The organism is Niallia sp. FSL R7-0648 (genome assembly GCF_038007005.1).
GTDB lineage: Bacteria > Bacillota > Bacilli > Bacillales > Cytobacillaceae > Niallia > Niallia circulans.
Window position 1 is genome coordinate 2,767,771 of the sequence record NZ_JBBOWE010000001.1, and the last position, 57,671, is coordinate 2,825,441.

Annotated in this window: 55 protein-coding genes and 1 other annotated feature (2 of these 56 only partly in view); of the genes, 6 read left to right on the forward strand and 49 right to left on the reverse strand. The window is 35.0% G+C overall.

The features are described from left to right. The 4 genes from NSQ89_RS13650 to NSQ89_RS13665 form a co-directional block, all read right to left on the reverse strand. A protein-coding gene (locus NSQ89_RS13650; RefSeq protein WP_047941330.1) for a M3 family oligoendopeptidase crosses the window boundary here: on the reverse strand, positions 1-1,334 show its 5' portion. 448 nt of this gene lie to the left of the window's left edge; 1,334 of the gene's 1,782 nt are visible here — the first part of the coding sequence; its start codon is at positions 1,332-1,334; its stop codon lies beyond the left edge, outside the window. 235 nt (positions 1,335-1,569) lie between these two features. Continuing rightward, positions 1,570-1,770, reverse strand: a complete 201-nt coding sequence (locus tag NSQ89_RS13655) for a hypothetical protein (protein WP_047941331.1) — start codon at positions 1,768-1,770, stop codon at positions 1,570-1,572. 121 nt (positions 1,771-1,891) lie between these two features. Next, positions 1,892-2,656, reverse strand: a complete 765-nt coding sequence (locus NSQ89_RS13660; RefSeq protein WP_172867096.1) for an N-acetylmuramoyl-L-alanine amidase — start codon at positions 2,654-2,656, stop codon at positions 1,892-1,894. A 162-nt stretch (positions 2,657-2,818) separates the two neighbouring features. Then, positions 2,819-3,274, reverse strand: coding sequence for a hypothetical protein (locus tag NSQ89_RS13665; protein ID WP_141231674.1), 456 nt, complete (start codon positions 3,272-3,274; stop codon positions 2,819-2,821). A 311-nt stretch (positions 3,275-3,585) separates the two neighbouring features. On the opposite strand from NSQ89_RS13665, the gene NSQ89_RS13670 reads away from it, so the two are divergent. Further along, positions 3,586-3,906, forward strand: a complete 321-nt coding sequence (locus NSQ89_RS13670; RefSeq protein WP_047941334.1) for a hypothetical protein — start codon at positions 3,586-3,588, stop codon at positions 3,904-3,906. Between the two features lie 137 nt (positions 3,907-4,043). On the opposite strand, the gene sigK is transcribed toward NSQ89_RS13670, so the two are convergent. Then, a complete protein-coding gene (gene sigK / locus NSQ89_RS13675; RefSeq protein WP_095322346.1) occupies positions 4,044-4,763 on the reverse strand; it encodes an RNA polymerase sporulation sigma factor SigK in 720 nt (239 codons plus the stop codon). Positions 4,764-5,113: 350 nt separating this feature from the next. On the opposite strand from sigK, the gene NSQ89_RS13680 reads away from it, so the two are divergent. Further along, on the forward strand, positions 5,114-7,045 hold the full coding sequence (locus NSQ89_RS13680) for a fructose-1,6-bisphosphatase (protein ID WP_341132777.1): 1,932 nt from the start codon (positions 5,114-5,116) through the stop codon (positions 7,043-7,045). A gap of 217 nt (positions 7,046-7,262) precedes the next feature. Here NSQ89_RS13680 and NSQ89_RS13685 read toward each other — a convergent pair whose 3' ends face one another. The 4 genes from NSQ89_RS13685 to NSQ89_RS13700 all read right to left on the reverse strand — a co-directional run bounded on the left by NSQ89_RS13685 (position 7,263) and on the right by NSQ89_RS13700 (position 9,015). Next, positions 7,263-7,400, reverse strand: coding sequence for a YrzI family small protein (locus NSQ89_RS13685; RefSeq protein ID WP_082138421.1), 138 nt, complete (start codon positions 7,398-7,400; stop codon positions 7,263-7,265). A gap of 21 nt (positions 7,401-7,421) precedes the next feature. Then, entirely contained in the window at positions 7,422-7,574 is a 153-nt protein-coding gene (locus tag NSQ89_RS13690; RefSeq protein ID WP_341132778.1) for a YrzI family small protein, read from the reverse strand. 26 nt (positions 7,575-7,600) lie between these two features. Then, positions 7,601-7,741, reverse strand: coding sequence for a YrzI family small protein (locus NSQ89_RS13695; protein ID WP_095258117.1), 141 nt, complete (start codon positions 7,739-7,741; stop codon positions 7,601-7,603). 950 nt (positions 7,742-8,691) lie between these two features. Beyond that, complete coding sequence (locus NSQ89_RS13700; RefSeq protein WP_095320856.1) at positions 8,692-9,015, reverse strand: cupin domain-containing protein; 324 nt, start codon at positions 9,013-9,015, stop codon at positions 8,692-8,694. Positions 9,016-10,648: 1,633 nt separating this feature from the next. Here NSQ89_RS13700 and NSQ89_RS13705 point away from each other — a divergent pair. Beyond that, the gene (locus tag NSQ89_RS13705) at positions 10,649-10,855 is read left to right on the forward strand and encodes a hypothetical protein (RefSeq protein WP_047944047.1); all 207 of its coding nucleotides are present in this window, start codon (positions 10,649-10,651) and stop codon (positions 10,853-10,855) included. 700 nt (positions 10,856-11,555) lie between these two features. Here NSQ89_RS13705 and NSQ89_RS13710 read toward each other — a convergent pair. After that, positions 11,556-12,155 carry a GNAT family N-acetyltransferase gene (locus tag NSQ89_RS13710; RefSeq protein WP_341132779.1) on the reverse strand — a complete coding sequence of 200 codons (600 nt, stop codon included), beginning with the start codon at positions 12,153-12,155 and terminating at the stop codon, positions 11,556-11,558. Positions 12,156-12,422: 267 nt separating this feature from the next. Continuing rightward, a complete protein-coding gene (locus NSQ89_RS13715; RefSeq protein ID WP_095322344.1) occupies positions 12,423-12,677 on the reverse strand; it encodes a hypothetical protein in 255 nt (84 codons plus the stop codon). Positions 12,678-13,150: 473 nt separating this feature from the next. Between NSQ89_RS13715 and NSQ89_RS13720 the strand changes: the two genes are divergently transcribed. Further along, positions 13,151-13,939, forward strand: a complete 789-nt coding sequence (locus tag NSQ89_RS13720) for a MerR family transcriptional regulator (RefSeq protein ID WP_341132780.1) — start codon at positions 13,151-13,153, stop codon at positions 13,937-13,939. A 125-nt stretch (positions 13,940-14,064) separates the two neighbouring features. Here the strand turns inward: NSQ89_RS13720 and NSQ89_RS13725 are convergent, their stop codons facing one another. Genes NSQ89_RS13725 through NSQ89_RS13735 form a run of 3 tightly spaced genes read right to left on the reverse strand, consistent with a single transcriptional unit; the run spans position 14,065 to position 17,144 of the window. Next, positions 14,065-15,168 (reverse strand): Gfo/Idh/MocA family protein, encoded by a 1,104-nt coding sequence (locus tag NSQ89_RS13725; RefSeq protein WP_341132781.1) that lies wholly within the window; start codon positions 15,166-15,168, stop codon positions 14,065-14,067. Between the two features lie 51 nt (positions 15,169-15,219). Beyond that, positions 15,220-15,957, reverse strand: a complete 738-nt coding sequence (locus tag NSQ89_RS13730; protein ID WP_341132782.1) for a ThuA domain-containing protein — start codon at positions 15,955-15,957, stop codon at positions 15,220-15,222. A gap of 26 nt (positions 15,958-15,983) precedes the next feature. Continuing rightward, positions 15,984-17,144 (reverse strand): Gfo/Idh/MocA family protein, encoded by a 1,161-nt coding sequence (locus NSQ89_RS13735; protein WP_095322342.1) that lies wholly within the window; start codon positions 17,142-17,144, stop codon positions 15,984-15,986. A gap of 133 nt (positions 17,145-17,277) precedes the next feature. On the opposite strand from NSQ89_RS13735, the gene NSQ89_RS13740 reads away from it, so the two are divergent. Next, positions 17,278-18,081, forward strand: coding sequence for a helix-turn-helix domain-containing protein (locus NSQ89_RS13740; protein WP_341132783.1), 804 nt, complete (start codon positions 17,278-17,280; stop codon positions 18,079-18,081). Positions 18,082-18,636: 555 nt separating this feature from the next. Here NSQ89_RS13740 and NSQ89_RS13745 read toward each other — a convergent pair. From NSQ89_RS13745 to NSQ89_RS13770, 6 genes are all read right to left on the reverse strand, one after another. Further along, positions 18,637-19,176, reverse strand: a complete 540-nt coding sequence (locus tag NSQ89_RS13745; RefSeq protein WP_095322340.1) for a hypothetical protein — start codon at positions 19,174-19,176, stop codon at positions 18,637-18,639. 687 nt (positions 19,177-19,863) lie between these two features. After that, positions 19,864-20,103: a YrhC family protein gene (locus NSQ89_RS13750; protein WP_082138418.1), complete on the reverse strand. Its 240-nt coding sequence runs from the start codon at positions 20,101-20,103 to the stop codon at positions 19,864-19,866. A 180-nt stretch (positions 20,104-20,283) separates the two neighbouring features. Continuing rightward, entirely contained in the window at positions 20,284-21,417 is a 1,134-nt protein-coding gene (locus tag NSQ89_RS13755) for a bifunctional cystathionine gamma-lyase/homocysteine desulfhydrase (protein WP_047944038.1), read from the reverse strand. Next, on the reverse strand, positions 21,418-22,341 hold the full coding sequence (cysK, locus tag NSQ89_RS13760; protein ID WP_328283455.1) for a cysteine synthase A: 924 nt from the start codon (positions 22,339-22,341) through the stop codon (positions 21,418-21,420). It lies immediately after the preceding gene. A gap of 136 nt (positions 22,342-22,477) precedes the next feature. Further along, a complete protein-coding gene (gene mtnN, locus NSQ89_RS13765; RefSeq protein ID WP_047944036.1) occupies positions 22,478-23,170 on the reverse strand; it encodes a 5'-methylthioadenosine/S-adenosylhomocysteine nucleosidase in 693 nt (230 codons plus the stop codon). A 1-nt stretch (position 23,171) separates the two neighbouring features. Continuing rightward, positions 23,172-23,822, reverse strand: a complete 651-nt coding sequence (locus NSQ89_RS13770; RefSeq protein ID WP_095258113.1) for a class I SAM-dependent DNA methyltransferase — start codon at positions 23,820-23,822, stop codon at positions 23,172-23,174. Between the two features lie 232 nt (positions 23,823-24,054). Here NSQ89_RS13770 and NSQ89_RS13775 point away from each other — a divergent pair, with 232 nt between their 5' ends. Further along, positions 24,055-24,267, forward strand: a complete 213-nt coding sequence (locus tag NSQ89_RS13775) for a YrzA family protein (RefSeq protein ID WP_061800767.1) — start codon at positions 24,055-24,057, stop codon at positions 24,265-24,267. A 38-nt stretch (positions 24,268-24,305) separates the two neighbouring features. Here NSQ89_RS13775 and NSQ89_RS13780 read toward each other — a convergent pair whose 3' ends face one another. The 29 genes from NSQ89_RS13780 to NSQ89_RS13920 form a co-directional block, all read right to left on the reverse strand. Continuing rightward, positions 24,306-24,944, reverse strand: coding sequence for a DUF1510 family protein (locus NSQ89_RS13780; RefSeq protein WP_053215773.1), 639 nt, complete (start codon positions 24,942-24,944; stop codon positions 24,306-24,308). Between the two features lie 131 nt (positions 24,945-25,075). Next, positions 25,076-26,839 (reverse strand): peptidoglycan D,D-transpeptidase FtsI family protein, encoded by a 1,764-nt coding sequence (locus NSQ89_RS13785; RefSeq protein WP_341132784.1) that lies wholly within the window; start codon positions 26,837-26,839, stop codon positions 25,076-25,078. Between the two features lie 95 nt (positions 26,840-26,934). Next, entirely contained in the window at positions 26,935-27,411 is a 477-nt protein-coding gene (greA, locus tag NSQ89_RS13790; protein WP_047944032.1) for a transcription elongation factor GreA, read from the reverse strand. 391 nt (positions 27,412-27,802) lie between these two features. Continuing rightward, the gene (udk, locus tag NSQ89_RS13795; protein WP_047944031.1) at positions 27,803-28,438 is read right to left on the reverse strand and encodes a uridine kinase; all 636 of its coding nucleotides are present in this window, start codon (positions 28,436-28,438) and stop codon (positions 27,803-27,805) included. A 5-nt stretch (positions 28,439-28,443) separates the two neighbouring features. Continuing rightward, the gene (locus NSQ89_RS13800) at positions 28,444-29,712 is read right to left on the reverse strand and encodes a peptidase U32 family protein (protein ID WP_047944030.1); all 1,269 of its coding nucleotides are present in this window, start codon (positions 29,710-29,712) and stop codon (positions 28,444-28,446) included. 21 nt (positions 29,713-29,733) lie between these two features. Continuing rightward, a complete protein-coding gene (locus tag NSQ89_RS13805; RefSeq protein WP_341132785.1) occupies positions 29,734-30,663 on the reverse strand; it encodes a peptidase U32 family protein in 930 nt (309 codons plus the stop codon). Between the two features lie 2 nt (positions 30,664-30,665). After that, a complete protein-coding gene (locus NSQ89_RS13810; RefSeq protein WP_047944028.1) occupies positions 30,666-31,307 on the reverse strand; it encodes an O-methyltransferase in 642 nt (213 codons plus the stop codon). Positions 31,308-31,613: 306 nt separating this feature from the next. Next, complete coding sequence (mltG, locus tag NSQ89_RS13815) at positions 31,614-32,762, reverse strand: endolytic transglycosylase MltG (protein ID WP_095322640.1); 1,149 nt, start codon at positions 32,760-32,762, stop codon at positions 31,614-31,616. Positions 32,763-32,943: 181 nt separating this feature from the next. Continuing rightward, complete coding sequence (locus NSQ89_RS13820) at positions 32,944-33,231, reverse strand: DUF1292 domain-containing protein (RefSeq protein ID WP_047944340.1); 288 nt, start codon at positions 33,229-33,231, stop codon at positions 32,944-32,946. A 12-nt stretch (positions 33,232-33,243) separates the two neighbouring features. Next, positions 33,244-33,660: a Holliday junction resolvase RuvX gene (gene ruvX / locus NSQ89_RS13825; RefSeq protein ID WP_047944339.1), complete on the reverse strand. Its 417-nt coding sequence runs from the start codon at positions 33,658-33,660 to the stop codon at positions 33,244-33,246. Between the two features lie 4 nt (positions 33,661-33,664). Beyond that, positions 33,665-33,931 (reverse strand): IreB family regulatory phosphoprotein, encoded by a 267-nt coding sequence (locus tag NSQ89_RS13830; RefSeq protein ID WP_047944338.1) that lies wholly within the window; start codon positions 33,929-33,931, stop codon positions 33,665-33,667. A 74-nt stretch (positions 33,932-34,005) separates the two neighbouring features. Further along, positions 34,006-36,633 carry an alanine--tRNA ligase gene (gene alaS / locus NSQ89_RS13835; RefSeq protein ID WP_047944337.1) on the reverse strand — a complete coding sequence of 876 codons (2,628 nt, stop codon included), beginning with the start codon at positions 36,631-36,633 and terminating at the stop codon, positions 34,006-34,008. 85 nt (positions 36,634-36,718) lie between these two features. Next, positions 36,719-36,950: a binding site (T-box leader), on the reverse strand. 59 nt (positions 36,951-37,009) lie between these two features. After that, entirely contained in the window at positions 37,010-38,089 is a 1,080-nt protein-coding gene (locus NSQ89_RS13840) for an AI-2E family transporter (RefSeq protein WP_047944336.1), read from the reverse strand. 286 nt (positions 38,090-38,375) lie between these two features. Beyond that, positions 38,376-38,507, reverse strand: a complete 132-nt coding sequence (locus NSQ89_RS13845; RefSeq protein WP_082810098.1) for a YrzQ family protein — start codon at positions 38,505-38,507, stop codon at positions 38,376-38,378. 54 nt (positions 38,508-38,561) lie between these two features. Continuing rightward, positions 38,562-38,750 carry a hypothetical protein gene (locus tag NSQ89_RS13850; protein WP_047944344.1) on the reverse strand — a complete coding sequence of 63 codons (189 nt, stop codon included), beginning with the start codon at positions 38,748-38,750 and terminating at the stop codon, positions 38,562-38,564. 294 nt (positions 38,751-39,044) lie between these two features. Further along, positions 39,045-41,471 carry an SF1B family DNA helicase RecD2 gene (recD2, locus tag NSQ89_RS13855; protein WP_341132786.1) on the reverse strand — a complete coding sequence of 809 codons (2,427 nt, stop codon included), beginning with the start codon at positions 41,469-41,471 and terminating at the stop codon, positions 39,045-39,047. Between the two features lie 43 nt (positions 41,472-41,514). Continuing rightward, complete coding sequence (locus tag NSQ89_RS13860) at positions 41,515-42,165, reverse strand: tetratricopeptide repeat protein (RefSeq protein WP_047944334.1); 651 nt, start codon at positions 42,163-42,165, stop codon at positions 41,515-41,517. 157 nt (positions 42,166-42,322) lie between these two features. Beyond that, positions 42,323-43,438 (reverse strand): tRNA 2-thiouridine(34) synthase MnmA, encoded by a 1,116-nt coding sequence (mnmA, locus tag NSQ89_RS13865; protein WP_061800780.1) that lies wholly within the window; start codon positions 43,436-43,438, stop codon positions 42,323-42,325. 47 nt (positions 43,439-43,485) lie between these two features. Beyond that, the gene (locus tag NSQ89_RS13870; RefSeq protein WP_047944331.1) at positions 43,486-44,628 is read right to left on the reverse strand and encodes a cysteine desulfurase family protein; all 1,143 of its coding nucleotides are present in this window, start codon (positions 44,626-44,628) and stop codon (positions 43,486-43,488) included. Between the two features lie 143 nt (positions 44,629-44,771). Beyond that, positions 44,772-45,191, reverse strand: a complete 420-nt coding sequence (gene cymR, locus NSQ89_RS13875) for a cysteine metabolism transcriptional regulator CymR (RefSeq protein ID WP_047944330.1) — start codon at positions 45,189-45,191, stop codon at positions 44,772-44,774. Next, entirely contained in the window at positions 45,191-45,874 is a 684-nt protein-coding gene (locus NSQ89_RS13880; protein WP_047944329.1) for a YczE/YyaS/YitT family protein, read from the reverse strand. The genes cymR and NSQ89_RS13880 overlap by 1 nt, the downstream gene beginning before the upstream one ends. Before the next feature lie 268 nt (positions 45,875-46,142). Continuing rightward, positions 46,143-47,285, reverse strand: a complete 1,143-nt coding sequence (locus tag NSQ89_RS13885) for a M20 peptidase aminoacylase family protein (RefSeq protein ID WP_053215791.1) — start codon at positions 47,283-47,285, stop codon at positions 46,143-46,145. A 41-nt stretch (positions 47,286-47,326) separates the two neighbouring features. Beyond that, on the reverse strand, positions 47,327-48,127 hold the full coding sequence (locus NSQ89_RS13890; protein ID WP_061800786.1) for a GNAT family N-acetyltransferase: 801 nt from the start codon (positions 48,125-48,127) through the stop codon (positions 47,327-47,329). An 18-nt stretch (positions 48,128-48,145) separates the two neighbouring features. Continuing rightward, on the reverse strand, positions 48,146-49,267 hold the full coding sequence (menC, locus tag NSQ89_RS13895; RefSeq protein WP_047944342.1) for an o-succinylbenzoate synthase: 1,122 nt from the start codon (positions 49,265-49,267) through the stop codon (positions 48,146-48,148). Positions 49,268-49,697: 430 nt separating this feature from the next. After that, positions 49,698-51,932, reverse strand: coding sequence for a helix-turn-helix transcriptional regulator (locus NSQ89_RS13900; RefSeq protein ID WP_341132787.1), 2,235 nt, complete (start codon positions 51,930-51,932; stop codon positions 49,698-49,700). Positions 51,933-52,087: 155 nt separating this feature from the next. Continuing rightward, the gene (locus tag NSQ89_RS13905; protein WP_061800792.1) at positions 52,088-55,195 is read right to left on the reverse strand and encodes an alpha-mannosidase; all 3,108 of its coding nucleotides are present in this window, start codon (positions 55,193-55,195) and stop codon (positions 52,088-52,090) included. A gap of 6 nt (positions 55,196-55,201) precedes the next feature. Then, positions 55,202-56,032 carry a carbohydrate ABC transporter permease gene (locus NSQ89_RS13910; RefSeq protein WP_047944325.1) on the reverse strand — a complete coding sequence of 277 codons (831 nt, stop codon included), beginning with the start codon at positions 56,030-56,032 and terminating at the stop codon, positions 55,202-55,204. Between the two features lie 10 nt (positions 56,033-56,042). After that, complete coding sequence (locus NSQ89_RS13915; protein ID WP_201781404.1) at positions 56,043-56,945, reverse strand: carbohydrate ABC transporter permease; 903 nt, start codon at positions 56,943-56,945, stop codon at positions 56,043-56,045. Positions 56,946-57,050: 105 nt separating this feature from the next. Beyond that, on the reverse strand, positions 57,051-57,671 hold the 3' portion of the coding sequence (locus NSQ89_RS13920; protein WP_061800795.1) for an extracellular solute-binding protein. Its footprint extends 753 nt past the window's final position; the window shows 621 of its 1,374 coding nt (coding positions 754-1,374); its start codon lies off the right edge, out of view; the stop codon is at positions 57,051-57,053.

Consider the following 57,671-nt stretch of genomic DNA (forward strand, 5'->3'; position numbering starts at 1 on the left):
GATCGCTGAATTTTATCTTCTAATAAGACCAGCTTTTCATCCTCTGATGATGCAGCCTTTAATGCTGCATCTGATACTATCATTTCCGCAAATGTAGACGCTGTTTCTGCCACATTCATTGCATAATTTCTATTTAATGTGTGCATATCCCGCATAGCGTATGTATGAAAACCGTGGCCCAATTCATGGGCTAAAGTTGAAACATTTGACGGCGTACCAGAATACGTCATAAAAATGCGTGACTGAGCACTCTCAGGGAAATAGGTGTGAAAGCCCCCTGGCCTTTTCCCTTTTCTATCTTCTGCTTCAATCCATCTCTCTTCGAACGCTTTCTTTGCAAATCCTGACATTTCCGTACCAAATTGCTCGAAATGTTTAATAATAAATTCGGCACCTTCTTGGTAAGACATTTTTGTTTCTATTTTACCAAGAGGAGCATCCAGATCATACCAGCTTAATTTTTCTAATCCTAACAATTTAGCTTTTCTATTTAAAAATTGTACAAATGGCTGTTTTTTCTTCGAAATTGCATTCCACATCGCCTGCAATGTTTCTTCTTGCATCCGATTAATCGCTAACGGTTCTTTTAAGAAATTAGTCCAGCCTCTCATCCCATAAACATTTAATCGGAAACCAGCTAAATGGTTTAATGTTTTGGCAAGAATTTCCCCATTTGCATCCCATGCTTTTTCCCATTCTCTAAACACCTTTTTTCTAACTGCGCGTTCAGGATTGGAAAATTTATTGGCAGCTTGTCCAACGGAGAGATTTTCTTCATCAAAAGGAATCTGAATTTTCCCAACGACGGTATCATACATTTGGCCCCAGCCATAATAGCCATCAACACTTAATTTATTTATCAATGTTTCTTCTTCTTCAGATAATTTTTCTTTAGCAGCCGCTCTTCTTTCTGACAGCACAAAATAAAGTTCTTCTAGATTATTTCCTTTAAATAAGGAATCCCATTCCATATCACTATATAAGGATAATTTCCCATCAAGAACCGTTAACACATTTTGAAACACAGCACTTAATTCAGTTACTCTACCTCTTAATGTACTTGCTCCTTTATCCTCCATATTCTGCGCCTCTAAACAGCTGACAAAAGCACCTGCTTGTCTTACTTTTTTTACGACAACTTCAAACTGATTCACAATTTGCTGCAAAGAATCTTTGTCCGTCTCCTGTAATGGCTCATACTTATGTACATATGCTGATAATTTTTCGATTTCATCCATTGACATAGCTAAATGCTCTCTAAACTCTTGAGAATTACTTCCTCCAGGAAATAAACCCTCTAAATCCCATGTAGCTTGATATTCTTCTATCTTCACTTTTCTCCACTCCTTTCACTGCTACTACTATGTCATTATAGTTTGACTATCGAAATATTTCCATTCTTTCTGTAAAAATAGTAAAATATTTCTGATAACAAAAGAAAAAGCATCGTTATCTTAAAAAGATACATGATGCTAGAGTCGATATGAAGCAGCTTGCTTGTATTGTCCATTATTTCATCAGCAATCACTATATTTACTATTCCAACATCTAATTTTTTTTCTATTTCCCTTAGCGATAAAAACTACCAAATGCCCAAAAACCCCAAAATAGAATGATAACAATAAAAAGAATGATTAAAAATGCGTACCAGAAACCACCATATACACCGCCATAAGCAGGATAAGGGGCACCATAGCCAAATGGTGCAGGTCCCATTCCACCAAGCGGAACAGCTGCTGGTACTTGGTTTGGGTATCCATAACCAGCCATTTATTCTCCTCCTCCCTTTCTATAAAATATTCTTAATTTGTTGTGAATGTTTTAGGCAATTGTCCCGTTTCTAACTTTTTCCTATATATCCGCTAATTATTTAAAAATGTTATTTCTCTTTCTAAGGAGATATAAACGTATGAAATCCAGCTTTCTTCGCTTTTTCTGCTAAACGCTCCGCATTCGTTCTATTACTAAATGCACCGATTTGTACTTTAAACAGATTGTTTCGAAATAAAATAGCTGTATCAAATCCCTTTTCAGCTGCTTCCATTGCTTTTTTTTCTGCGTTTTCCTTTTCCTTAAATGCTCCAATTTGTACACGATAGATTGGTGATTGACTTTTCTTCTTCTGCAGAGAAAAGGCCGTTTCTAATCCTTGGACATGCCCTCTTGCAATCTTCGTAATAAAATTACTATCTTTTAGCTGATTCGCATCTGCTACTGTATCAATGAACCCATTTTCTGTTAACAAAGCAGGCATGATTGTTTCTCTTAATACGTGAAAATTTGCTTTTTTCTTTCCTCTATCATTAAATCCTGTCTCATCTATAACTACCTTATGAATATCATTCTGATAAGTGGTCGTAGGTGCGCCAACTCCCGGATAAATATAACTTTCGAAGCCATTACCCCCACCAGCATTTACATGAATAGAAAGATAAAAATCAGCATTCCAGTTATTGGCAGCTTTTACTCTTGCGGGTAAACTTACAGTTGAATCATTATTGCGACTCATCCGAATTTCCACATCTTCATATTCATTCAGAAGAAAACTTCTAACCTGTCGGGCAATACTTAAGGTAATATTTTTTTCTTGCAGCCCATTTCCAACTGCACCAGAATCTGAACCACCATGACCAGGATCGATAAAAATTTTAACCATGCTTTTCACCACCTTTCTAATAGTATAGATAGGTGGTGAAAATTCGCTTGTTTAAAAGCCTATATATCAATGTTAGATCTACCCCTATTATCTCCGGGAAACTGCTTGCATAATAGGCAGAGCTGAAAAGATAGATAATTTTTCTCTCTTGATTTACTTCTTTTATGAAAAGATAATACTCTCTCTTTCTGTATTCTCGATAAATTTCACCTCATGAATGGAATCATTTTCATCACAATAATATATGGACTTACTGATAATGGAATTCTCATCTTCTCCAAAACTAAAAAACACGATAAATTTAACCATTCCTTTTTGCAGACCTTCTATGTCGATGCTGTCATTTTCAGCAGTAAATTGATATGGTGTTTTTAAACCCAAGTCAAATCTCCAAACTTCATTGTTATATAATTCCCCACTTACTACTTCATGCTTCATCGTTAAATAGGAGTTGATATCAGCTTTTTTTTGCATACTTCTTACCGTATCTTTTAGCTCAGAAATGGAAATTTCGGCACCCTCTTGATATGTAACACCCTGCAAATCATCTATATTAGGAATGGGCCAGAAATTGTTAATAAAGGATATCAATAATGTAATGAATAGTATATGTCTCATAAACACAGGTCTTCAACCCCTTCGATAAACTTTAATCTTTTCTGCTTTGCAGCATCTTTATATTTCATGTATATTACAAATGTTATAAAACATTTACAAGAAGTGAAAATTTTTGTGAGACATTTTTTGCATTCTAAGTTTGTTAATGTTCCCTTCTCATTATAAAAAAAGGAAGGCCTGTACCTTTCTAACGATATGATTTACCCACTCCAAAAATGATTAAATTTTCCAATTATGCAGTCATTCCCCCTTTTCTTATTCGCATACTTCTAAAGGACATGCATACAATGTATGGAAGGAGGAGAGACAAAATGAAAAAAATCTCTTTAATATCCATTATCATTCTATTGGGTTTTATTGCTTACATAGAAACACCAACCGCAAAAATTAACAAAAATAATGTTCTCTTTTACGGAGCTATAAAGGAAGAGCAAGAAGTTAGCAGTAATGGAGATGAAATATTTGGAGCTCCGGATCTTGAATATAAATTAGAAGAAACAAAAGAAGAAGATGGGTTTATAGTGGAAGTTTACCGTGAATATGAAATTTATAAAAATCGGCAAGGCGAAGTTGTAAAAACGGTAGCAACCGACAATACAGAATCCCTTCATTACGCAAAATATAAAAGATAGAAAAAGCCGCTTAGTCAACCTTAAAAAACTAAGCGACTAAGCTGCTCTTCTATCCTTTAAATACGTTATCGATGTGTCTATATAAAACGATTTCCTCATAAGAATGCAAATCTATAGAACATCCTTATGTAAAGTTTTTATTCATTTTTCCGCTTTTTTTCCTTTTCTGCTCGATAAAATTCATGGAACATTTTCATTAATGCTCTTTTCTCTATTCTTGAAACATAGCTTCTTGAAATCCCTAATTCTTTTGCAATTTCTCGTTGCGTCTTTTCCTTCTTTAAATCTAGACCAAACCTGCCGATGATTACTTCTTTTTCTCTTTCATCTAAAACATCAATATATTCCTTTACTTTCTCAAGCTCCATATTCAACTGAATCGTATTTACAACATCTTCCGATTCTGATTTTAGAACATCAATAAGACTAATTTCATTCCCCTCTTTATCCTGACCAATTGGATCATGCAGGGAAACATCCTTTTTGGTTTTTTTCAAAGCTCTCAGGTGCATAAGGATTTCGTTTTCAATACATCGGGCAGCATAAGTAGCTAATTTTGTTCCTTTTCCTTCAGAAAAGCTTTCTATCCCTTTTATTAGTCCAATGGTTCCAATCGAAATTAGATCCTCAGAATCTTCACCTGTATTTTCGAATTTTTTTACAATATGAGCAACTAAGCGTAAATTATGCTCTATTAACATATTTCTTGCATGCGAATCTCCTTCAGCCATCAATCGTAAATATTTTTTTTCATCACTCGCTGATAATGGTTGGGGAAATGCATTATTCTTTACATAGGACACAAGAAAAACTAATTCTTTGAGTAAAGCTCCAATTGACAATAAGATTCCAGACATTTTTCCACCTCCACATTCAAGGACATTTGCCTATACTTCATTACTATGTGAAAAGAGAGTAGGTTTTGCACGTCCAAACGACAATAAACTTTGGAAAATATATTTTATTTTGGTTTATAGTCTGCATATAGTGGGTATCAGCAGGAAATACCTTTCTACGATAAAAAGGCAGGCTGTAAAGGTGCTATTTGCTGCTAGTAATTCACAGGCTGAACATAGAAAATCTCCTTGTTCGATACGAAGCTATGCATTATTTTCCATTTATTATTAAAATCTTATTAAATTCTCTTTATTACCTTGTATAATACATATATTAATAACTTTTTTTCTATTACTCGGGGGTGGACCAAATGGATACGAAATATTTAGATTTGCTTACAGAAAAATATGATTCGGAAGAAAAAGTAGTAACAGAAATCATTAATCTGGACGCAATATTAAATCTTCCTAAGGGAACGGAGCATTTTGTCAGCGATTTGCATGGTGAGTTTCACGCTTTTCAACATGTGTTAAGAAATGGTTCAGGAAATGTGAAAGAAAAAATTCGCGATTTATTTAAAGAAGAGCTTTCCAGTGCTGAAATCGATGAATTCGCCACTTTGGTTTATTATCCAGAAGAAAAATTGAAAAGAGTAGTGAATTCATTTGTTCATACAAAAGAACTGGATCAATGGTATGCGGATACAATTGAACGAATGATTCGCTTAGTTTCTTATGCATCCTCCAAGTATACCAATTCAAAAGTTCGAAAAGCATTACCACAACAGTTTGTTTATATTATTGAAGAATTATTATATGAAAAAAATGAATTAAATAATAAAACAGATTATTATTCAAGCATTATTAACAGAATTATTACACTGGGACAAGCTAATAAACTAATTATCGGACTTTCCTATACTATTCAAAGACTGGTTGTCGATCATTTGCATGTTGTTGGTGATATATACGACCGGGGGCCATACCCTGATAAAATCATCGATACATTAATGGATTATCATTCCGTGGATATTCAATGGGGGAATCATGATGTTCTATGGATTGGTGCATATGCAGGATCTAAAGTCTGTCTTGCTAATATTATTCGGATATGTGCTAGATATGATAATTTAGATATTATCGAGGATGCCTATGGGATAAATTTACGTCCGCTCTTAAACTTAGCAAATAAGTATTATAAAGATAATAAAGCTTTTCGTCCAAAAATGAATGCCAAAGAAAATACAGACGAAAATATTTTACAAATCACAAAAATTCATCAAGCTATTTCTATTATTCAATTTAAACTTGAAATGCCTATTATTAAAAGACGACCTGATTTTCAAATGCACCACCGCCTGCTTCTAGAAAAAATCGATTATGAAAATAATACCATTGATTTAAATGGCAGAATTTATTCACTAGAAAATACCTGTTTTAATACAATCAATCCGAAAGATCCATCTCTCCTCTTAGAAGAAGAGGAGCAAGTGATCAATAAATTGCTTTTTTCGATTCAACATTCTGAGAAACTAGCAAAACATATTCATTTTCTTATAAATAAGGGGAGTTTATATTTAAGATATAATAGCAATTTATTAATCCATGGTTGTATTCCATTAAATGAAGATGGAACAATGAAATCGATGTGTATTGACGGGAAAGATTATCGAGGAAAAGAATTATTTGATCTTTTTGAATATTATTTGCGTTATAGCTTTAATCATCCTGAAATAACCGATGACTTTGCAACAGATTTAGTTTGGTATTTATGGACTGGGGAAAATTCCTCGTTATTTGGCAAAAAAGATATGACTACATTTGAACGATATTTTATTAAAGAAAAAGAAACACATAAAGAAAAAAAGAATCCTTACTACTCCTTACGGGAAAACGAAGAGGTATGCCGCCATATTTTGGAGGAATTTGATTTAAATCCTGATCAGGGGCATATTATAAATGGTCATACACCTGTTGCGGAAATTAATGGAGAAAACCCAATTAAAGCGAATGGAAAAATGATTGTGATAGATGGAGGATTTTCCAAAGCCTATCAATCCAAAACAGGAATTGCCGGTTACACCTTATTATATAATTCCTATGGCATGCAATTGGTTGCCCATAAGCGCTTTACTTCAAAAGAAGATGTGTTAGAAAATGGTACCGATGTCTTATCGGTAAAAAGAGTAGTAGACAGAGAATTAAAACGAAAAAAGGTACTTGAAACAAATGTAGGGCAAAAATTGCTAGAGCAAATGAATGATTTAAATCGATTATTAGAGTATCGCTATTTAAAAAAATAAGAAAAGAACAAGTAGTGTGGCTTTCTATTTCCCACTGCTTGTTCTTTTCGGTATTCTTCTTTCTGGTGAACTTCTGTTTTGCGAACTTGTTACATTACATTTCTTTTCCTACGTTAGTCTGTATCTTTATCCGCCCATAAGATTGATTGTCGACTCTGTAAAATAATTAAAAACATTTTTATCCACCTCTCCTTAATTTTTATTTTTTCTATTTTTCTTAGAAACGTATTATTGAATATTGTTTTCTTCTATTTTCTTCCATGATTTCTTCAATCATTTGCTGATGAGTAATTTCTTCGGCTGTCATCTTTTTGGGATGAACGGTAATGGTAAAAAACAGCATATTTATTATCATAGTTATTACCTCCTCTTATTATTAGTAATGGAAATTCGAAAAATATCCAGAACGAATTTGCTTTGTTTTCGTTTCTTCGAATATTTGCTCGATTTCCTGTAAATGATTTTGTTCTTCTTCCGTCGGTCTTATCTTATTTATAGTTATGGTAATAAAGAAAATATTTAAGGTCATGTCTTCACCTCCTAAACGTGAATGTTTTACAACCTATAGCCCATTTCATGTAGTTTTCTGCGATTTTCTTCTATTCTCTTTTCCATTTCAATTTCTTGTAAAAATTCTGCATTTGTATATTGCTTTTTCTTAAACGTAACTGTTAAAAAAATTAGATTTAATGTCATCTTTTTTTACTCCTAACTTCATTTTTTCCATAAATGGAATTTTTTTCTTGTGAGTGCACAAAAAAACCGCAAATAGACTGATCTGCGGCTTAAAAAGGGCATAATAAAACCGCAGGACACGACTACCCTGCGGTTGGATATTTTTAGTTAAATGAAAACTAAGATAAATAATCCCATTCCGAAGCGGTTGAATTCGTGTACGTTAAATATTCAATTAGTACTACATTGTTTAATTCTGGTAAAATTCTGATCATTTTATTCAACCTCCTTCGATTTTTTTTGTTCTCACATTGGTAATTATATCCTCGAATGCCAATCTTGTAAACCTTTTTTTGAAAAAATGGATATTCCACTCGCTTTTTTAGGGTTTTTGTTATTTCTGCCTGCTGTTCAAATGGAAGAAATAATGTGTTTCATTGTGCAGTATGTTCACAATTCTTCGAGCCAAAAACTTGTGGAAGTATCTGATTGCAAGCGGAATTTTTGTAGAATGAGGACAAGGAAAACACGTTCTATTTTTGCTGTTAGCAATATTCAAATTTGTCTTTTTCAAGTTCTTTTTTGGGTCTTATCTCCTGTTCTTAGAAAGTGGAAAATTCATGGTATGGTATTTTTTATTATAAAGAAAATTATATTCAATCATAATCTCTCCAGCTTTTCCCTTTCCAAACCAAGCTGATAAAGAAAATTTATAAAAGTCAAAAAGCCTTTGGTTCTTAGAGAATATTAATTCAAAATAGCGCTTAAATATTATCATAATTGTATTTGTAATTATTTTTGTCATCATTATTTTTTAGCTATGGAAAAAACAGTAAAAGATAATTCAAAAATATACCTCAAAAATTTTTAGTTAGAATAAGCCGATTCTCCCTAAAAGAAATCGGCTTATGATATTGGAATCTGGATTAGGATACGTTTTTTTGATTCAAGCTGCATCAAGGTATTGGCACTTAATAAGTGGATCCATTTATATCATTATCTTTTTTCTCGAAACAGAGATTCACAGTTCTACCATTAGACCGGGTTCTATGTTGTGTATGTGCTGGTACATTAAAAATTTCACCAGGTAGTAATTTAATAGTCTTATTGTTTTCTAAGTCGATTATGAGTTCTCCCTCTAGAACCATAAATAATTCGTCAGTGTCATGTTCATGCCAATGAAATTCACCATCAATTACAGCAATTCTCAAAACATGATCATTGATTTCAGCTACTACAAAATTCTTATAATCTGTTATATCAGTAACTAAATTTAATAAATTAATCTTTTGCAATAAACTTTCCATGTGAATCATCTCTCTTCAAAATTAAATTTTTAGAACTTTAATAATCTCATCAGCTGAACAGCCTTTAAACAAAGTTTTATGGGTAATTTATATGTTAAAGGTGGAAGAATATTTTACTAGATATATTTCTTTTAAAACAACCTGCCTATGCAGATAAAAATAAAATGAAAAGTAAATAATCTTGTTATTCTTTTTGTTTACTTTTCCATATGCGAAAAAATAATATTCCCCAACCAATCATGAATAATAAATTAAAAATTTTGAGCCATAAGCTAGAGGTTGGTAATAACATTCCCCAAATAAAATAAACTAACATCATAATAAGTAATATAGCAACTAAAATTTGATTCTTTTTACTCATAATAGGCACATCACTTTATATATATTAAAAAAACTACCAAAACAAAAGTTTTAGAGATATATAGCAATTGTTTTATTATGCCTTTTTATAACGAGAAAATTTGTTATTGCAACTTGAATTGTAGTTTTAGAACTAATAGAAAATCGACAAATGATCAAAGATTTACAACGAAAAATAATTAATTGTATTCCAGTCATTGATTTTATTTTATCTTTTTATTCCAGCCAATTTTACCAATCTTGTTCATTAATGCTTTGATTTTTTTGAAGTAATTGTAAATTTTCCGAAAAGCGCAATGTTCTCCCGTTATTTTGTTATCTATTCAATCATAATAAAGAAAATGTATGCAAAAGAAAAGCCCTTCACAAATGAATTGGGCTTTTCGCTTATTCTAATCCAAATGTGATTTGTTTTGAAGTTTGTCGCCTATAAACATTAAAGTGACAGTGGAGCCTAACTTGTCACCATTATAAGAATAGACTACAGAGTAGAACTTTCTTCCTTTTTTACATAATTCTTACATTATTTTCCCTCGGTGCCACAATTTTTACTCCTTCTTTATAAGTCATTCTATCTTTAATTTAATCAAATTTTTCTTGGGTTAATACGCCTTCCTTATTAGAAGATTTTTTTCTTTTTTTGCATCTGAAGCATTTTCTGTAGAAGTAGATTTATCTACCGATTTAGAAGCAGCTTAGAATCAGCTTCGCCTCCAAAAACTAAGCTAAAACGATAATAAGAACGATTAAGACAAATCCCTAAACATCCAAACTTAAAAATTTTTTTCAAAACATTTCCCCTTCAAAGCTATTCAGCAAAATGTATGAAGAATAAGAAAAACGAATTTTCTTTTAAGCACAATCGTGAAATTGTGAAAAGGGTAATTGAAGAATTAGTTATTGTAGACTGTGAGACTATAAATATACATCTTTTAACGTTGTACCTTATTGTAATGAAGAATGAAACTTCTAAAACTTATGTTGAAAAAAAGGAGATAAAGCTACAAAATGCTAAAGCACTTAATACTACTCTTGCTAAGTTTAAAAGAGTTTAATCCTTCTAAGAAAAACAAGGATTTCGTTTATCCTAGAAATAAACAGCATATATAATGATTTGAATGGATATAAAATAATGATGACCTCACACAGTCTTTTCTTTGGAATGGAGCATTTTTTCTTTATTAATTCAAAAATTAAAGAAATATTTCATACATAGAGTTAATATGAGGATAGAAAAATATTAAATAGGAGAGAATTGGAAATGAGCAGATATAAAGATAGGATAATTTTTTATTTTATAATGATAGTTTTTTTTGTATTGTATGTGAAGTTAGTAGGTTATGTGTTCAATAGATGGATTCCATTAAGTCCGACAGCTGATTTATTTACAATTATAATTATTGGACTTATTGTTATACCGGTATCCGCAATCTCTGCTCATCATTTAATAAAATTAATCCAAAAGTAATGAAGGCTTTCCTTTTAACTGGCATTATTGTTGTAGATGCAGTGGATTTTGAGACAGAATTAGTAATATTGTATATGAAAAGGAGATAACCTTAATTGTAAGTAGTTCAGTTTTTGTGGTGATACATTCAAAATAGTATATCAATTTAAAGACCCAATCGCATAGTGATCTGGTCTTTTTTTTTGTAGTTTTTATTAATGTTCTTGTAAAAAATATATAAAATCGCAATGAAAACCGCATACTAAATAACATAGTGACAATAGCTATTGCCACTATGAAAATTGAGGTGTTAAAATGGGTGTTAATTACTATACTAATTGGATTACCTTTTAAATGGCGTGAAAAATATCGTGCAATTCATCAAACCTAAGAATAATATTGCTGATAAAGTGGATTGGCTAATATCTGAACAGGTCAGAGAAATAGTAAAGAATTATGCGGAATACTACGAATATAGTGAGAGTGAAGTAGTTGATATGTTTTTTAAAACCTTCTCAAAGATGAAGAGTTTCTTATATGGGTTGATGGCATTCGGAACAATAATAGAATGATAAGGTAAATTGGATTAGATGATGCAATGGGAGGACAAAAACTTGGCTAAATTGCAACGATTTAGAAACAACATATTATTATATCGAAATGCAAATTGTTCATTTGATAATTTATATATATAAGATAAGCAGTTTGAAATTTCAAGCGCTTATAATCTATTTGCATTTTCTATTTTAGGTTTATGAATAGAGGAGCGCTCTTCTTTTAAAATAGAGTACATTTTTATATCTTGATGTTTTCCTTTCACAAAAATACCTTTTCTAATTACTCCTTCAAAAGTCATTCCTACTTTTTCCATTACTCGTGCTGAACCGATGTTTTCTACATCACACCTCGCTTGGATACGAACCAAATCCATATTGTTAAAGCCAAATTTAATAACTTCATTTGCAGCTTCTGGTGCGATGCCCTTTCCCCAATAATCTTGAGAAATGACATATCCGATTTCAGCAATATTATGTTTTAGTTGCCACGAAACAAAATCAATAGTTCCGATAAACTTTCCGTTTTCTTTATACTCTATCCCCCAAGGAGCAATTTTCTTATTCTCGTACTGGCTTAGTATAAATTCAATATATTCCCTCGTATCAGACAATGTCTTATGCGTTTTCCAAGTAACATATTTGGATACATCTTCATTTGTACCATAGTAATACATATCCTCAACATCTTCTAAAGTTACTTTTCTTAGTATAAGACGTTCTGTTTCTAATTTAGGTAAGTTACCGAATATTTTTTCAATCTCCATAAAACCACCTCTATCATTTTTTGTTATTCACATTATATATGAAATTTTCGCAAGATAAAGAAAAAAGTATAATTCTTTTCTTAATCGAATGCTACTTTTTAATTGACAGTGTTAATTCAACTGTTATTTAATGTGCAATTTCTCATTTATTTATAGAGATATTTCTATTGCGTTTTTGATGTGGTTTAACATTTTCTCCACATTATCTGAACAACTTACCTTAATTGAGGAGGTCTATTTTAATACAAAAAAATAAGGCGTAGTGCCTTATTCTTCTTCTTCATAAGGTTTATGTTTGATTTCAATGGTACGTTGGTCATCGAAACCAACTACAGGATGTAGATTATAAGATGTGTGTTCAAAATCTACATGAGAATTAGAAACTGTAAAGATAGTAATTGTTTCATTATCTGAGTCAACAACTGAGTATTTAAATTCATTGGCTAAATCTTTGAATAAGGAATATTCTTCGTGGATTGTTACAACCCAATTATAACCTATTGTAAATTGTTTTGTTTTCATAATACCTCCAAATATGGTCATTTATACCTTTTATTGTAAGTGATTTGGTGAAGTTTGGCAATTAGAAGATTTACTATTTGGTATCTTTTTTATTATGTTTTTTATTATTTTAAAGTAAACTGAAATCATTGGTTGGTCATGGTGATTAGTCTTATTACCAGAAATTAATGCTGTGTCTCATGCATTAGAATTTAAGCCTAAGTTAAAAGAAATGATGTTAGGGGGACGACAAGGTATGTTAACTATTTTTAATGAAAAAAAACAAGAATAATGATAAATTCGAAAAAAGTTGCAATGTATTATAAAAAAACTAGTTGGATGTTGTAATTACTGGCAGCTAATGTATCAGATTTGGTAATAAACAGACAATCATTAATTTAAATTTTCCTAATAATAAAATTAAAATTAAAAAAGCCCTTGCTTTTGACGTAACGTCAAGTGTTAAAGTTCAATATGAAAGGGAGTGATAACAAATGTCAATGGAGAAAAATTACTCTATTGGAGAATTTGCAAAGCTAACTGGAGTCACTGTACGAACACTGCGTCACTATGATCAGATGGAGCTATTGAAACCTTCTGGATACACAGAACATGGACATCGGATCTATAACAACAATTCCATCGCCCAGCTTCAAAAAATATTAATACTAAAGTTTTTGGATTTGTCACTTGGAGAAATTTCAGAATATCTTAAGCAACCGGAGCAAAATTTAGCAATGACACTGGTCAATCAGGCACAGATGCTGGCAGAAAAGCGAAAACAGATTGAAACGGTTTTACAAGCCATTACCCGCGTTCAAAGTATCGTTTCCGGACCCGAACCCATCAATCACGATTCGTTGCTTGTACTCATTCATGCTTTGAAAAATGAGGAGGCTCGAAATCGTTGGATTAGTGAACATTCGTCCGATTCGGTGCATAATAAGCTACACTCGCATACGGTGCAACTTGAATTAGAAAAGGAAATGGCCACATGGACTGGTAAAATGAAACGATTTATTCAAGAAGGAAAGGCACCTAATGATACTAACGTTCTTGCACACATCGAAGAGATGATATCTGTTATGAAACCTAAAGTAGAACCACTATTAGATGATGTAGCGAGAAAACAGCTCGAAAAAAATGAAGGTTCTTTTGAGGAGCCAAATCCTTACTTATTTCCTAGTGCTTTTAACAAAGAAGAAGAGATGTTTATAGGAAAGGCTATGGATGAATTGATTCGCAGTAAGGTATATCTTAATCGGCAAGATAATAGTAATTGATTACGTTCATCAAATTTTCTCCAGCAAGGAGATAAAGGCAATTTATTGTTTAGTCTTTAATTTTAACCCTGTACTTCGATAAAAGCTCGAAGTACAGGGGAAGATATTTTATTTTGCTCGTGTTTTTAATCGAATTCCTCTTCATTTCCCTCTAAGGGCAAGGATTTTGGGCGGTCGCATGTACTTTTCATCAGATAATGCTGACCATTATCTGATGAATCATGGAATCCATACATTGCTTCTAAAACGTGATAGGCTAAATCACAATTTGCGCGATATTTTCCACCTTCGATAATTGCTCTGGCCATGTCAGCAACGCCTAGACCTCTATTATTTTGGGTATATCCATAAGTAAGAGGAACTTCTTTAAATTCTTTTTCGTCACGTTTTCTTATTTTCACAGGACCGCTGAAAGTGTTAGGGTCAGGAACAAGTAATGTACCTTCACTTCCATAGACTTCAATAGGAGGTAATGATGTACCGCCGAAAGCATCGAAACTTGTCGTAATGCTTCCAATTACACCTGAAGCGAAATCAATCACTCCTGAAATATGCGTAGGTATTGATACTTTTAATTTTGTGCCTGCTTTTGGTGTGCTAAGTATCGTTCTTTCTGGATAACTAATGCGTGTGGAACCAGAAATTCGTTTAATCGGTCCTAATAGAGCCACTAATGCTGTTAAGTAATACGGTCCCATATCAAACATAGGACCGCCGCCAGTATCATAATAAAAGGCAGGGTCTGGATGCCAATGCTCATGACCACGGCCAATCATAAAGGCAGATGCACCAATTGGTACTCCTATTTCTCCTTGCTCAATCAGATTAACAGCAGTTTGAATACCAGCACCTAAGAAGGTATCTGGCGCGCTACCAACGAGAAGATTATGCTTTTTAGCAGCTTCTAAAATTAGTTGTCCTTCCTCGCGTGTCACAGCAAGTGGCTTTTCTGTATAGACATGTTTACCGGCCTCTAATGCCTGGATGCTTACGGAGGCATGCGCTTTAGGAATTGTTAAGTTTATCACTAGTTCTATCTCTGGATCCGAGAGTAGTTCTGCAACGGAATAGGCCAATGGTATACCGAATTTTTCGGCTTGAGAACGGGCACGCTCTGTATCTAAATCTGCACAAGCCACAAGCTCGAGATAAGGAAGCTTCGGGCAGTTTTCCATATAAATGGAACTGATATTTCCACAACCAATGATGCCAATTTTAAGTTTTCTCATAAGAAATCCTCCGCTTCATTATGTTTCTTATAATATTTGCTGTATCCTTCCTTATTGACTGTCCCCCATACCTGTATAGTTACGTACGTTTTCATAACTAGAAGCCGTGTCTACATTTTCAATACGTTTTTTTCCTTCAGAGGCCCATAGAAATCCGCGGCGCATAATGAGTGAAACTTCTGGCATAGCAACGATATAAGCTTGATGCCCTAATGAATTATAAAACACATTTCCCAAGCCCCAGCGTTTGGTCCAAACTACAGGCATATCTACTGCTTTATTGGCAGAGTGTGGTCCATGAATAACCGGGAAGCGGGTGGTAGCGAGCACTTCAACGGCAGGATCGTAATGAAGATAATATTGCTCACTAGTAACTTTAAAATCCGAGAGCCCCTCTAATAGTGGACTAGAAGTATGTTTTATATTGACCATGTACTCTACGCCATCATTTCCAGGATGGGCAACCCAATTACCGCCAGTCATAAATTGCCAGTCAACATTATTACGAAAGGAATCACACATTCCACCATGGCATCCAGCTAGACCAACACCAGAAGCTACTGCTTCAGAAATATTTAAGATATACTTTTTTTCAATTTCTCCCATTGTCCAGTGGGGAACAATTAGATCTAACCCTTTTAATTTTTCTTTGTCTGCGTAGGAGTCTAATGAATTAGATACTTCTACTTGGAAGTTCTCTTCTTCGAGGATTCTTTTAAAAATTTCTGCTATCTGTTCAGGCTGATGACCATCCCAGCCACCCCAAACGATTAATGCATTTTTTTTCATAGTATAAGCAACTCCCTTAACTTTTTTTAAACGTCAGAAATTCGTATCCATTGACGATTTTGAATGGATAAATCAACGGCTTCTAAGACTTCCTGGCACTTTACACCATCACGGAAGTTCGGAACAGGCTGTCGATCTTGCCGGAAGGATTCCATAAGTTCAACCATCTCGTGAATAAATGTATGCTCATAGCCAATCGTATGCCCTGGCGGCCACCAATTTTCAGCAAAGGCGTGCGAAGGGTCAGTTGCTAATACACGGCGAAATCCTTGCACATCCTCCTTATCATCTGTGAAATACACTTGTAGCTCATTCATCCGTTCAAAATCGAAGATAACGCTTCCTTTACTTCCGTTGATTTCAAAAGAATTTGTACAGCGATGCCCTGTAGCAAAACGGGTAGCTTCAAAGCTTCCTAAAGCACCGTTCGCAAAACGAGCCAAAAATAGTGTCGCGTCATCTACAGTCACTTCAGCTTTTTTATCACTATCACTACCTTTTGCTGATAAGCCCATCATCTGTGAAGGAATTGGCCGTTCTTTTATAAAGGTCTCATTCATACCGATAACTTCTGTAATATCTCCGATTAAATAGTGAGACAGATCTATGAGATGCGCTCCAAGATCCCCATGAGAACCGGAACCAGCAATTTCCTTTTGAAGTCTCCATGCTAGAGGGAAATTGGGATCTACAAGCCAATCCTGTAAAAACCAAGCACGGAAATGATAGATCTCTCCAAGACGTCCTTCTTCTATAAGTTTCTTAGCGAGCATAACAGCAGGGGCAAAGCGATAGTTAAATCCAACCATATGTTTGATACCAGCAGATTCCACTAAATCAAGCATTTCACGTGAGTCTTCCAATGTAAGCGCTAACGGTTTTTCGCAAAAAACATGCTTGCCGGCCTTAGCAGCGGCAATGGTAATTTCTTTATGTACATTACTAGGTGCGTTTATATCGATTAAATCAATGTCATCTCGTTCTAGGAGGATCTTCCAGTCGGTTGTATATTCCTCCCAGCCAAATTGTTTGGCTGCAACTGTCACACCATTTTGATCCCGCCCACAAATAACCTTCATTTCAGGATGAACAGTATTTGGGAAAAAGAGTGGAAGATCCCGATAAGCATGACTGTGTGCTTTACCCATAAATTTATAGCCGACCATTCCAATTCGAAGTTTTTCCATAGCGTGTCTCCTTTTCATATAATAAAATAACGATGTTAACAATAAATCTATCATCAATAGGTTTGACACAACAAGTAAAAACTTATATAATCCTAGACAAAATTTAGTATTCACTAAAGGATGGTTTTTTCGTATGTTAATATATGAAGCACACCATTTTAATTTAATAGCAAACTATCAAACGGTTGATTTAAACTTTCCAAGTCATCTGCACCGTTGCTTTGAAGTATTATTCCTCCTTGAGGGAGAAATGGAAGTTATTATTAGTCAAAAAAATTATCATGTGAGGGCTGGACAATTTTTATTAATATTGCCTTATGAAATTCATTCATTTGTTACAAAATCTCATTCTCGTGCTAATATTTGTGTCTTTTCGCCTGAATATGTCCCCACTTTTTATAAGATGATAGAAAATAGTTCCCTGAAAAATCCGATTTTTAACCTATCATTGGCAGCCAATACCCTGTTCACTAAGGCGCTTTTTAACGATAATGCAAATCTTCTTGAACAAAAAGCATCTCTTTATCTGTTATTATCTGAGCTAATGGAACAAACAAGCTTAGTTCAAGGAGAAAAGCAAGATCAAGATTTATTACATAAATTATTAACTTACATCCAGAATCATTTTACCGAAGCCATTTCTTTAAAAAATATCGCTAGTAACTTGGGGTACAATTATAATTACTTATCGAAATATTTCAACAACAATGTTAATATGTCTTTTGTTGATTTTTTAAACGGAACAAGAGTGAATCATGCATCCTATCTTTTAATTTATTCAGATAAAAATATCTCGGAAATAGCTTTTTTATGTGGTTATGAAAGTATACGTTCATTCAATCGAAACTTTCTAAAGATAAAACAATGTACACCAAAGGAGTATCGAGAAAGGCACCCTCGGCAGTTTAGTGATCTGGATCCTTTTCTTACTATCTGATTTCTAAATCAAGGTTTTAAGGTATGAGACTTTTAGTTTGTATGCATGTGCTTTTGACATTCCACGCAAGAAGTTTTGATCTGCTTAAGTAAATGAAATGGACTTGGAAAAGAAAAATAAGACTGTCCACTTTTTGCGGACAGTCTTATTTTTAAACAGTTGATGAAGAGGAAGAATAGTCTTTCCATTCGGCTATATAGAAGGGAATAAAGGACAATAAAAAAGAAGCTCGTAGCATCCACTAAGTTTATTTCCTTTGCATAGAACTTATGGCAGCTCGGTTCTTCTGTTATTTAATCTATTACTTTAAAATATTTGAAGCAATTACAACGATAATTATAACAGAGAGAATAAGTATGGCTGTCCTTTTGTTGTCTTTCATTTAAACACCTCTTATAAAATAACAAGTATTATAAATTTCATAAAGATAACCATTAACTATATTGCGCTATTCTTCCCCAGAAGACTTATATATATCCAATAGCGTTAATCCATCTTGAATCAACGAACCTGGTTACTTTACATGTAATGCTGCAAATAATTTTACTGATAAGATTAATTTTTTAAATTATCCAGTATAACATTTATTACTTCTGCTGCTTGTAAGGTACCATCAATAACAAAGTCTGCATCAGGTTTAATTGTTTCAAGCATATTTAGATAACCACGCCTACCTCTAGAAGTGTAATTTTTCATCTCCGATAAAATATCCTCCGTTGATCTATTGCAAAAATCTCTAGTTACTCTCCGTGCCAATGCAATGTCTAATGGAGTATCAATAAATATGGAGAAATCAATGAATTTACTTACTTGACTATGTTTATAAGAAAATGGAAAGTCTAAGATTATATAATCAAGCGATTCCGTTAATAAAACTTGTAAGTCCTTTATTAAAGGACTTACATCCCAATCATTAGCGTCTCCTCCATTATCTACCCAGTTAATAATATCATCTGGACCATTGAAATTATATTCATCAAAGAACAGTATCTTTGAATTATGTAATTTCTGATTTAATAGCTTGGTTATTGTTGTTTTTCCTCCTCCAGATACAGCAGAAATGGCAATAACAAATGGTGTTTTTTCTTTTATCATATCGGCCTCCATTCACTTTAATAATATATTTATTCTTTATTAATCCAAATTTTCCCTGCTTGCGCTAATCTGCCCTGTTTATTATATAAGAATATTTTCCACACAACACTAGAGGAACTGCTTTAATTGATCAATAAGCGCAGTTATATAGGGATAACCTAATAGTTAGTAAACAAAGCCTATGACTTTCTTAATAAAGGCCTTAAATAGTCAAATTTTCAGACTACTAAGTACAAGCCATTACTTCATATAGATTAATGAGGTGATGACAACTTGAAGATCAACATTATCGAAGGTCCTAATACGAATAAAGTTATCCAAGATTGCTATCATTATATTGTAAAGAAATAAAGAGAGGAGCAAAATAACCTTGATAGGGATTTACGCAAGGGTGTCGACAGAGGAACAATTAAAGGGGTTCAGCATCTCAAGTCTCTTTTCATTGACCAGCAAACACTCTTTTACCTTTTTTCTCGGTCTCTCTTCCTTCCGTGCACTGATCTCGTTTCTCTGTTACCTTCTTCCTCTTCCTTTCAAGCGCAGATCGTGATAACAACAAACATCATAAAGCAATCTTTAAACAAATAAAAAACCCAAACAATTATACGAAGTTTCCACAGCCACTTCCTATAAGTTCGGGTGTTGCTTTAGCTGGCATCTCATTGTCTAACATCCTTTTCCTCTCCATCACGATTCTTTCCATTTATCCAAAAGTTTTTTTAATTTCTTCGCTTTGGCAAAGAATAAAATCGAAACACTTAAGAAGACAATCGAAGTAATAAGCATGCCCTCATTATAACCTGTTACCTTATCCATTTTAGGAATAATTACTCCTATATAAAAAAATGCTCCAACAGCTAGCAAAACGGTGCCAAATTGCTGATAATCAGATATCTTATCTGTTAAAATTTTTATCTTTTTCTCCATTTCTTCCCCTACTTTCTACTAAACTATATAATTACCATAACATAGGAATAGTAGAATAAGCTTTATGAAATCAATAGCTAAATTGTGATATTATGGAAAATATTATTGTTCTCCATCACGATTCATCCATAAAAAGAGATTTACAAATAGGTTTACTATCCGTAAATCTCTTGTCAATCATTATTGTAATGCCTGTTTTAGATCTTCCATTAAATCTTCTACATCTTCTAATCCAACGGAAATTCTCACAAGACCATCTGTTATCCCTAGCTCTGCTCTTCTTTCAGCAGGAATGGAGGCATGTGTCATTCTTGCTGGAACTGAGATTAAGCTTTCTACAGCCCCTAAACTTTCTGCAAGTGTAAAATACTTCACTTTATCTAACAGCTTATCAGCATTTTCGGCACTTCCCACATCAAAACTTACCATTCCTCCAAAACCAAGTGCTTGTTTCTTGCTAATTTCATGGTTTGGATGTGCAGGCAGTCCTGGATAATATACCTTTGTAATGGCTGGATGTTTTTCTAGAAATGCAACGATTTGTCTTGTATTACTTTCATGCTCTTCCATTCGAATTCCTAGTGTTTTCATCCCTCTTATTAATAGCCAAGAATCATGTGGTCCTAACACACCTCCTGTTGAATTTTGCACAAAATGTAGCTCTTCTCCTAATTTTTCGTCCTTTACAACAACAAGGCCGGATACCACATCACTATGACCACCAAGATACTTTGTGGCACTATGAAGGACAATATCCGCTCCCAATGTTAATGGCGTTTGCCAATAAGGAGTAGAAAAAGTATTATCAACAATCGTTAATAATCCATTTTCTTTTGCGACTCGTGAAACGGCTTCAATATCTGTGATTTTTAATAAGGGATTCGTTGGTGTTTCAATATACAAAGCTACTGTATTTTCTTTTATAGCCTCTTGAATATTGTTAATATCACTTGTATCAATAAAGGTTGCCTCTATTCCAAACTTATTTAGAACCTTTGTCATCACACGGAAGGTTCCTCCATATACATCGTCTGTTAAGAGGATATGATCCCCCTTCTTAAATAGCATCATAACCGCAGTAATTGCCGCCATACCAGAACTAAATGCAAAGCCCCTTGTACCTTCTTCTAAATCCTTGATAAGCTCTTCTAATGCATGGCGAGTAGGGTTTCCAGTTCTAGAGTATTCAAAGCCTTTATGATTGCCAATTCCGTCTTGTTTATAAGTGCTTACTTGATAAATCGGAACGTTGACTGCTCCTGTGTGCGGGTCTCCAGGAATTCCACCATGTATTAATTTTGTTTTTCTTTTCATTTAAATCCCTCCATCAAATATTTTTTTGCTCATATAACGATCACTTGAGTCTGGAAAAACTACAACGATATTACTGCCACTTTCTGCTCTCTGCGCTTCCTGTACAGCGGCATATAAAGCGGCTCCAGAGGAACTTCCTACAAGCAAACCTTCTTTTTGAGCTGCAAGCTTCACATTCTCAAATGCATCTAAATCAGAAACGGTATAAATTTGGTCAAAATAGCGGGTATCCATATAGGCTGGTATGAATTCCATCCCAATTCCTTCCGTTTTATGTGGTCCACTTTTCCCGCCATTTAAAATAGAGCCTTCTGGTTCTACTACTACCGCTTTGACAGCTGGATTTTGTTCTTTTAAATAGCGGGCTGTTCCCATAAAAGTACCGCCTGTGCCAGCACCAGCAACAAATATGTCAACCTGATGATTTAATTGCTCCCATATTTCTGGCCCCAGTGTTTTATAATAAGTATTTGGATTTGCTTCATTTTCAAATTGTCCTGGTACATAAGCATTAGGTATGTTCCGCTGCAACTCTCTCGCTTTTTCAATTGCCCCTTGCATGCCTAAGGAAGTAGGCGTATGAATTATCTCCGCCCCTAATGCCTTCATAATTTCCTGCTTTTCGATACTAAATTTTTCAGGCACACAAACTATTACCTTTATTCCTGTATTTAATGCGGCAAGAGCTAGCCCAATACCTGTATTACCGGCAGTAGGCTCGATAATGGTTCCACCTTTAGTAAGCTTTCCACTCTTTATCGCTTCTTGAATTAATTCATAACCCAGTCTATCTTTTATGCTTCCACCCGGATTACAAAATTCTAATTTCGCATATAAATGAACATTTTTAGGTAATGAAAAATGAGTCAATTCAAGCATTGGTGTATGACCTATTAACTCATGTACATTTCGATAAACATTCAAACTCCACACCTCCCACTTATTTTTCCCCTATATAACAAGTTTCTTCCTAACAAAAAAAATCTTTAAACTTATTATTCACAGTTGTTTACTCGAATTTAAAAAGAAAGAAAGGAAGGGTTTCCCCTTCTGTCCTTCTTTATATTCTTTCAACTATTCCTAATACGAGATTTGCTGAATGAACAGCCGCCTTTTCTAAATATTGGTCAAAAGATAAATGGGATTCCTTCCCAGCAATATCAGATAAAGAGCGAATAATAACAAATGGAATATTATGTTGATAAGCAACCTGAGCGATTGCAGCTGCTTCCATTTCAACAGCTTGAAGATTCTCAAATTTTGATTTAATAAAGGCTGCCTTTTCTGGTTGATTGATAAAAGAGTCACCAGTTGTAATTAAACCTGTCACTACAGAATGATTGCCAATTTCCTTTGCACTTTGTTCTGCTGCGGCAATTAACCTTTCATTCGCCTTAAAGCTTGCTGGCATTTGTGGAACTTGGCCGTATTCATAACCAAAAATAGTGGCATCTACGTCATGATGACGTACTTCATTCGAAATAACAACGTCTCCAACTTCAAGTGTTGGATTTAATCCTCCTGCTGAACCCGTATTGATTAAATAGTCTGGTTTAAATGTTTGCAATAGAATTGTTGTACTCATTGCTGCATTCACTTTTCCTATGCCGGAACGAAGTAAAACAACCTCTTTCCCAAATAATTCACCTTCAATAAACTGAAATCCAACGATTGTCTGTTCTTTTTTATTTGCTATTTTTGCACGTAATAAAGTTACTTCTTCTTCCATTGCACCGATTATTGCGATTTTCAATTCACTTACCTCTTTCGCTTATTTTTTCCCCTTCCATCATCCATACAAAGTCGTTCATCTTCTCAAAATATGTGGAAAAACCGTTCTTCTCTAAAATTTCAGTTAGAATGGGAATTGTTGTATAATACTCTCTTTGCAAGTCTTCTGCTAAATGATGCTGCTCTTTCTCCTTGGCATTCTTAATTGCCTCATTGTACGCATCTTTAGTGACATACATGGTATCTGCAAACACTATTTTACCACCTAAAGGGAGGAGATTACTATACTGTTTAACCGCTTCTTCTTTTTCTTGATCGGTTAAGTGATGAAAAGCATAAGTACTTACAAAGGTATCTGGTTGATGATCTAGCTTAAAGTGAAGAAAATCCCCATCTATTATTGTTGCTTTTGTATTAATTTTCTCCAGCGCCAACTTCCTCATCGCAGGCGATGGTTCTATGGCAGTAACCGTTAAACCCTTCTCAATCAGTTTAACAGTTAGATTTCCTGTACCTGGCCCAAATTCAACAACATGCCCTGTGGCGCGTTCTGCCACCATTTTTAATATATAATCGTACTTATGAAAAACAGCTTCGTATTCTTTATTGTTAGTGAGACTGTCATCGTAAGAATCCGCCCATTGTTCAAAAATCTCAAGAAACTCTTTTCCCATAGCATTGCACCCCTGTTATCTTAAATATATAATTCCTATAAGTATACTATGGTTTTAAATATTTCTTGTTCTTAATTTATCATATCTTTCTTTTTGTAATCAAGATGTTAAAAATAGTAAGTTTATTCCCTATTTTCAATCTTTTATCAGACTGTTTTTATGTATTATTATTATTCCATTGTCTCCTTATGTTATGATATTTTTACTGTTAGGAAGAAAGGAAGTTTTAAGCATGAATATCCAATTAGAAATGATAGAAGATAAGGTAGAGTTTTTTGAAGGAGAGAGTCTAAAAGCAATCGAGAAAAAAATCAATGAACAAGTAGAAGTCAATAAAGCTATATTGCTATCAGTACACTCTGTCGCCCATCAAGTTACTTTACTAGAGAATGGTCGGCCTTATTACACAGCCGTTGTCCATTTTAAAATGAAAAAGCAGTTTTAAACAAAAAAAGAACTGGAGCTTTATTCTCCAGTTCGAGTTTAACGAATATTTAAGTCTTTTATTTCTTCTACCTTCGTTGGTTTCCAGCCACTTCCATCTACCCATTCTATATATACTCTATATTTTTCAGATTTATCTTTAGATGATACTGTTCCAATAGACTTCTGAGGATCATGATTGTTATTACCAAGGAACCAAACAGTCATATTCCCGCTATCTAAGCCGGTTGCATAAGATAATGCTTTAATTTGTTCGTTCCAGTCTACCCCTTCTGAATAAGTAGCTACATGCTCTCCTGTTTGGGATGTTCCAACAGGCTGCCAGGAAGTATTCTCAATCGTTTTAATAACATTCGAGTCACTGCCGCCTTCTGTGACAATTTCCTCCCCATCAGATTCCTTTTCCTCTTCTGAAGTAGTGTTCTCCTCTTTATTATCTGATTCAGTCGTCGAAGCAGCTGTTTCATGCTCATCCGATACTTCTTGTCCTGATTTCGGTTCGTTTGCTTTATTTTTAGCTGTATTTTTTTCATCATTTGTATGAAAAATAGAATACGATACGAATACAATTAGTATAATCACAGCAACGATTAATCCATTTAAAATAAGATTCGTTTTCTTTCTTTTGGAACGTTGTGCGTATCTTGTTTTACCTTCATTATTTATTTCATTACTCAAGGTGTTTCTCCTCCTATTTCCTTTCCATTTCCTCTTTATATAAGTTGATTTAACTCTTACTTTTCTTCTTTCACTGTACATATTTTAACATGGCAGTACACTTTTAGAAAAGCAGGAACCCTATCGGAGTATTAGGGGGCTGCATTTTTCTGCTTTTTATCGATTCCTTTAACCACCTCTGCAAATAGTTGATTGACCCCGCCTTCATCTGAATAAACATCTAAATTCACTGTTACTAAGGCATATTTAGGCTTCTCATAAGGAAAATAACCTGCAAACCATTTATTATGTAACTGCTTCTCCTCTTTATATACGCCAGTTTCTGCGGTTCCAGATTTTCCAGCAACTTTATAGGGTAGCTCTTGAAACCATCTGCCAGTTCCTTTATTGTTTGTAACAACTTCTCTTAGTAATTTTTGGAGTCTTGAGGCGGTATAAGGAGATATTTTTTCTCCATCTAACTCTTGCTTATCAAAGGAGTAAAAGGTTGTGCCATTTTTGTATTGAATATCTGAAACAACTCTGACACTTTCCTTTTCTCCTCCTCTAGCAATAGTCGCCATCATATTTGCCACTTCTAATGGTGTAACCCGTACCTCATGCTGTCCGATTCCCGTTAATGCAACATAGTTCTTATCCCTTTTCGCTTCCTCATTCAAAAAAACTCTTCCCATTTCTTCGCCACTAAACTGTTTAAAATCAGTAGAATGAAAAACACTGCCTCGCCACCCCACTAGACTAGTCAACGATAATTTAGCTGCATATTCCTCGATTAAATTCTCATCGATATCACTTAACTCCTTCGCTATTGTCCCAAAAGTATTGTTACAACTAACCGCAAAGCTTTCTGTAAAGTTTAACATCCCATGCTGATATGTTAAATCTTCTTCGCCATTGATCTTCTTGCTACAATCATATTGCTTATTGTTATCATCCAATTTATGATCGATTGCAGCTGCTGCAATGACTGTTTTAAAGACAGAGCCGACAATCTGCTGTTTTAGCATATAGTTATTAACTCCGTCTGTCTGATAAGGATCTGTTGCATTTATCTTCGGCCTAGAAACCATTGCAGCAACCGAATTATCCTCTAGATCTAACAGAACTAGTCCACCCTTCTTTATGCCTTGCTCATCTACCAAGTCTTCTGCCATCTGCTGTAAATCCGTGTCTATGGTGGTGCGTACATTTACAGGATAAAAGGGATTTGCTGGTTCCACATATTTAACATTTAAGCCAAAGAGTGGTCCTCCTTTTGCATCCACATGATAGACAAGCTTCGATTCGCCATCAGGCAAAAGAAATTCATCAAAGCTTCTTTCTAAGCCTGTTAATCCAATTAATGTTGAACCCCCCAGCTTTCTATCAGGATATCGCTTTCCTAATTGCTCTTCATTTTGACCAGTGATTCCTAGCAGTTGTTCAGCGATAGTATTATTGATATGAAACTTTTTCTCTGCTGCAAAAACACCTGGAATCTTCAGTTGATTGATAGCAGACATCTGCCTGCTTGTTAATTCCAATGGTTCCTTTCCTCCAAAGACTACCGGATCTTTTGCATCGATTATGCTATTCTTTACATTGTATTCACTTGTCCCAATAATATCCGCTACTTTTTTGCTATCCCAATCCATTTTATTTAAAAAAGGAAATAATATTAAAACTGCTTTTGTCTGATGTGTAAGTGAATTTCCATGTTTATCAAGAAAGGTTCCACGACCATTATCCAAAAGCATTTCTTGTGATCTTTGTTTTACACTTGCTTCCACCAAATTAATATTATGCTTGGTAAAATGATTTGTCTCTATTAACTGCACTTGTATTAGCCTTCCTAGCAATATACATAAAGCAAATAAAAAAAGGATACCGATGCCAACTATTCTTTTTCTCCACATAAATAAAACACCTCATCAAGAGTGTTGACGAGGTGTCTCATTTATAAACAAGTCAGTGATAACTTTTTATTCGGTTATCCATTCCATTAAATTACTTATTTAATTGTAACGATTTGTACATTCATTTCTCCACCTGGAGTTTGTACAATTACTTTATCGCCAACTTTTTTGCCAATTAAGCTTTTAGCAATTGGAGAATCGTTTGAAATCTTCCCTTCGAATGGGTCTGCTTCCGCACTACCAACGATTGTATATGTTTCTTCTTCACCGTCTGGAAGCTCGACGAATGTAACAGAACTACCAAGGGAAACCGTGTCGCGATCCAGCTCATCTTCCGAGATAATTTTTGCATTTCGAATCATATTTTCAATCGTAGTGATACGTCCCTCCACAAAGGCTTGTTCTTCCTTTGCAGAATCATACTCTGAGTTTTCGGATAAGTCACCGAAACTACGTGCAATTTTAATACGTTCTACAACTTCTTTACGTTTAACTGTTTTTAACTGTTCTAGTTCCTGTTCTAATTTTTCTTTACCTGCTAATGTCATTGGAAATTCTTTTTCGATTGCCAAAATCTTCACTCCTTCAAGTATGGGATTAATGAATAGCCATGAAGCTATTTGTAAAACCCCTAATAAATATGTATTTAAAGATAATAGCACGACAACTTAGAAATGGACGCGCTTTTTTTTCTAATAGAATGAGTTTAATACGGATTGAAGAAAAAAGAAAGCATTTTCTATTAGATTGTCTGTAATGATTTAACATTTTTTCACTATTTAGTGATTTTTGTTAAATTAACAATAGGATAAAATAATCAAATATCATTACAGAAAGCTTCTTTTTACTCATCCCGTTATTTTACCCCATTGGTTTCTTACATAATCCATATTTGGAAAAATAGGCTGTCTATAATGGAACAGCCTATCTGTCAGAAATTTTGCATGAATACTATCTATTGTTTCATAAAAGTGATTTTTGTTCAAGAATTGTTTGAATTTTAGTAACCATAAGATCAATGGCGACGTGATTATGACCGCCCTCTGGAATTATAATATCTGCATATCTTTTGGTTGGTTCAATAAATTGATTATGCATGGGACGAACTACATTAACATATTGTTCAATTACAGAGTCAATCGTTCTACCTCTTTCTTTGATATCCCTCATTAATCTTCTGATAATGCGTAAATCCGCATCTGTATCAACAAATAACTTCATATCCATTAAATCACGAAGACCTTCATCCTCCAGTATGAGGATACCTTCCACAATGATTACATCCTTAGGTTCAACTAAGATCGTTTCATCAGAGCGAGTATGCATAGCATAATTATATACTGGCTTTTCCACCGCTTCATAATCTAATAATTTTTGAATATGATCAATTAATAATTCTGTATCAAATGCTAATGGATGGTCATAATTTGTTTTTAATCTTTCCTCAAATGGTAAATGAGATTGATCTTTATAGTAATAATCCTGTTCGATCATTAAAATCGAATGTCCTTTAAAATGGTCAAATATAGCTTTGGTCACACTTGTTTTTCCAGATCCGGAGCCACCTGCGACACCAATAACTACTGGTTTCGGCTGCATGCTGATTAAAGCTCCTTTCGCATCATATTATTTGGATAAACAGGGTGGTCCACTTTAAATTTAACAATTTGTAAGGGATGTCTTGCAGCATCGATTTCCTTCCCGTCTGCATCCCAAATTTTATCAACAACCATTGTAAAATTATCAATTTCTGGACCAAAAAACTCCACTTCCTGCCCCTGTTTGAAGAAGTTTCTTTGTTGTAATGTTACTATTTTTGTCTCTTCATTATAATCGAGCACTAAACCAGCAAAGTCAAAAGTGGTCTTTTTGCTATGATTTCCAAACATTTGCTCTTTATACCCTGGCTGACCTTCAAAGAAGGCAGGTGCTGTATCTCGATTTGCACATTTATCTAGTTCTCTCAGCCATTCCTCTTGAATGACAAAATGATCTGGATCTGCACAATAGGCATCAATCACTTTTCGGTATACACTAACAACTGTAGCAATATAATGAATGGATTTCATTCTACCTTCAATTTTTAAACTGTCTATGCCTAGTTCAATCATACGTGGAATAGATTCGATAAGCTTTAAATCTTTTGGACTCATCGCAAAAGGAGCATCACCTTCAGAGAATAAAGGCTTTTCCTCCGCACCATCTAGCTTGTACAAATCATAATCCCAGCGACATGACTGACAACAACCGCCGCGGTTAGAATCTCGAGCAGTCATATGATTACTCAATGTACAACGACCAGAATATGCGATACACATTGCGCCATGAATGAACGTTTCGATTTCAATATCTACTTTTTCTTTCATTTCTTTTATCTCTTCTGCACTTGTTTCACGAGCAAGCACAACCCGTTCTAATCCTTCTTCCTTCCAATACTGAACTGCCTTCCAGTTAGAAAGAGATTGCTGTGTACTTAAATGTACTTCTATTTCAGGTGCTACTCTACGGCATGTCTCGATAATTAATGGGTCTGCCACAATAATTCCATGTACACCTGCTGACTTTAAGCCCATTAAGTAATCTTCTAAACCGTCAATATTTTCATTATGTGCAAATATATTGGTAGTAACATATATTTTGGCTTGATATTTCTTAGCAAACTCCACTCCCTCTTTCATTTCTTCAAAAGTGAAGTTTCCAGCATTCGAACGAAGTCCATATTCTTGTCCACCAATAAAGACAGCATCTGCACCGTATGTAACAGCAATTTTTAATTTCTCTAAATTACCAGCAGGCGCTAGCAGTTCCGGTTTCTTTACAATTACTCTTTTTCCATCTCTTATTTCAGAAATAGGATCCTTAACTAATGTCATTTTCCCTTCTCCTCCACTTGTTTAGTAAACCGTTTCTTTAAAGAAAAATCCTGTATCCAATGGTCTATTAGGTGGTTGAATTTTTTCTATCTCAGCAAGTAAATGATCTTTTTCTTCTTCATATCGATCTGGATCATTTAAATACAAAGTCATTGCTTGATGATATAGTCCAGTAACAGCAAGAATATAGCTTGGTTCTTTCAAAAGACCGTCGATTTTAAATGAATCAATGCCAGCATCCAATAGGTCTGAAAGCTCATCAATGATACAAATGTCATTTGGACTCATAATATGTGTCCCATTTTCATCCTGAAAAATCGGGTATTTGTTTTCTCTTTCTTTATCATGCAAGAAGAAGTTCTTATCTGATTTGCTTGCTTCCAATTCCACTTCTTTCCCTTGATATTGAAAGTAATGTTCTAGTAAAGTACGTTTTGATTGAAACATCGTTGTCATTCCATGAACTTGGATTTCAATCTCCACTTCTGCATTTTCTTTCGTCTCAATGATGGCATCCATGCTAATTTCTCTTGCAAGGACCGCTCTTTTTGCACCTTTTCGTCCCCAATAATTACACGTGTACCAGTTTGTCCCTGTTGTTTCTGTATTCCAATGCAGTTTCATATTTGGTGCAACTTCTCTGGCAAGCATTAAAACAGCTGGATCCCCATAATATATTGCATCCGCATTTACAGCCACTAAAAACCGAAGATATTCTGTTACATCTTCAATTTTATCATTATGAAAAATTGCATTTACAGCCACATATACTTTTTTCCCTCTTTGGTGTGCGATTTCAATCGCCTTTTTTACATCGTCTCGATTAAATTCACCGGCTAATCTCAAACCAAATTTTTGTTCACCAATAACAAAAGCATCTGCTCCATTATCAATAAGCGGCTCTATATCGTTTATACTGGTTGGCGTTACTAGTAATTCCGGTTTTTTCATTCTTATCCCCTCTTTTTACTAATTGCAATACCGTCTCCCACAGGCAAAATTGCTGTGTGATAATCCTGATTTCCCATAAGCCATTGATTATAATTTCTTATTTTACGAACTAATTGACGAAGGTTTCTACTATCTATCTCTTCTGCTGCCACTAAACCATGAAACAATATATTATCTGTATACACGATTCCGTCATTCGATAAAAACGGACTGTAAAGATCGAAAAACTTTTGATATTGTCCCTTTGCAGCATCGATAAAGATAGCATCAAACGGCCCATATTGCTGAACTATAGAACCTAATTCAAGGGCATCACCTTGTAATAGGACAATTTGTGCTTCAAGCTTAAACTTTTCGACATTTTCCTTCGCTACTAAATACCTTTGTTCATCTCTTTCCAACGTAACTATTTGAGACGATGGTAATGCTTCCGCCATTCTTATTGCAGAATATCCTATCGCCGTGCCCACTTCTAATATTTTTTTAGGCTGCTGAATTCTTAGTAATTGTAATAATGTTTCAATCCCTATTAACTCCATAATGGGAACTTCATTTTGTTTCGCATATTGTTCCATTTCACTTATCTGGTTATTTCTTTCTGGAATTAAATTTTCAATGTACTCCAGGATTTGTTTATTTTGCAAGGATGAGTCCCTCCTAATTAATCCATAAAGCCCTATCCTTTTGTCTTCTACCTAAAAATAGTTAGCTTCTTATTAAGAACCTAACACATCAAAAAAGTGTATATAATTTGGGTATTTCATTAAAGGTATACTCAAAAACACTTGTACCATTTTATCATAAAATATAGTAGAATGCTAATAAATCTTCAGATATCAACAGCAATCTACATAAAAGATGACAATTTTTCGAACAATATAACGTAATTTTAAAAAAAGACTACAGTCCAAACATCTTTTTGTTTGACTGTAGTTTTTTGGTGAAGAATGTTAGTCATTCGTAATATATTTTGCTTTCAATTCATTATGTTCATTAAGCGATTTAGAAAAGTACACTTTTCCATCTTTCGAAGCTAAGAAATAGAGATAATCTGTATCATCCGGATGCAGTGCTGCTTCCATAGAAACAGTTCCTGCATTGGCAATTGGTCCAGGTGGTAAGCCTACATTTTGATAGGTATTATAAGGCGAATCTACCTCTAAATCTTTATAATAAACTCTATCCTTATGCTCTCCTAATGCATAAAGTACCGTCGGGTCTGTTTGCAATGGCATCCCTTGTTCGATACGATTATAGAACACACTGGCAATTTTCTTTCTATCCACATTTTTGGTTGCTTCTTCTTCAATTAACGAAGACATTGTTAAAAATTGATGGACGGTTAATTTATCTCGTTCAATTTCCGTTTCATATGCTTTTACTACACTTTCTGTTTTATCAAGCATAACGGAAATAATCGCTTCCAATGTTGGCTTTTCTTCATAATAAGAATAAGTAGCAGGAAATAAATAGCCTTCTAGTGGATATTTGATATTTTTCGCCCAAATTTCTGTTGTTAGTAAATCTGGATATTTGGCCATTAACCCTTTGATAAACGCTTCATCGTTTAATTGTTTCCAAATCTCTTCTTCCTTTTGATTTGTTTTCTTCGCGATAATAGCGGAAATTTCTTTTAATTGTCTTCCTTCAGGTATTGTCATGGTAAAGACAGGTTCTTGCATAATTTTTCCGGTTTTCAAGCTGTCAATAATCTCTTGAATCGACATAGATGGATTCATATGATATTCTCCAGCCATGAAGTTCGACTCATTTTTAAATTTCACATAATATTTAAACACCTTTGCATTTTTTACGAGCCCCTTGTCTTCCAGTAATTGAGAAATAGTGCTCACGCCAGAACCGATCGGAATTTCCACTACAATATCTTTATCACTATCTGGATTAACTGGTTTTAATGCTGATTTTATGTAAAAATAACCAGACGTCCCTACCACTGCTACAATCATAATTAATACTAAGGCAACAATGACCACGACTCTTCTGACTAATTTGGCTTCTTGTTGTCTCTGATTTAAATTAGCTATAAATAACTCCTTCTTACTATTTATTGTATTGTTCTCGTCTTTATTATTCGTCAATCTTTTCCCTCCTTGACACTCACCACTCAAACATTTTTTACATATCTCGACCTATTATACTATATTTTGCTAAGGAAGTTGTAGCTTTAAGTGAAATTTACATGCTACTCAAAGCTGGGACTAGAAGTGCACAAAAAAATAAAAAAGAGCCCAAAAGGACTCTTTTTTCATCTATCTGTTATTATTCTTCTTCTTGTTCAGCAAGGAATGTATTTAACATTTCTTCGACTAAATCCCATTCTTCTTCTGTTTCAATTGGAGAAAGTTCACCATCGCCTGTTTCTTCATTTGGAATGAAGGAAGATGCGTGGATATCGATTTCCTCATCATCGCTTTCATCTCCAAGAGGGTAATATAATACATATGATTTTCCAAATTCATCTGATTCAAATGTAAATAGAATCTCACATAATTGTTCATTTCCTTGTTCATCTACAACTGTAATTGTATTAGTCTCGCCGTGTTCCATATTTCCACCTCATTATTTTTGACTGTCTAAATATCCTTGCAAAATGATAGATGCAGCCATTTTATCGATTACTTTTTTACGTTTTTTTCTACTAACATCTGCTTCCAATAGAATTCTTTCGGCAGCCATCGTTGTTAGTCGTTCATCCCAAAAAACAACCGGCAGTTCAAATCGTTCTTCTAAAAGCTGCCCGTACATTTGACTAGCTTCTCCACGAAAGCCTATGCTGCCATTCATATTTTTAGGAAGTCCAACCACTATTTTACCTATATCATACTCAACAATCAAGGACGCAATACGTTCAAGCCCAAATTGTTCTTTCTCTTCATCAATTTTAATTGTTTCAATTCCTTGTGCTGTCCATCCTAAAGCATCACTAACAGCAACTCCTACTGTTTTTGAGCCAACATCTAAGCCCATTAATCGCATAAGTCTATTCCTCTCGTTGCTGTTTTAAATAAAACTTTACAAGTTCCTCAATAATTTCATCACGTTCTAATTTTCGGATGATATTGCGTGCATCCATGTGACGGGGAATATAAGCAGGATCCCCAGAAAGTAAATAACCAACAATTTGATTAATTGGATTATAGCCTTTTTCTTGCAATGCATCGTATACTTGATAAAGTACTTCTTTTACATCATGTTCATATGGTTCTTCTGGAAAATTGAATCTCATTGTTTTATCAAATGAGCTCATTTTGAACACCCCATTTCCTTTTCGAACAATTTCTGTTAAGAGTTATCTACATTTTACACTACTTGTCCTTAATATCAAACGGATTTTACATATTCTTGTACAAATTCTAATGCTTCATTTAATTTAGAAGGATCTTTACCGCCTGCTTGAGCCATATCTGGACGGCCGCCTCCGCCGCCTCCACAAATGGAAGCTACTTCTTTTACTATCTTCCCTGCGTGGAAACCTTTATCCATTAAATCTTTGGTTACACCTGCAATAATATTTACTTTTCCTTCATTGACACTTCCAAGTACTAATACGACAGAATCTATTTTTTGTTTTAATTCATCTGCCATTGTACGAAGATTATTCATATCTACATTTGGGATAGAAGCTGCTAATACTGGGACTTCATTGACTAATTTTACTTGATCAACCAGATTTCCTGCTTCAATATTGCTTAGTTTTGCAGCAAGTGATTCATTTTCCCGTTGTAATTGCTTTACTTCTGTAAGAAGACTGTCAACGCGAGTAGCAACATCTTTGGGACTTGTTTTTAATTTATTCGCCGCTTCTTTTAATAAGTGGATTTGATCTGTCAGTTGTTGGTATGCTGCTTGTCCAGTTACTGCTTCAATACGTCTTGTTCCTGCACCAATTCCAGCTTCCGAAACAATTTTAAATAAACCAATTGCTGAAGTATTATCAACATGACAGCCGCCGCATAATTCTAAGCTATACTCACCAACTTGAACAACACGTACTACTTTTCCATATTTCTCACCAAATAAAGCCATTGCACCCATTGCTTTCGCTTCTTCGATATCTTTGTAATCAATTTGGACTGCTATACTTTCCCATATTTTTTCGTTAACGATGCGTTCAATCTCATCTAATTCCTCTGCAGTAATTTGCCCAAAATGAGAAAAATCAAAACGTAAACGATCTGGTTGTACAAGAGATCCTGCCTGATTAACATGTGTTCCTAGAACGTCTTTTAATGCCTGATGCAATAAATGAGTTGCTGTATGGTTCTTTACTATTTTGGAACGATTTTTACTATCCACTTTAGCTGCTAATCGATCATTTAACCTAACAGCTCCTGTTTCAATTATTCCTTTGTGTAAATTTTGACCATTTGGCGCTTTCTGAACGTCTTCCACCCTAATTGTTACATGATCGGATTTTAACATTCCTTTGTCAGCAATTTGACCACCGCTTTCAGCATAGAATGGCGTTTTATCTAATATAAACTGGATTTCATCGCCTGCTTCTGCACTCTCTACTTCTAGACCATTTTTTAATAAAGCCACGATTTGCGCTTCAGTCGACCACTGGTCATAACCAATAAATTCACTTTCTACTTTAATATTGCCTAACACTCCACTTTGAACTTGCATGCTGTCAACTTCATGACGTGCTTTGCGGGCCCGATCCCGCTGACTTTCCATTTCTTTTTCAAAACCTTCATGATCAATTGCCAGACCTTGCTCCTCTGCATATTCCTCTGTAAGTTCAACTGGGAATCCATATGTATCGTACAAACGGAAAATATCTTCTCCAGCAATAACTCCATTGTCTTTTGCTTTCTCCATTACTTCTGAAAGAATTGCAAGACCTTCATTTAATGTTTCATGGAATCGTTCTTCTTCACTTTTCATTACTTTTTGAATGAATTCTGTCTTTTCTTTTACAGTTGGATAATAATCAACCATAATTTCTGCAACTACTGGAACTAATTCAAACATAAATGGTCTGTTAATATTAATTTTCTTTGCATAACGAACTGCTCTGCGCAATAAACGTCGTAATACATAGCCTCTACCTTCATTTGATGGCAGGGCTCCGTCTCCTATCGCAAAAGCAACTGTACGTATATGGTCTGCGATTACTTTAAATGCTTCATCGCTTAAAGAATCCTTTCCATACTCGGCATCTGCCAATTGTTCAGTCGCACGAATAATCGGCATAAATAAATCTGTATCAAAGTTTGTTGGAACATTTTGAACAACAGACGCCATACGCTCCAAGCCCATACCTGTATCAATATTCTTCTTTGGCAGTGGTGTATAAGTGCCGTCTGGATTATGGTTAAATTCAGAGAAAACAAGGTTCCATACTTCTAAGTAACGATCATTTTCTCCACCTGGATATAATTCTGGATCGTTGATATCATTTCCATATTCTGGACCACGGTCATAGAATATTTCTGTATTAGGACCACTTGGACCTTCACCTATGTCCCAGAAATTACCTTCTAAGCGAATGATGCGATTCTCCGGTATGCCAATTTTATCTCTCCATAAAACATATGCTTCTTCATCCTCAGGATGGATGGTTACAGAAAGCTTCTCTTTATCAAAGCCAATCCATTTTTCATCTGTCAAGAACTCCCAAGCCCATTCGATTGCTTCTTCTTTAAAATAATCCCCAATCGAAAAGTTACCAAGCATTTCAAAGAAAGTATGGTGACGCGCTGTTTTGCCCACATTTTCAATATCGTTAGTGCGAATTGATTTTTGTGCATTTGTTATTCTAGGGTTTTCAGGAATAACACGACCATCAAAATATTTTTTTAAAGTAGCTACACCACTATTAATCCATAATAATGACGGATCATCATGAGGGACTAAAGAGGCACTTGGCTCAATCGCATGCCCTTTGCCCTGAAAAAATTCTAAAAATTTGCTTCTTATTTCTGCACCAGTTAAGTTTTTCATCACATATCCTCCTATTTTTTCTTATGTATTTGCTACAACCACTAAAGTTTACCGTTTTAAGGCATAAAAAAAACTCCCATCCCTGGACAGGGACGAAAGTATTGCTCGCGGTACCACCCTGATTATGGATAAAAATATATAAAAATAATAAAAAATAATATCCATCTCTCAATATTCCTTAACGCGGAAAACGGCAGTGATTAGCTGCATTCAAGAATTAGCTTTCAATTATCCTTCACCTAGAACTCCTTTCAGCCAAAGGGAATTCCTCTCTTTAGAGTGGTCTATAATCTACTTATTTCTCTCACCATTTTATCGATATATGCTTCATTCGAATTATACTGATTATTAGGCAGTATTGTCAATATTGGTCTATTTATATACGTTTCATTTCTCGTTCTTTTTTTCCAAAATGGGTTTTCATATGAATGATGGCCACTTTTACAATTGATAATAAAGGAACTGCTACAATCATTCCAATCATCCCGCCTATCTCTTCTCCTAGCAATAGCGCAAACATAATAAACAGAGGATGCATATGAGTGCTTTTCCCTACTATATATGGCGATAATATATTTCCTTCGAGAAATTGCAGAATAATAATGATAATCACGACAATAATAATCATTTTCACAGAAACAGTACTTGCTACAATTAATGCTGGAACAGCTCCGATTACCGGTCCAAAGTATGGAATGACATTAGTTATTCCTATGATCATTCCTAATACAAGGGCAAATTTCATATGAAATATCAGAAAAAGAATCATAGAAATAACTCCAATAATTGTACAAACTAATAATTGTCCTCTTATATAGCTGCCTAATGATTCATTTACATCCTCTAAAAATAAGCGAGCACTATTGCGCCATTTATTAGGAATTAATCCATTAAAGCCTTTTCTTACCGCATTTATATCCTTTAACATATAAAAAGAGATAAAGGGAATAAGCATAATTATAATCGAATAATTGACAATCCCCATGGCCCCATTAATTACTTTATTCAAAAGAGATTCCATTTTCCTTTCAAATATGTCAATTCCACGGTCAACTTTATCCTGTAGATTGAGCGGCCAAGACTCCATTTTATTTTGAATCGAATCAATTAAATCTTTATATCGCTCTGCAAGTTTTGGAGCACTAACTGTCAGCTCTTCCAGCTGATCAATAAGAATTGGGATACCTTTATAGATTGCATATCCAATCCCGCCAAAAAATAAAATATAAATAAATGCAACAGACAATCCTCTATGTAAACCTTTTTTATGTAATAATTCTACTATTGGATGAAGTAAGTACGTAAAAAACGCACCAATAATAAAAGGAGTTATAACCTTTGTTATAAGACTTAAAATGGGTAACCATATCGGCGATAGTTTTATAAAAATAAATAAAACAATAAAAAGTAGTAAGGTAAATCCTAATCGATAATACCATTTTATTCTTATATCCATTTCCTTTCCTCCCTCCTTAATGTATTGTGAGAGATAATAGGAATTTTTATGCATTTTTTATCTAGTTCTCCATTTCAAATAAACTATCTGTGTAATTGACTTATGTTTGTTTCCGTCACATAGTGGCTGCTGCACAATGGAAAGCCTGCTTGACTATAATTTCAAAACATAATAATAAAATGAAAAAGCCCAAGCACTGATACGAAATTTTTTTGAGTTCTTCGTATCAGTGCTTGGGTTAAAATAGGGCAGGAATTCTTTTCCTGCCTTATCTTCTGACTCACCATTAAAACATCTTCATTACTTTTCTCTGCACTTTTTTCAGTTGTTTTTGACTTATCATATTATTTTTTTGCATATAGCTAAGTGCCACTACACCAGCTCCAATCGCTATTGCTGTATTTATCGCTTTACCCATTACTTTGCACCCCTTTTATATGGAAGTGAGCGCCAAGATTACACAAAGACAAACTTAGCTTAATCGACGCTCTTCTTCGTCAAATAAGTCGTCTAAAGAACTTAAGCTTCCATCTTCTTCTACTTGATGTGTATGAATAATCCCTTTCGTAAGCGATAATTCAATAAAGCAATTCCAGCAGTAATATTGATTGATTCCAATTTTCCCAATATCTTTGCTCTGACAATTTGGACATTTGAGCATAGGAAACACCTCATCTTTATTCGTTTCATGAAATATTCCACTTAACATGAAATTTCCAGGTAAGTATTCCCATTATGCTCTATATCCCGTCCAAATATACCAGTGTTTTTAGGAGTTGGCTGTTTTTATTGGCAAGTTAGAATCCAACTGGATTTTTTCGAAGAAGATAGCATTACTATTTTTCACCTAGAACTTAAAAACATGTAGTACAAACATTGGCAAAAAAAATCCCCTAATATGGGGATTTCTCTTTTAAAAATAGAGATTTTCTTAAAAAGTTTGTACCTAAGTAATTTAGGATTCGGATGCTTCCATAAAATCATATGGGGTGATATTTTCCATTCCGATCATTGGATCGATTTGATTGATTTTACCTTCATACAATAAATCAAATGACTTCTCTTTTGTCATTTCCATCGTCTCGTCTGGTTGATATACATCAGCAAATGCCTCTTTGATCTTTTCTTTTAAGGTTGTTTGCCGGTTTAGTTCATCATTTCGGCTGACACCTAATTCCATTGCTTCCAGTTCACCACATAGAATCAAAAATTGTTTACTTCTTGTTATTCCGGTGTAAATTAAATTTCTTCTTAACATGCGATAATAACTTTTAACAACGGGCATGATGACGATTGGAAACTCACTGCCTTGCGATTTATGGACAGAACAGCAATATGCCAGCGTAATTTGATTTAAATCCTGTCTCGTATAGGTTGCTTCTATTCCATCAAACGAAACAATAACCATGTCTTGCTTTTCCGTATTTTCCTTCGCATAAAAAATCGATACAATCTCACCCATATCACCATTAAAAACATTGCTTTCTGGCTGATTGACGAGTTGAAGGACTTTATCACCGATCCGGTATGTAACATCTCCAAATTTCAGCTCTTTTCTGGTGCCATCGGGATTAGGATTTAATATTTCTTGTAAGATAGCATTTAAGCGGTCAATTCCTGCTGGTCCTCTATACATCGGGGCCAATACTTGAATATCCATTGGCGCAAAGCCTTTGTTTTTCGCATTCAAAACAATTTTTTCAATTGCCTGCGGAATTTGACTGGAAGAGCACTTTATAAAAGACCGATCCCCTTGGGGCACAAGAAGATTAGCCGGCAGCTGGCCTTTTTTCATTTCATGTGCCAGCTCGATTATCGATGATCCTTCGGCTTGTCGATAAATATCTTTCAACTTAACCGTAGGAATACATGCTGAATCAAGCAGATCTTTTAATACTTGGCCCGGCCCTACTGATGGCAGCTGGTCTTCATCTCCGACAATAATTACTTGAATATGTTCTGGTAAAGCCTTAAATAATTGATGGGCTAGCCAAATATCAACCATCGATGTTTCATCGACGATGAGGATTTTCCCCTCCAAAGGATGATCCTCATCCCGTTCAAATGTTCCAGTGCCATTCCAGCCCAGCAATCGATGAATAGTAACTGCTGGTAAACCTGTCGATTCCGCCATTCGTTTAGCCGCTCGGCCAGTTGGCGCCGCAAGAATAAACGGATAAGGTTCATCGTTTTTATAATCATTAGGATCTAAAGAACAACCGTGCAATTCACCATATAATTCAACAATTCCCTTTATGACAGTTGTTTTCCCCGTTCCGGGACCACCTGTCAATATTAGCATCGGGGACATAAGCGCTGTTTGAATCGCCTCTCGTTGAGAGGGAGCATATTGAACACCGATACGGTCCTCTAAGTTTCCTAACGCCAGCAGAAATTCCGATTCTGGAAATTGGTCTTTATATTCAGATTGCTCCATTACTCGCTTTATATTTCGTACAAGTCCTTTTTCTGAAAAAAACAAAGAAGGTAAATATATTTTTTTATCCTCAACTATAATTTTTCCTTCTTCCTCTAGCTGAATAACCTGATCTGCTATTTGCGAAAATTCTATCTCCTCTTTTTGATTTTCTTCAAGCAGCGCTTTTACTTTTTCTAGTAAAAATTCCGCATGGAGATAGACATGGCCTTCCTGATTACTGCTCAGCTCTAAAATATACAAACAGCCAGCCTTTAATCGATCTGGATGATTCCCAGTAATTCCAATCTGAGATCCAAGGTCATCTGCTTTTCCAAAACCGATTCCTTCAATATCCTCCACTAATTTATATGGATTTGTCTGGACTATTTCTAGCGTATTTTCTTTATATACCTGATAAATTTTCATCGACAATTGCGGACCAAACCCATATTGATTTAATGAAACCATCGCTTGCTCTAACCCTTGATTTTTCATTAATGTATCATAGAGGATTTTCGCTTTATCTGATGCAAGTTTGGGCACTGTCTCTAAAATCGATGGCTGATTCATGATTTTAGAGATTGCTTCTTCTCCTAAAGTATCCACAATATTCTCTGCTGTTTTTTCCCCAATCCCTTTAAATAAGTTGCTCGATAAATAAGCAATAACCCCTTGCTTTGTTTGTGGCATTTCTTTTCGAAAGGAAGTCGCCTGCAGCTGTAAACCGAATCTTGGATGCTCTTTAAAATCACCAAAGTAAGTATACGTCTCTTCTTCGTTCATCTTTGGTAAATAGCCAGTAATTACCGCTTCTTTATCGTCATAATCATGATTCGTTTCATCAACTCGTATTCTTATCACGGAGTAAAGATTCTGTTCATTGTGAAAAATGGTAACAAGATGCCGTCCCTTTACATACTTTTTTTCATTTTCAAAAAGATCCAAAGAGTTCTGCTCGTTCAACTGAATTCCTCCTTTCTTCCTTTATATTTCATGTCTCTTTCCATTACTTTTCTTCGATAATTTGCTTTCCGTAACCAGCAAGAAGATGATCTGGCTGAATTTCCAGCGCCTTATTGAACATTTCAACTGCTTTCGCTGTTTTTTCTTTAAAACCATAGGCAACCCCTAAATTGTAATATGCATCTGCATGAGTGGCATCTAATGCTATACAGGATTGAAATTGTGTGATTGCTTCTTCAATATATTCATTCTGTGCCAAACAGAGCCCTAGCTGAAAGAATGCCTCCGCATCTTGACTATTAAGTTCCACTGCTCTTTGAAAATAAGGAATTGCCAGTTTCCCTTTATCTAATCCAACATAAGTAAGTCCAAGCATAAAGAAATTATCACTTGTTTCGAGGCCCTTTTCTAATGCTAGTTCAAACATATTCTTTGCGGATTCTAAATTTTCTTTTTCATAATAAACGGTCCCTGCACTATAATAGGCTGCTGCCGTTGTATCATCTATTTCAATCGCCTTTTGGTAGAAAGATAATGCCCTTGTATCATCTCCTAAAGCTGATAAAACATTGCCAAAATTAACATAAGAAACAGCATTGTTCGGATTCTTCTCAATCTCTTCCATAAAAAACTTTGCTGCTTCTTCCCATTTACCTTCTTGCATATATTGTATTCCTAATTGACTATTATCCATCTTAAAACACTCCATTTCTTATTGGTAGTATAGCATATTTTCTAATCAAAAAATGAGAAAAGCAACTAGCAAATCCTCTTATTACAGGAGAATTGCCAGCTGCTTTTTGCCATATGTAAAAACTGTCGACTAATTAATGTTAGTCGACAGTTCATCCTTAACCTACATATGTTAATCTTTCATTATCACGGAACACTTTATCAATCGTTCCTCCGCCTAAGCATTCTTCTCCTTGATAGAATACAACTGCTTGTCCTGGCGTTACCGCACGAATTGGTTCGTGGAAGATAACTTTGACTGTATTTTCATCGATAACCTCTACCGTCACTTTATTATCTGGTTGACGGTAACGGAATTTAGCTGTGCATTCAAATGATGTACCAATGCGATCTTTTGATACCCAGCTAACATTGGTCGCAATAATGCTGTCAGAATAAAGCAATTCGTGGTGGAAGCCTTGTCCAACATATAAGACATTTCGTTTTAAATCTTTGCCTATAACAAACCAAGGTTCTCCACTTCCGCCGATGCCAAGACCATGTCTTTGACCGATTGTATAATACATAAGTCCATCATGACGGCCAATTACTTCTCCATTCATTGTTTCCATATTTCCTTTTTGCGCAGGAAGATATCCGCTTAAGAATTCTTTGAAATTACGCTCTCCAATGAAACAGATACCTGTGCTGTCTTTTTTGGTTGCCGTTGCTAGATTTGCTTTAGCAGCAAGTTCGCGAACCTTTGATTTTTCCATACCGCCAATAGGGAACATTACTTTGCTTAATTGTTCTTCTGTTAGTTGATTTAAAAAATATGTTTGGTCTTTATTATCATCTTTCCCTCTAAGCATGCGCACTTGACCATCTTCTCTGACTACTTGTGCATAGTGCCCTGTTGCAAGATAATCAGCTCCAAGACTCATTGCATGCTCTAAGAAAGCTTTAAATTTAATTTCTTTATTACACATTACATCGGGATTAGGTGTTCTCCCCGCTTTATATTCATCAAGAAAATAAGTGAACACTTTATCCCAGTATTGTTTTTCAAAGTTCACCGCATAATAAGGAATCTCTAACTGATTGCAGACACGAATGACATCTTCATAATCCTCTGTTGCAGTGCAGACACCGAATTCGTCTGTATCGTCCCAGTTTTTCATGAATATACCGATAACATCATAGCCTTGTTCTTTTAAAAGTAGTGCAGCAACTGATGAGTCAACTCCACCAGACATTCCTACTACTACACGGGTATCTTTTGGTGCTTTTTCCATTTTCCATTTCCCCCTTAGCCCTTCCCTTTACATGGAAGGGAAGGTTATCATTTTGTCAGACGGTTAATGATTTTGACTAACTCATGACCGACCTTTTCTATTTGTTGTTCCGTATTATTTAATCCAAAGCTAAATCGAATGGAATTTTTTGTTCTTTCCGATTCTTTGCCAAACATGCTTACTAACACATGAGAAGGTTCGATTGATCCAGCAGTACATGCAGAACCACTAGAAGCAGCAATACCCGCTAAGTCAAGATTAACTAACATTGCTTCCACATTTGTACCGGGAAAGCTTAAGTTTAAAACATGTGGCAAGGTATTATCAACTAATCCGTTTTGCTTAAAAGAAATATTATTATCTTTTAAGATACCTGTAAGGATTTCTTTATATTTTTTAAACTGCTCTCTCTTTTGCAATCTATTTTGTTGAGAAATTTCTACTGCTAGCTGAAAGCCTGCTAAAGAAGGAACGTTCTCAGTGCCAGCTCTTCTTTTTTTCTCTTGTTCTCCACCAAATAATTGAGGATTTAGTTTAATGCCGTTTTTAACATATAAAAACCCTATTCCTTTAGGACCATTAATCTTATGAGAAGAAACAGATAAAAGGTCGATGTGCTGTTCTTTTACATCAATATCTTCTAAACCGTAGGCTTGTACCGCATCTGTATGGAAGACAGCAGGATGATTTTTTAACAATAAGCCAATTTCTTTTATCGGTTGAATCGCACCCACTTCATTATTGCCATACATAATCGTAACAAGAATTGTATCTTCTCTTAATGCTGATTTGAATTCATTCAAATCTATTAGTCCGTATTCATTTACAGAAAGATAAGTAACCTCGTAGCCCTTTTTCTCTAATTCTTGGCAAGCATGTAATACGGCATGGTGTTCAATTTCCGTTGTGATAATATGTTTTCCTTTTGCTTCTTTTCCTTCTGCAATTCCAAAGATAGCGTAATTATCTGCCTCTGTACCACCGCTAGTAAAAATAATTTCATTTTCGTGAGCACCTATACTAGAAGCAGCTACTGCTCTAGCCTTATCCAATATATTTCTTGCCTGTCTTCCATAGGCATGAATACTTGAAGGATTGCCAAATTGATCTTTCATGACTTCATACATTCTATCGATTACTTTTGGATGCATGGGTGAAGTTGCCGCATGATCCACATAAATATGTTCCAAGTTATTCACCTACAATTAATTAGTTGTGATCATTTCAGTTTTCTATTTTTGCCCAATACTTAAAAAAAATCATACAAAGAGCTTTCTACACACTTGATTGCTATTATACGGAAACAGCCATCATTTTTCTAAAATGCAGCTTCTTAAATATAAAACATATAACCATCTGTGCTATCATCTTCTTGATGGTTAGCTAGGTCTTCAATTGTGGTTGAATCTAATACATCTTTTACGGCATCTCTGATTTTCATCCATAGAGCTTTCTTGGCTGGTTCTTCATCTTCGATTCCCTCGACAGGGCTAATAGGCCCTTCTAATATACGAATAATGTCTCCAGCGGTAATTTTATTAGGTTCATCGCCTAATACATATCCACCATACGCTCCACGAATACTGCGCACATAACCAGCATTACGCAATGGAGCAACTAATTGTTCCAAATAATGCTCTGATAAATTATTGGTTTGAGCAATTGATTTTAATGAAATCGGTCCCTCTCCGTGCTTCTTTGCTAATTCCATCATAATAGTTAATCCATATCTTCCTTTAGTAGATATCTTCATTATTTTGCCTCCCGCTCCATATTATGTTGGTGAATATTATTCACCGTTCTTTTATTTCGGTCCAATATATAGTTCGTCCATTTAGTACACTGTGGGATACTCCATCCCGCAACTCTTCCTATTAAAGCAGCATAGATAATCGTTCCCCATGATACAGGTCCACCAAGTATCCATCCTACTATTAAAACAATTGCCTCCATCAATAATCTCGTTCTTGCAATACTCCCGCCAAATTTTTCTGATAAGACTATCATAAGACTATCTCTCGGTCCTGCACCAAGTTTCGCAGAAATATAGAATCCCATTCCATAGCCCATTATAATCAATCCAATTAAAAACATAATCCATTTTTGATAAAGGGTCGCAGGGGTATTCATAAAGGGAAGAAGTAGAAAAATATCAATAAATACTCCTACTAACACCATATTTAATAAAGCACCAAAAGGAGGAAGTTTTTTTGAAAGGATGGCAGCTATCAATAGGATTAAAAAACCAACTATTATTGCCCAGCTGCCGATGGTCAGACCAAACTGAATATGCAATCCAATATTCAAGACATCCCATGGGGCTGAACCTAAATTTGCTGTAATAACTAACACAATGCCTAATGACATAATCAAAAGCCCTATTATAAAAATAAAAAGTCGTTGAACTGGTTTATCTTGGCCTATTAATGATTTCATCTGGTGCCCCTTTTGCTATCCCTATCGTAAGTGTTTTTTCTGTATAATTGCCATTAAGCATTATAGCATAATTACTTTTATAATTGTTGCAGTAAAGACCTGATATTCATTCTTTATCCAGTATAATTAGTTTATATCCTATCTATTCAATAGGATATCATATTTTTTCGTTTTCGCTAAACTTGCTTTTTTTATTGCTGTATATAGAAGCATCTCTAGATTAAAAAGAAGGAATTCCTCCTTTAGCAAAAGAAGAAATCCCTTCAATCTATTGTTTTTCTTCCATTAATTTGACTGTCGATAAAGCCATAATTTTTATCCCATGCAGTAGGCTTTCTAACTGAAAATACATGTCCGGATGATGTAATCCGGGCTGTAAATCTGTGCCTAAGCCAATCATCGTTGTTTGCAGTTGTTCCTTTACTTTCGCATAATAATGAAAATCTTCTCCACCAGGTGTTACTGGAGGCTTTACAAGCCCTTTCTCTCCTAGTATTTCTTTAATACTCTTAGCTACTATTTCTTCCATCGATTTATTTGGTCTTGCGGCTGGCATGTCGGATAGTAGTTCTAATTCTACTCGAGCTCCATTCGCTTCACCTGCAAGTTTCACTTGGCTTTCAAGTCTGGAAATCAATTGTTCCATCGCTTCATTGGTTTGGGCACGAACATCAATGCCAAACTCCGCATAATCGGGAATAATATTAAAATTCTTTCCTCCCGCCTGGGCAAAAGTCATTTTCGCGGAGGCAGGTATAATCGGATTTAGTGGAATAGAACGAATAGCCATATTAATAGCTGTAAGACTGTCGATAACATTTATCCCTAAATGCGGTCTTGCGGCATGTGACTGCATTCCATACAGTTTTCCTTTAAAGCTTGCCGCTGCTCCATGGTAAATTGCAGGAGAACATTCTCCAAATCTCATTTCTTGAATTGGTCGTACATGTAAGCCTAATAAATAATCAACATCATCTAAAAGCCCTTTATTAATAAAGGAAATTGCACCTGCACCAGTCTCTTCAGCTGGCTGGAACAGGCACTTAATTCTCCCCTTTGGTTCTTGGCCTAATTCCTTCAGACATCTTAAAGTAAAAAGCAAAATCGTCGTGTGTGCATCATGACCACATGAATGATTGGCCTTCCATTCTCCCTTCACTTGCTGCCATAACGCATCCATATCTGCTCGAAGCCCTATAACAGGATTATTTTCTTTCCCCCATACCCCAACGATCCCAGTTTGATCATCGAATAATTGATAGGGAATAGATAATTTCTCCAATTCATTTTTTATAAATTTCGTCGTTTCAACTTCTTCCCAGCTTATTTCTGCATTATTATGAAGAAACTGGTACATAGCTATTATCTGTTCCTTTTTCCTGTCTACCCAGCTGTCTATTTGTTCGTGCATTTTCCCCCTCCTCGTATATGTAATTCGTAATTCAAATGGCTTCATTCATTCTCTTTGTTTAAGCTTACAATATAATAATTCACTGGTTCATTTGTCTTTTGAAAGCTGTGAATGATATATCCCCTTACAAACAATTTGGTAAAGACATTTCTATGCATCATACGCCACGTTTCGGCTGCAGCAAAATCTATTTCTTTTATTGTATGTATATCTTTAGGAACAGGAACCTTATAGGTATTCGCTTTTATGGATAGGACATCAAAAGATAAAGGAATAGGGATTTCTCCCCTTGTTTCCCAAGTAACAAGGGAGTGAATTTGCTCCCCTTCCGGATGACGATTATCCGATCGTTTCCCAATGTCCCACTCTAACAATAACCTGTCTGAAGGAAGACCGCCGTTTAATTCATCCTCCATGTCTCCATAATGATTAGAATAATATGTTTTCACTACCCCTCCTAGTTTCGCTATATTTAGATTGGCATTCCGTGATTCTAGCGGGTCAAAAGTCCAGATAATTTTCGTATAGCCACGTTCCAAGGCCATTTCCTTTTGTTTTTCTTTCATTTTAAAGCCCAAACCAGCATTTCTATCCTCTTCCTTCACTGCCATCATATGGGACACTAAATAGATTTCCTTTTGATGAAAACCAGGGAAACTGTAGCAAAAGCCTACTAGTTCCTCTTTCAAAAAAGCCCCTATAATTATTCCTCCATTTTGAATGGAGGCAACTAAAAATGGAAATGGAGTAGTATTCGTCCTGCCCCAAATTGAATTTTGAAGGGAAACTACCAGTTGGATTTCAGCTTTTTCGGTTACTTCTCTTATTATATAAGGATCCACTGTCTTTGTTCCCCCTTATTAAATAAATGGATTAGCATATACCTTCTTAGAAATTAAATGTTGATTAATCACTGTTTCGTTTAAGTCGAACCCAATGCCGGCTCCTTTTGGTACTTCTATTTTTCCTGGCGTAGACAATGTGACTTCTGGACAAATAATATCTTTTTTCCAGTATCGATTCGATGCAGATGTATCCCCAGCAATAGTAAATGCCGGAAGGGAGGTTATCGCGATATTATGCGCTCTTCCGATTCCGCCTTCCAGCATGCCGCCGCACCATACAGGAATATCGTGTTTTTTACATACATCATGTATTTTCTTTGCTTCCGTCAAACCGCCGACACGGCCAATTTTAATATTTATTATCTTACAGCTTCCTAATTCAATCGCTTTTCGAGCATCTTCTACAGAATGAATACTTTCATCCAAACATATAGGTGTTGCGAGCTCACTTTGCAAAATAGAATGGTCAATAATATCATCATATGCTAATGGCTGTTCAATCATCATCAACTTAAGTGGATCTAATTCTTTGATTCGCTCAATATCTGCTAATGTATAGGCAGAATTCGCATCTGCCATTAGCGGGATGTCATAGCCAAAGGTTTGTCTTATTTTTGCTAAAGGCTCTAAGTCATAGCCAGGTTTAATTTTCACTTTTATCTTTTTATAGCCCTCGTTCAAAAAGCGTTCCACTTTTGTTAAAAGCATATCAGTAGTTGGTTCGATACCAATACTTACCCCTACATCAATCGACGTTTGAACACCTCCAAGCGCTTTTGAAAGAGAAATACCTTGCTGCTTACTATATAAATCCCATATTGCTCCTTCTAAAGCAGCTTTTGCCATATTATTTCTTCTGATTGGAGCGAATCTTTTTGTAACTTCATCTGGATGCGTTATCTCGTCTTTTAACAAGAGGGGAATCAAAAACTCGTTTAGCATATAGATAACAGTTCCAGTTGTTTCCTCACTATAAGTAGGATCAGGTAAAGCGACAGACTCTCCATACCCAATGTGCTCTCCACTATATATTTTAATGATAAGAAAATCCTTTTCTAACAGTTCGCCAAAACTTGTCTTAAACGGACTAACCAGGGGCATTTTTACATGTTGGACTTCGATTTTATCAATTTTCACCATTTCACGTCCTTCTCGTCTAGTATCTTTCTTCTATTTTAATAGTAATTTGGATTATTGGTAGAAATTTATTTAAAAAATCGAAATATCTACTAAAAATTTTTTAACATAAATGAAGTGGGACAAACAAAATATATAATAAATTAAGTCGAACAATCTCTAATTTAGTAGCGAAACCAACTCGTTCCATCATTTTTTTTAAAGAATATATAATTATTAGGAAATACAAAGCAGCTTGAATACACGGAGGCTCCTATGGGAGATTCGAGAAATCCCAAGCCCTGCTGGAAGCTTGGCACTCGCCCCATGGAAAGCGAAGTGTATTCAGGCTGCGGAACCTTTTTTCTAAAATTAATAAAACCCCGAACAATTATACGAACTTTTCTTAGTATGTACGTATAATTACGCGGGGTTATTTGGTTGAGAATTCTTATGTTTTAGCCATTTTATTGATAACATATTTTCCTGGTGTTATTCCTTCATGCTGCTTAAAAATCCTAATAAAAGTATTCACATTTTTACAGCCAACCATTTCGCCAACCTCGGATACCATATATTTACCTGATTCCAATAAAATTTTTGATTTTTCTACCTTTAATTGATTTACATAATTTTTAAACGAGGATTTTAAATGATCTTTAATCAACTTGCTAACATAGGATTCACTTAATTGAAAATGATCTGCTACTTCCCCTAAAGATAGATCGCTTGTGTAATTTTCTTGAATATAACGAAGAACATTTTCTACAGTGGAAAGTTTAATGGAATGTTTTTCTTCTAAAAGTAACATTAACTCATTGAATATATCGATGAAGGTGTTCTTTAGTATCTCGATATCTGTACTGTTTAAATGAAAGAATAGAGCTTTATTATCCTTTAAAAAATCGCTAAAAGACAGATTACATTTATTCAAGATTCTCTTTATCGTATTGATGAGAGCATTTCGAAAATCATAAATATTATAGATATCCATGCTTTCTTCTCTAAAATTTGTTTCAACTATCTCATTTATCAACTTCTTGGCATACTTCAGCTCTCTTTTCTGCATAAAATTTATTAAAATGCTTTCCGTTTCTACACTATAGGAATAATCCTTCCCAGATGATAATGAAATATGGTTGCTGCATAGAGATTTTGTATCAATAAAAGAATATTTCTGTTCCATAAGTTGAAAGGAAGTTTTAAATATTTTTGGTAATTCTATTAACGATGAAAAGGCTTGCGAGAGGGTAAAAACGATTTCTACTCCTAATTCTTGCTCTATCCTCCCAATCATTCGATGTAAAACATCTAATATTAGGTGCTGATTTTTTTCTGCAAAAAACAAACAAAAATGTTTATAATCAATGGGAAAAGAAATAAATTTTTGATTGGTTTCTTTTTCATTAAATAAAGCTAATACTTTTTTTCTTAATGTTAAAATATTCCCTTCACTTAAATTGGATTCCCATTCAGAAATCCCCTGCATGGATATAATCACAAGAATTCCACCTTGACAGAATGGATCTAATTGGAGGAGTTTCAACCTTCTCTCCATATTCTGCTTATCATAATTTTCATAAATAATGTTTTTGAGAAAGTTTTCTTGCAAATCAACTAATGAGCTTTGTTGGAGCTGTACTAAGTTTTGATTGGTTTTATTGATAGTATGAATTTTAGAGATAATATAATCCAACTCATTTTTTATATAACTGTCCGAACTATTCTTTTCCTCTCCACTTTTAATATTTTTGATAATTTCTTCAATGGGTGAATAAGATTTTCTGCTTAAGGTGGTAGTTAGAACAAAACCTAACAAAAGGAGCACAAACAAAATTACTCCGATACTTTTAAGGGTATGAATGGGTAATCCAATTCCTGTATGTACATTCGTTATATATAAATAATGAATAGTTGGTATCGCATTGGAACGTTTTTGATAGCCATTGTATTGATTAACCGAACGATAAACAATTTGATTTTCATGGGTTTTTTTCACCGGTAAAAAACTAGCAAGTACGTTTTCTCCCTTTATGGTAGTAGAGGCTAAGGCAGACTTATTAACAATCGCAAGAATACTATTCGTATCTGGTAAATTGCTCGTTAATAAGTCCTTTTTCTCCCACACAATGAAAAAATAAAGATATTGCTTTTCCTGCTGATAATAGATTTTATTGACAATAACCAGTTTATCTTTGGCGTCATAACACTGTAAATCATTGTTTCCTTTTGAATCCATAAAAGCTTCTAATTCTGTGAAATTTTCATCCATGTGAATAAATTTCATATAGTCTTTAAACAAAAAATAACCATCTGAACTAGTTACATCTGTCCCATAATCTTTTAAAACAGCAAGATTAAAACCTAACTGATCATTTGAAAAATGATTGCCTGTTAACTCATTAAACAATTTACTATATATACTATAATTAAACTGATTTTCCTTTAAAAATTCTGCAATAACATCTTGCTGGGATAACAGCTTGACTACATTTAAGGAAACATCTAGTCGATAGTCAATTATATTACTTTCTCTTTCCAAAAACATCTCATTTAATTTATTTATTTCTAGCCGATTTTGGGAATATTCTTGCGAGATTGTCACAAATAAAATAATAGAAGTATAGATAATGATAACCACGGAGAATGATAGAAATAATTTCTTAAAAATAGTTTTCCGAAACATAATATCCCCCTCTTTTTGTTATTATTCCAATTATATTTTCTAAGTTATAATAAAAAACAATATTTAGAAGAGGTATGTAAACTTATGGTATAAAGATGATTAATAGGTGGGAATAAGCCTTCCACCTATTAACCGCTAAAAAGAAATGATTAGCTTTATACAATACGTATTGTTTTTATTTCATAGGGACTTAACTCCAATGTAATATTTCCCTCTATATCCACAGGAGGTTCCATGTCTTTCTCCAGCAAATTTGTTTCATTCCATTGTCGACAATCAAATAATGGTTCTAAAGTTAGCACTCTATTACTTCCTAGGTGGTCATGCACTCGTAATATAATCCCTTGACCATTTTCCGCCGCTTTAACAGCATCAATGTATACGCTTTCTTCTGTATGCCATTTAAATAGTCTCCGATTCACTTGATTCCCTTTTAGTACAGATAATGGCTGATTTAGAGCCCAAGCTTCTTCAACCGTTCTTCCATCTACGAAATCTCCTGTATGTGGTAGAAGACTATACGTAAATTCATGCATTCCTATATCAGCTGATGGGTCTGGATATATTCCCCCTTTTAATAAGGTAATTCTCATTGTTTGGTCTTTTATATCATGCCCGTACTTACAGTCATTAAGTATACTGACTCCATAATCCCTTTGTGAATAGTCCACCCACTGGTGTGCTACTGTCTCGAATTTCGCCAGATCCCAGCTGGTATTCCAATGTGTAGGTCGCTGAACATTACCATATTGTATATCATACGTTGCAACAGTATTGCGAATATCGACATCAAATCCTGCTTTCAGTAATTGTTCCCTTTCTTTCCAATCTGCCTTTGTAATAAAATCTATTCGACGTGAATGTTTATAAACCTGCATATATTGAATAATTCTCGAAGTACCAAATGAATAAACAAATTCAACCTTTGCGTATAGGTTGTTTTGTTCTTTAATGGTAATCGATTCTGCGGCTAACTCGTTATACTTTTCTTGATAAAATATGTCGATATCCCATGCATTAAAGTTCATTGGTTTATCTTCAAATAATTGAAGCCTGTTCCCAAAGCCATTTTCTTTAAGTACTTCGCGATGATACTGTTTATCATAAATGCTAATTAACTGTCCTTTCTCATTCCAGCGAATTAGATAATTATTCGTATCTATACCGCTTTCTACTGCTTTTATAAAAGGAGCTTCCACTCTTTTTACTTCCATCGGCTCAAATTTCAGAATACAAGTTCCGAAAGCTGGAATAGTCGGTGTCTGGACAAGATATCCTTCTTCACACGGCACTGCTTCCAATTCTTCTCCAGAATCCGTTAAAAATTTGCCAGATTCCTTTTTTTCAATTATTACCAATTCCTTTCTTACCCAGCCGGCCGAGTTAAAGACAGTCCATTGATTTATTGCTGCATCATCTAACCGTGCTAAGAGTTGGGTAGAGCTTTCCATCGCTTCTTCTATCTCTACCTTATGATCTTGATAAACTTCTTTTATAGATGAACCAGGAATAATATCATGAAATTGGTTACGCAATAACACTTCCCATATATTCGTTATTTCTTCCTTTGGATAATGAATTCCTTTTGAGACTTGTACAGCTGAATACAAAATTTCTAGTTCTCTTAAAGTTAACTCTAATCTGCGATTCATTTTTTTGACAAAGGCTTGAGATGTATAGGTTCCTCGATGATATTCTAAATATAATTCCCCATCCCATGTATGAACGTAATTATCTGCAGAATCAATAGTGTCATGAAGCTGTTGAAAAAATTCATCCGCACGCCCTGTTTTCACATGTGGAAGACCCGGGATTTTATCCATACGACGGCGATTTTCTAACATATCTCTTGTGACTCCACCGCCACCGTCTCCATACCCATACGATATAAGCAGTTGTTTATTTACATCTTTATTCCGATAAGCTTTATAGCTGCCTAACACTGTTTCTGGTTCCAACTGTCCATTATAAGTATAAAACCAGCGAGATGCCCATTGATTATCTACTAAGTCTTTTCCTGGTTCTGGTGTAGTAATAAAATGGGTTAACACCTCTGATCCATCTATCCCCCGCCAGACAAAAGTATCATGTGGCATCCGGTTGTATTGATTCCAGCTTATTTTTGTCGTCATAAATGTATCTATCCCACTCTTTTTTAAAATCTGAGGCAATGCCCATGAATAACCAAAAACATCTGGCAGCCATAGATAGTGGACATCTTTATGGAATTCTTTTTTTATAAATTGTGTTCCATGGAGAATTTGCCGAGTTAGTGATTCGCCAGATGGTATATTACAATCAGCTTCCAGCCACATAGCACCATCTATTTCCCAACGGCCCTCTTTTATTCTATTTTTTATTTGTTCATAAATCTCCGGATAATCTTCTTTTATATATTGATAGAGTTGGGGCTGAGTTTGTAAAAAGATATAGTCTGGATATTGCTTCATTAACTGTAGAACAGTCGAAAAACTACGTGCGGCTTTCTCTCTTGTATGCTTCAGTCTCCATAACCAAGCGACATCAATATGGGTATGACCAATCGCGGTGATTGTCACTAACTCGCGCTTTTCTAAAGCGTCTATTCCTTTTTGCAAATTATCATTAGCTAACTTTATACTTTTATAAAAAGCAGGACTCCCTGGATAGGACCAGTCGATATATTTCATGGTTTTTTCTAATAAAGGCAAAAGTTCATATCGTTTTGGGTCATCCTCCTTTAATTGTTTAATCGTTTTTAAAATACAATCTGCGGTAAAATATAAATCATCACATTCTTCATTTAAAATTGCATATTCAGCCATCTTAAATGTATGTGATTGGATTTGCTCAGGTCCACCACCTTCCAATCCGGACCATAATTTCAAGGAAAGTGTTACTTCCTTTCCGTAATAACCAGGGTCAAGAAAGACTTCTTTATGATTAGAGTCAACGCCTTGGTATGGTTGGTCGTCCACAAAAAGCAAGGATTCAAATCCGGAGTTATAGCCGCCACCTGTTCGACCAAAGTCCAATAGTAAGACTATTCTTCCATCTGATTTAGGAACTTTAAACGTTGTTTGAATCCATAAATAATAGTCCCTTCCTTCCCAAATATCGCCTAACGAAAAGTCTTGCCACTCAGTCGAAATACTAGGTGGATATTTCTCTGCTCCTTTTATGCTTTCTTTTGCTTTCCAATTGTTAAGACTTTGTCTTTCCATGTATCGGTAAGGATTTAATTCTTTCATTCTAGCTTCTAATTTTTCGATTGTATAAAACATAGCACCCTATCCTTTCGTAGCTCCACCTAAACTGAAGCCCTTTGACATAAAATTTTGTGAAATTGTATACAAAATAACGACAGGCAATGTATACATTACCGAAAATGCTGCCAATCTGCCGTAATTAACCATTCCAAAGTTTCCGAAAAATTGAAAGATCGTTACAGAAGCCGGCAGCTTTTCTGGACTTTGAATGAGGATATAAGGAACAAAATAATTTCCCCAGCTGCCTGTAAAAGTAAAGATAGCAACTGTGAATATTCCGGGAAGCATTAAGGGAGCAACAATTTTTTTTATTCCTTGAAAGATAGATGCTCCATCGACCCAGGCTGATTCTTCTAAATCCAAGGGAATAGAATCCATAAAATTCTTCATCATCCAAATACCATATGGCAAGGAAGAAGCTGTTAAAAAAAGCGTCATCGCTATCAAGGAATCTTGAAATTTCAAATAAAGAAATAACTGAAACACCGGTACAATAACGGCTGTCATTGGTAAGGAAGTCATGAACAAAATGGTCATCATAAAACTATTTTTATATTTTAATGTATACCTAGACAATGGATAAGCAGCCAGCACACATAAAATCACAACCAACAATGCCTGTGAAGTCGATATTCCTATTCCAATAAAAAACGAACGCAAAATCGCAGCTTCAGATAATATTGACTTAAAGTTGTCTAAGGTTATCTTTTCTGGCATCTTCAGTGCCTGAATTGCCCCTGGATCCACTGATGCAAATAGCATCCATAATAACGGCAGCAAAAACAAAATTGCCAGAATAGACAGGATTAAATAATGAATAAGTTTTTCCACTCTATATCCTTTTTGAACCAACTCACTTCACCTACACTTTCACTTTCAAGGTTTTCATATATATGAAGCTGGCAATTGCACCCAATACTAATAACACAAAGGAAATCGCTGTCCCATAGCCTAACTGATAACTGACAAATGCCTGTTTATACATAAATACAGGAAGCGTTGCTGTACTTACCCCTGGACCTCCTCCAGTCATTGTATAAATTAAAGCAAATACTCCAAGTGTTTGCAGCGTAACTAACATCATATTTGTGGCGATTGTTCCTTTTACCATAGGGATGGTGATATAGCGAATAACCTGAAATCGACTGGCACCATCCATAATGGCTGCTTCTTCCACATCTTTTGGAATATCGTCTAAAGCTGCTTGAAATACCATCATGGAGAAAGCAGTTCCTCTCCACATATTCGCAATCACAACACTCACCATTGGGAAAGTAAATAGCCAGGCAATCGGTTTAATATCAAAAAGACTCAACAGCCAATTAGCAGTTCCGCTTTCACCAAGAAATGCCACCCAGCAAAATGCTACCACAACTTCTGGAGTTACCCAGGCGGCAATTATGATTAAACCAACAATTCTTCTAAATGTTTTATTTTTCTCTTTCATTAAAAAGGCGATCAAAAAGCCAAAGAAACATTGTCCGAGCACCGCTGAGAAAAAAACAAAAACAATTGTATTCCACACACTGACACGGAAGTCGGGATCTTGAAACATCCGGGTAAAGTTTTCAAATCCTACAAACCTTAGCTGACTAGCTTCTGCACCAGTCAGAGCTAAGTTTGTAAATGAAAAAAGTAATGTTAATAGCATCGGCCCAATGAAAAATATCAATAATAAAAGCCAGGTCGGAGCGAGAAAAATAGCTGCCTTAACATGATCCGACTGTCCTTTTCGTTTCGGCTTTTTTCCTAATACTGCTTCCAATTTCATCCCACCTTTAAAAAGGTTATCACTATAACAACAGGTGATGACCATACAAGGAATGGGAGTAAATTTCCCTGCTGGTCAAGTGTTCAGCCTTTTGTACAGTTATTTAACTACGTTTTCTTCGCCGACAATCCTGATTACATTGTTTGCATAATCCTCGGCAGCTTGTTTTGGTGTCTTGCTACCAGTTGCGACTGCCTCCACCATCGTTTGTATTTCTACGGAAACATTCGGATATTTGTCATTAGCAGGACGGAAATGAGCATTCTTCAAATACTCCGTTGCTTCCGAAATGAAATTTTGTTCTTTATAGGCGGGAACTTCCGCTGAATCATCACGTACTGTTAAGTTTCCTTCTGCAACAGCGCGAGCTGCCTGCTGTTCTTTCCCACCTAAAGCTTGGATAACCTTCCATGAAGCATCTGGATTTTTTGCTTTAGATGGAATTGCCCATGTCCATCCTCCAGACATAGTCGTAGTGCCAGGCTCTTGTCCATTTTGAGTCGGCATGGCCGCAAAACCAAATCGTTCCGTGACATTATCCATTGGAACTGCTCCTGTTTCTGTATAATTACCTGTATTCCAAAATCCATCTAATATAATTCCTGCTTCATCATTTGGGAACTTTTCTTGGAATAAAACGGAACTATAGTTGCTGTTAATGGCAATAGATAGAGGCGGTCCTAATTTTTTCTGATTATATACTAGATCAATAAATTGTAA

Bases quoted from the DNA above. Each gene is read 5' to 3' on its own strand.
- NSQ89_RS13830 (WP_047944338.1), bottom strand. From the start codon at position 33,931: ATGAGCTCATTTGATAAAACAATGAGATTCAATTTTCCAGAAGAACCA.
- NSQ89_RS13740 (WP_341132783.1), top strand. From the start codon at position 17,278: ATGTTAATATATGAAGCACACCATTTTAATTTAATAGCAAACTATCAA.
- sigK (WP_095322346.1), bottom strand. From the start codon at position 4,763: ATGTCTGGAATCTTATTGTCAATTGGAGCTTTACTCAAAGAATTAGTT.
- NSQ89_RS13885 (WP_053215791.1), bottom strand. From the start codon at position 47,285: ATGCACGAACAAATAGACAGCTGGGTAGACAGGAAAAAGGAACAGATA.
- NSQ89_RS13660 (WP_172867096.1), bottom strand. From the start codon at position 2,656: ATGGTTAAAATTTTTATCGATCCTGGTCATGGTGGTTCAGATTCTGGT.
- NSQ89_RS13820 (WP_047944340.1), bottom strand. From the start codon at position 33,231: ATGGAACACGGCGAGACTAATACAATTACAGTTGTAGATGAACAAGGA.
- NSQ89_RS13850 (WP_047944344.1), bottom strand. From the start codon at position 38,750: ATGCTCAAATGTCCAAATTGTCAGAGCAAAGATATTGGGAAAATTGGA.
- mnmA (WP_061800780.1), bottom strand. From the start codon at position 43,438: ATGGAAAAAGCACCAAAAGATACCCGTGTAGTAGTAGGAATGTCTGGT.
- NSQ89_RS13900 (WP_341132787.1), bottom strand. From the start codon at position 51,932: ATGTTTCGGAAAACTATTTTTAAGAAATTATTTCTATCATTCTCCGTG.
- NSQ89_RS13840 (WP_047944336.1), bottom strand. From the start codon at position 38,089: ATGGATATAAGAATAAAATGGTATTATCGATTAGGATTTACCTTACTA.
- NSQ89_RS13685 (WP_082138421.1), bottom strand. From the start codon at position 7,400: ATGATAATAAATATGCTGTTTTTTACCATTACCGTTCATCCCAAAAAG.
- NSQ89_RS13665 (WP_141231674.1), bottom strand. From the start codon at position 3,274: ATGAGACATATACTATTCATTACATTATTGATATCCTTTATTAACAAT.
- NSQ89_RS13720 (WP_341132780.1), top strand. From the start codon at position 13,151: ATGTCAATGGAGAAAAATTACTCTATTGGAGAATTTGCAAAGCTAACT.
- NSQ89_RS13785 (WP_341132784.1), bottom strand. From the start codon at position 26,839: ATGTGGAGAAAAAGAATAGTTGGCATCGGTATCCTTTTTTTATTTGCT.
- NSQ89_RS13725 (WP_341132781.1), bottom strand. From the start codon at position 15,168: ATGAGAAAACTTAAAATTGGCATCATTGGTTGTGGAAATATCAGTTCC.
- NSQ89_RS13735 (WP_095322342.1), bottom strand. From the start codon at position 17,144: ATGGAAAAACTTCGAATTGGAATGGTCGGCTATAAATTTATGGGTAAA.
- NSQ89_RS13750 (WP_082138418.1), bottom strand. From the start codon at position 20,103: ATGGAGAAAAAGATAAAAATTTTAACAGATAAGATATCTGATTATCAG.
- NSQ89_RS13770 (WP_095258113.1), bottom strand. From the start codon at position 23,822: ATGGGAAAAGAGTTTCTTGAGATTTTTGAACAATGGGCGGATTCTTAC.
- NSQ89_RS13730 (WP_341132782.1), bottom strand. From the start codon at position 15,957: ATGAAAAAAAATGCATTAATCGTTTGGGGTGGCTGGGATGGTCATCAG.
- NSQ89_RS13905 (WP_061800792.1), bottom strand. From the start codon at position 55,195: ATGTTTTATACAATCGAAAAATTAGAAGCTAGAATGAAAGAATTAAAT.
- NSQ89_RS13845 (WP_082810098.1), bottom strand. From the start codon at position 38,507: ATGGGTAAAGCGATAAATACAGCAATAGCGATTGGAGCTGGTGTAGTG.
- alaS (WP_047944337.1), bottom strand. From the start codon at position 36,633: ATGAAAAACTTAACTGGTGCAGAAATAAGAAGCAAATTTTTAGAATTT.
- udk (WP_047944031.1), bottom strand. From the start codon at position 28,438: ATGCAGCCGAAACCAGTAGTTATTGGTGTCGCAGGTGGCTCCGGATCT.
- NSQ89_RS13745 (WP_095322340.1), bottom strand. From the start codon at position 19,176: ATGATAAAAGAAAAAACACCATTTGTTATTGCCATTTCTGCTGTATCT.
- NSQ89_RS13775 (WP_061800767.1), top strand. From the start codon at position 24,055: ATGAATATCCAATTAGAAATGATAGAAGATAAGGTAGAGTTTTTTGAA.
- NSQ89_RS13695 (WP_095258117.1), bottom strand. From the start codon at position 7,741: ATGACATTAAATCTAATTTTTTTAACAGTTACGTTTAAGAAAAAGCAA.
- NSQ89_RS13755 (WP_047944038.1), bottom strand. From the start codon at position 21,417: ATGAAAAGAAAAACAAAATTAATACATGGTGGAATTCCTGGAGACCCG.
- NSQ89_RS13710 (WP_341132779.1), bottom strand. From the start codon at position 12,155: ATGGAGATTGAAAAAATATTCGGTAACTTACCTAAATTAGAAACAGAA.
- NSQ89_RS13805 (WP_341132785.1), bottom strand. From the start codon at position 30,663: ATGAAAAAACCGGAATTACTAGTAACGCCAACCAGTATAAACGATATA.
- NSQ89_RS13800 (WP_047944030.1), bottom strand. From the start codon at position 29,712: ATGACATTAGTTAAGGATCCTATTTCTGAAATAAGAGATGGAAAAAGA.
- NSQ89_RS13690 (WP_341132778.1), bottom strand. From the start codon at position 7,574: ATGACCTTAAATATTTTCTTTATTACCATAACTATAAATAAGATAAGA.
- ruvX (WP_047944339.1), bottom strand. From the start codon at position 33,660: ATGCGATTAATGGGCTTAGATGTTGGCTCAAAAACAGTAGGAGTTGCT.
- NSQ89_RS13860 (WP_047944334.1), bottom strand. From the start codon at position 42,165: ATGGATAATAGTCAATTAGGAATACAATATATGCAAGAAGGTAAATGG.
- NSQ89_RS13880 (WP_047944329.1), bottom strand. From the start codon at position 45,874: ATGAAATCATTAATAGGCCAAGATAAACCAGTTCAACGACTTTTTATT.
- NSQ89_RS13705 (WP_047944047.1), top strand. From the start codon at position 10,649: ATGAGCAGATATAAAGATAGGATAATTTTTTATTTTATAATGATAGTT.
- NSQ89_RS13655 (WP_047941331.1), bottom strand. From the start codon at position 1,770: ATGGCTGGTTATGGATACCCAAACCAAGTACCAGCAGCTGTTCCGCTT.
- NSQ89_RS13670 (WP_047941334.1), top strand. From the start codon at position 3,586: ATGAAAAAAATCTCTTTAATATCCATTATCATTCTATTGGGTTTTATT.
- NSQ89_RS13715 (WP_095322344.1), bottom strand. From the start codon at position 12,677: ATGAAAACAAAACAATTTACAATAGGTTATAATTGGGTTGTAACAATC.
- cymR (WP_047944330.1), bottom strand. From the start codon at position 45,191: ATGAAGATATCTACTAAAGGAAGATATGGATTAACTATTATGATGGAA.
- NSQ89_RS13680 (WP_341132777.1), top strand. From the start codon at position 5,114: ATGGATACGAAATATTTAGATTTGCTTACAGAAAAATATGATTCGGAA.